General features: G+C 71.8%; 51 protein-coding genes (2 of these 51 cut by a window edge). 23 read left to right on the forward strand and 28 right to left on the reverse strand.

The genetic code is table 11. The features are described from left to right. From AC1P0E_RS26845 to AC1P0E_RS26905, 13 genes are all read right to left on the reverse strand, one after another. A protein-coding gene (locus AC1P0E_RS26845) for an ABC transporter ATP-binding protein (RefSeq protein WP_482744676.1) crosses the window boundary here: on the reverse strand, positions 1 to 64 show its 5' portion. It extends 734 nt beyond the left edge of the window; the window shows 64 of its 798 coding nt (coding positions 1-64); the start codon lies at positions 62 to 64; the stop codon falls past the left edge of the window. 54 nt (positions 65 to 118) lie between these two features. Next, positions 119 to 1,231, reverse strand: a complete 1,113-nt coding sequence (locus AC1P0E_RS26850) for an ABC transporter substrate-binding protein (RefSeq protein ID WP_482744677.1) — start codon at positions 1,229 to 1,231, stop codon at positions 119 to 121. Positions 1,232 to 1,461: 230 nt separating this feature from the next. Further along, a complete protein-coding gene (locus AC1P0E_RS26855; protein ID WP_482744678.1) occupies positions 1,462 to 2,820 on the reverse strand; it encodes a sulfate adenylyltransferase subunit 1 in 1,359 nt (452 codons plus the stop codon). A gap of 1 nt (position 2,821) precedes the next feature. Continuing rightward, entirely contained in the window at positions 2,822 to 3,757 is a 936-nt protein-coding gene (gene cysD, locus AC1P0E_RS26860) for a sulfate adenylyltransferase subunit CysD (RefSeq protein ID WP_482744679.1), read from the reverse strand. Next, complete coding sequence (gene cysC / locus AC1P0E_RS26865) at positions 3,754 to 4,329, reverse strand: adenylyl-sulfate kinase (RefSeq protein WP_482744680.1); 576 nt, start codon at positions 4,327 to 4,329, stop codon at positions 3,754 to 3,756. Before cysC ends, cysD begins: the two co-directional genes overlap by 4 nt. Next, entirely contained in the window at positions 4,329 to 5,024 is a 696-nt protein-coding gene (locus AC1P0E_RS26870) for a phosphoadenylyl-sulfate reductase (protein ID WP_482744681.1), read from the reverse strand. Before AC1P0E_RS26870 ends, cysC begins: the two co-directional genes overlap by 1 nt. Beyond that, positions 5,021 to 5,200 (reverse strand): hypothetical protein, encoded by a 180-nt coding sequence (locus AC1P0E_RS26875; RefSeq protein ID WP_069926331.1) that lies wholly within the window; start codon positions 5,198 to 5,200, stop codon positions 5,021 to 5,023. The genes AC1P0E_RS26870 and AC1P0E_RS26875 overlap by 4 nt, the downstream gene beginning before the upstream one ends. Continuing rightward, a complete protein-coding gene (locus AC1P0E_RS26880) occupies positions 5,197 to 6,894 on the reverse strand; it encodes a nitrite/sulfite reductase (RefSeq protein ID WP_482744682.1) in 1,698 nt (565 codons plus the stop codon). The genes AC1P0E_RS26875 and AC1P0E_RS26880 overlap by 4 nt, the downstream gene beginning before the upstream one ends. A 190-nt stretch (positions 6,895 to 7,084) precedes the next feature. Beyond that, complete coding sequence (locus tag AC1P0E_RS26885) at positions 7,085 to 7,168, reverse strand: putative leader peptide (RefSeq protein ID WP_355250053.1); 84 nt, start codon at positions 7,166 to 7,168, stop codon at positions 7,085 to 7,087. 122 nt (positions 7,169 to 7,290) lie between these two features. After that, complete coding sequence (locus AC1P0E_RS26890; protein WP_482744683.1) at positions 7,291 to 7,860, reverse strand: GNAT family N-acetyltransferase; 570 nt, start codon at positions 7,858 to 7,860, stop codon at positions 7,291 to 7,293. A gap of 174 nt (positions 7,861 to 8,034) precedes the next feature. Continuing rightward, positions 8,035 to 8,157: a hypothetical protein gene (locus tag AC1P0E_RS26895; RefSeq protein WP_482744684.1), complete on the reverse strand. Its 123-nt coding sequence runs from the start codon at positions 8,155 to 8,157 to the stop codon at positions 8,035 to 8,037. Between the two features lie 365 nt (positions 8,158 to 8,522). After that, positions 8,523 to 9,824, reverse strand: coding sequence for a GAF domain-containing protein (locus AC1P0E_RS26900; protein WP_482745911.1), 1,302 nt, complete (start codon positions 9,822 to 9,824; stop codon positions 8,523 to 8,525). 296 nt (positions 9,825 to 10,120) lie between these two features. After that, positions 10,121 to 11,755 carry an acyl-CoA dehydrogenase family protein gene (locus AC1P0E_RS26905; protein WP_482744685.1) on the reverse strand — a complete coding sequence of 545 codons (1,635 nt, stop codon included), beginning with the start codon at positions 11,753 to 11,755 and terminating at the stop codon, positions 10,121 to 10,123. 17 nt (positions 11,756 to 11,772) lie between these two features. Between AC1P0E_RS26905 and AC1P0E_RS26910 the strand changes: the two genes are divergently transcribed. Beyond that, positions 11,773 to 12,951 carry a YihY/virulence factor BrkB family protein gene (locus AC1P0E_RS26910; RefSeq protein WP_482744686.1) on the forward strand — a complete coding sequence of 393 codons (1,179 nt, stop codon included), beginning with the start codon at positions 11,773 to 11,775 and terminating at the stop codon, positions 12,949 to 12,951. A gap of 162 nt (positions 12,952 to 13,113) precedes the next feature. Then, a complete protein-coding gene (locus AC1P0E_RS26915; protein ID WP_482744687.1) occupies positions 13,114 to 13,863 on the forward strand; it encodes a helix-turn-helix domain-containing protein in 750 nt (249 codons plus the stop codon). Here the strand turns inward: AC1P0E_RS26915 and AC1P0E_RS26920 are convergent. Then, on the reverse strand, positions 13,803 to 14,195 hold the full coding sequence (locus AC1P0E_RS26920; protein ID WP_482744688.1) for a VOC family protein: 393 nt from the start codon (positions 14,193 to 14,195) through the stop codon (positions 13,803 to 13,805). The genes AC1P0E_RS26915 and AC1P0E_RS26920 overlap by 61 nt on opposite strands. A gap of 170 nt (positions 14,196 to 14,365) precedes the next feature. On the opposite strand from AC1P0E_RS26920, the gene AC1P0E_RS26925 reads away from it, so the two are divergent. Both AC1P0E_RS26925 and AC1P0E_RS26930 read left to right on the forward strand, forming a co-directional pair. Next, on the forward strand, positions 14,366 to 15,109 hold the full coding sequence (locus AC1P0E_RS26925; protein ID WP_482744689.1) for a response regulator transcription factor: 744 nt from the start codon (positions 14,366 to 14,368) through the stop codon (positions 15,107 to 15,109). Next, positions 15,102 to 16,214 carry a sensor histidine kinase gene (locus tag AC1P0E_RS26930; protein WP_482744690.1) on the forward strand — a complete coding sequence of 371 codons (1,113 nt, stop codon included), beginning with the start codon at positions 15,102 to 15,104 and terminating at the stop codon, positions 16,212 to 16,214. The genes AC1P0E_RS26925 and AC1P0E_RS26930 overlap by 8 nt, the downstream gene beginning before the upstream one ends. Here AC1P0E_RS26930 and AC1P0E_RS26935 read toward each other — a convergent pair. Together AC1P0E_RS26935 and rpmF are read right to left on the reverse strand one after the other, a co-directional pair. Further along, complete coding sequence (locus tag AC1P0E_RS26935; protein WP_482744691.1) at positions 16,189 to 17,418, reverse strand: GTP-binding protein; 1,230 nt, start codon at positions 17,416 to 17,418, stop codon at positions 16,189 to 16,191. The two genes, AC1P0E_RS26930 and AC1P0E_RS26935, sit on opposite strands and share 26 nt — an antisense overlap. A 5-nt stretch (positions 17,419 to 17,423) precedes the next feature. Continuing rightward, the gene (gene rpmF / locus AC1P0E_RS26940) at positions 17,424 to 17,594 is read right to left on the reverse strand and encodes a 50S ribosomal protein L32 (RefSeq protein WP_028814853.1); all 171 of its coding nucleotides are present in this window, start codon (positions 17,592 to 17,594) and stop codon (positions 17,424 to 17,426) included. A 163-nt stretch (positions 17,595 to 17,757) separates the two neighbouring features. Here rpmF and AC1P0E_RS26945 point away from each other — a divergent pair, with 163 nt between their 5' ends. Beyond that, complete coding sequence (locus AC1P0E_RS26945) at positions 17,758 to 18,705, forward strand: slipin family protein (protein ID WP_482745912.1); 948 nt, start codon at positions 17,758 to 17,760, stop codon at positions 18,703 to 18,705. A gap of 78 nt (positions 18,706 to 18,783) precedes the next feature. After that, entirely contained in the window at positions 18,784 to 19,626 is an 843-nt protein-coding gene (locus tag AC1P0E_RS26950; RefSeq protein WP_482744692.1) for an aldo/keto reductase, read from the forward strand. Between the two features lie 7 nt (positions 19,627 to 19,633). Here AC1P0E_RS26950 and AC1P0E_RS26955 read toward each other — a convergent pair whose 3' ends face one another. The 3 genes from AC1P0E_RS26955 to tdh are packed head-to-tail and all read right to left on the reverse strand — an operon-like array spanning position 19,634 to position 22,811. Beyond that, positions 19,634 to 20,551, reverse strand: coding sequence for a LysR family transcriptional regulator (locus tag AC1P0E_RS26955; protein WP_482744693.1), 918 nt, complete (start codon positions 20,549 to 20,551; stop codon positions 19,634 to 19,636). Further along, positions 20,548 to 21,729 (reverse strand): glycine C-acetyltransferase, encoded by a 1,182-nt coding sequence (locus AC1P0E_RS26960; RefSeq protein WP_482744694.1) that lies wholly within the window; start codon positions 21,727 to 21,729, stop codon positions 20,548 to 20,550. Before AC1P0E_RS26960 ends, AC1P0E_RS26955 begins: the two co-directional genes overlap by 4 nt. Before the next feature lie 53 nt (positions 21,730 to 21,782). Further along, complete coding sequence (gene tdh / locus AC1P0E_RS26965; RefSeq protein WP_482744695.1) at positions 21,783 to 22,811, reverse strand: L-threonine 3-dehydrogenase; 1,029 nt, start codon at positions 22,809 to 22,811, stop codon at positions 21,783 to 21,785. Between the two features lie 187 nt (positions 22,812 to 22,998). On the opposite strand from tdh, the gene AC1P0E_RS26970 reads away from it, so the two are divergent. The 5 genes from AC1P0E_RS26970 (at position 22,999) to AC1P0E_RS26990 (ending at position 28,967) form a co-directional block, all read left to right on the forward strand. Continuing rightward, positions 22,999 to 24,045, forward strand: a complete 1,047-nt coding sequence (locus tag AC1P0E_RS26970) for an enoyl-CoA hydratase/isomerase family protein (RefSeq protein ID WP_482744696.1) — start codon at positions 22,999 to 23,001, stop codon at positions 24,043 to 24,045. Between the two features lie 36 nt (positions 24,046 to 24,081). After that, entirely contained in the window at positions 24,082 to 24,711 is a 630-nt protein-coding gene (locus AC1P0E_RS26975) for an alpha-ketoglutarate-dependent dioxygenase AlkB (RefSeq protein ID WP_482744697.1), read from the forward strand. 153 nt (positions 24,712 to 24,864) lie between these two features. Next, positions 24,865 to 26,637, forward strand: coding sequence for a S8 family serine peptidase (locus AC1P0E_RS26980; protein ID WP_482744698.1), 1,773 nt, complete (start codon positions 24,865 to 24,867; stop codon positions 26,635 to 26,637). A 15-nt stretch (positions 26,638 to 26,652) separates the two neighbouring features. Next, entirely contained in the window at positions 26,653 to 27,732 is a 1,080-nt protein-coding gene (locus AC1P0E_RS26985; protein ID WP_482744699.1) for a ComEC/Rec2 family competence protein, read from the forward strand. Next, a complete protein-coding gene (locus AC1P0E_RS26990) occupies positions 27,729 to 28,967 on the forward strand; it encodes a patatin-like phospholipase family protein (RefSeq protein WP_482744700.1) in 1,239 nt (412 codons plus the stop codon). The genes AC1P0E_RS26985 and AC1P0E_RS26990 overlap by 4 nt, the downstream gene beginning before the upstream one ends. Positions 28,968 to 28,977: 10 nt before the next feature. Here the strand turns inward: AC1P0E_RS26990 and AC1P0E_RS26995 are convergent, their stop codons facing one another. Beyond that, positions 28,978 to 29,808, reverse strand: coding sequence for an SDR family NAD(P)-dependent oxidoreductase (locus AC1P0E_RS26995; protein ID WP_482745913.1), 831 nt, complete (start codon positions 29,806 to 29,808; stop codon positions 28,978 to 28,980). Between the two features lie 197 nt (positions 29,809 to 30,005). Between AC1P0E_RS26995 and AC1P0E_RS27000 the strand changes: the two genes are divergently transcribed. From AC1P0E_RS27000 to AC1P0E_RS27020, 5 genes are all read left to right on the forward strand, one after another. After that, a complete protein-coding gene (locus AC1P0E_RS27000; RefSeq protein WP_482744701.1) occupies positions 30,006 to 32,507 on the forward strand; it encodes an ATP-binding SpoIIE family protein phosphatase in 2,502 nt (833 codons plus the stop codon). Between the two features lie 102 nt (positions 32,508 to 32,609). Next, the gene (locus tag AC1P0E_RS27005; protein ID WP_482744702.1) at positions 32,610 to 33,332 is read left to right on the forward strand and encodes a class I SAM-dependent methyltransferase; all 723 of its coding nucleotides are present in this window, start codon (positions 32,610 to 32,612) and stop codon (positions 33,330 to 33,332) included. Between the two features lie 99 nt (positions 33,333 to 33,431). Beyond that, complete coding sequence (locus AC1P0E_RS27010; RefSeq protein WP_482744703.1) at positions 33,432 to 35,927, forward strand: SpoIIE family protein phosphatase; 2,496 nt, start codon at positions 33,432 to 33,434, stop codon at positions 35,925 to 35,927. A gap of 289 nt (positions 35,928 to 36,216) precedes the next feature. Further along, complete coding sequence (gene rsgA / locus AC1P0E_RS27015) at positions 36,217 to 37,341, forward strand: ribosome small subunit-dependent GTPase A (RefSeq protein WP_482744704.1); 1,125 nt, start codon at positions 36,217 to 36,219, stop codon at positions 37,339 to 37,341. Positions 37,342 to 37,630: 289 nt separating this feature from the next. After that, positions 37,631 to 39,052, forward strand: a complete 1,422-nt coding sequence (locus AC1P0E_RS27020) for a DNA-3-methyladenine glycosylase 2 family protein (protein WP_482745914.1) — start codon at positions 37,631 to 37,633, stop codon at positions 39,050 to 39,052. A 41-nt stretch (positions 39,053 to 39,093) separates the two neighbouring features. Here AC1P0E_RS27020 and AC1P0E_RS27025 read toward each other — a convergent pair whose 3' ends face one another. Further along, positions 39,094 to 39,939: an alpha/beta fold hydrolase gene (locus AC1P0E_RS27025; RefSeq protein ID WP_482744705.1), complete on the reverse strand. Its 846-nt coding sequence runs from the start codon at positions 39,937 to 39,939 to the stop codon at positions 39,094 to 39,096. Between the two features lie 113 nt (positions 39,940 to 40,052). Here AC1P0E_RS27025 and AC1P0E_RS27030 point away from each other — a divergent pair, with 113 nt between their 5' ends. Further along, positions 40,053 to 40,985, forward strand: coding sequence for a helix-turn-helix domain-containing protein (locus tag AC1P0E_RS27030; RefSeq protein ID WP_482744706.1), 933 nt, complete (start codon positions 40,053 to 40,055; stop codon positions 40,983 to 40,985). A gap of 5 nt (positions 40,986 to 40,990) precedes the next feature. On the opposite strand, the gene AC1P0E_RS27035 is transcribed toward AC1P0E_RS27030, so the two are convergent. The 3 genes from AC1P0E_RS27035 to AC1P0E_RS27045 form a co-directional block, all read right to left on the reverse strand. After that, a complete protein-coding gene (locus tag AC1P0E_RS27035) occupies positions 40,991 to 41,356 on the reverse strand; it encodes a PPOX class F420-dependent oxidoreductase (protein WP_482744707.1) in 366 nt (121 codons plus the stop codon). Between the two features lie 71 nt (positions 41,357 to 41,427). Further along, the gene (locus AC1P0E_RS27040) at positions 41,428 to 41,910 is read right to left on the reverse strand and encodes a DUF456 domain-containing protein (RefSeq protein WP_482744708.1); all 483 of its coding nucleotides are present in this window, start codon (positions 41,908 to 41,910) and stop codon (positions 41,428 to 41,430) included. Between the two features lie 77 nt (positions 41,911 to 41,987). Then, positions 41,988 to 42,971 (reverse strand): helix-turn-helix domain-containing protein, encoded by a 984-nt coding sequence (locus tag AC1P0E_RS27045; protein WP_482744709.1) that lies wholly within the window; start codon positions 42,969 to 42,971, stop codon positions 41,988 to 41,990. 692 nt (positions 42,972 to 43,663) lie between these two features. Here AC1P0E_RS27045 and AC1P0E_RS27050 point away from each other — a divergent pair. The 4 genes from AC1P0E_RS27050 (at position 43,664) to AC1P0E_RS27065 (ending at position 48,794) form a co-directional block, all read left to right on the forward strand. After that, positions 43,664 to 45,409: a protein phosphatase 2C domain-containing protein gene (locus tag AC1P0E_RS27050; protein ID WP_482744710.1), complete on the forward strand. Its 1,746-nt coding sequence runs from the start codon at positions 43,664 to 43,666 to the stop codon at positions 45,407 to 45,409. Positions 45,410 to 45,499: 90 nt separating this feature from the next. Beyond that, positions 45,500 to 47,248, forward strand: a complete 1,749-nt coding sequence (locus tag AC1P0E_RS27055) for a pyruvate dehydrogenase (protein ID WP_482744711.1) — start codon at positions 45,500 to 45,502, stop codon at positions 47,246 to 47,248. A gap of 123 nt (positions 47,249 to 47,371) precedes the next feature. Further along, positions 47,372 to 48,199: a hypothetical protein gene (locus AC1P0E_RS27060; RefSeq protein WP_482744712.1), complete on the forward strand. Its 828-nt coding sequence runs from the start codon at positions 47,372 to 47,374 to the stop codon at positions 48,197 to 48,199. 91 nt (positions 48,200 to 48,290) lie between these two features. Next, positions 48,291 to 48,794, forward strand: coding sequence for an ATP-binding protein (locus AC1P0E_RS27065; protein WP_482744713.1), 504 nt, complete (start codon positions 48,291 to 48,293; stop codon positions 48,792 to 48,794). Between the two features lie 21 nt (positions 48,795 to 48,815). Here AC1P0E_RS27065 and AC1P0E_RS27070 read toward each other — a convergent pair whose 3' ends face one another. Both AC1P0E_RS27070 and AC1P0E_RS27075 read right to left on the reverse strand, forming a co-directional pair. Further along, entirely contained in the window at positions 48,816 to 49,883 is a 1,068-nt protein-coding gene (locus AC1P0E_RS27070) for a DUF2637 domain-containing protein (protein WP_482744714.1), read from the reverse strand. Between the two features lie 215 nt (positions 49,884 to 50,098). Continuing rightward, positions 50,099 to 50,980: a (2Fe-2S)-binding protein gene (locus tag AC1P0E_RS27075; protein WP_482744715.1), complete on the reverse strand. Its 882-nt coding sequence runs from the start codon at positions 50,978 to 50,980 to the stop codon at positions 50,099 to 50,101. 123 nt (positions 50,981 to 51,103) lie between these two features. Here AC1P0E_RS27075 and AC1P0E_RS27080 point away from each other — a divergent pair, with 123 nt between their 5' ends. Continuing rightward, complete coding sequence (locus AC1P0E_RS27080; RefSeq protein ID WP_482744716.1) at positions 51,104 to 51,862, forward strand: GntR family transcriptional regulator; 759 nt, start codon at positions 51,104 to 51,106, stop codon at positions 51,860 to 51,862. Positions 51,863 to 52,070: 208 nt separating this feature from the next. On the opposite strand, the gene AC1P0E_RS27085 is transcribed toward AC1P0E_RS27080, so the two are convergent. Further along, positions 52,071 to 52,844: a hypothetical protein gene (locus AC1P0E_RS27085; RefSeq protein ID WP_482744717.1), complete on the reverse strand. Its 774-nt coding sequence runs from the start codon at positions 52,842 to 52,844 to the stop codon at positions 52,071 to 52,073. Positions 52,845 to 53,213: 369 nt separating this feature from the next. After that, positions 53,214 to 54,950, reverse strand: a complete 1,737-nt coding sequence (locus AC1P0E_RS27090) for a PucR family transcriptional regulator (RefSeq protein ID WP_482744718.1) — start codon at positions 54,948 to 54,950, stop codon at positions 53,214 to 53,216. A gap of 335 nt (positions 54,951 to 55,285) precedes the next feature. Here AC1P0E_RS27090 and AC1P0E_RS27095 point away from each other — a divergent pair, with 335 nt between their 5' ends. After that, positions 55,286 to 56,020 carry the 5' portion of an FAD binding domain-containing protein gene (locus AC1P0E_RS27095; RefSeq protein ID WP_482744719.1) on the forward strand. The gene runs 156 nt beyond the window's last position, so the window shows 735 of its 891 coding nt (coding positions 1-735); its start codon is at positions 55,286 to 55,288; its stop codon lies beyond the right edge, outside the window.

Here is a 56,020-nt window from a genome sequence, read left to right on the forward strand (position 1 = left end):
GTGCGGCGTACTGCACCGTGACTACGGGCGCGGCGGCCTGCTTGACGTCGAGTGTGGTGGCCATGAGCCTCACCTCCTGAGGGCGTTCCGGTTGCGGGAAGGACTGCGGGAAGGACGGTTACCTGGTGCCGAGTCCGGCGTCCTCGACGGCCGGCCGCTGCTCGGCCTTGAGCACCTTGTTGAGGAGCGACAGGTCATAGATGCCGTCGAGCAGCGGGTCCTTGAGAAGACCGGCCTCGACCGCGTGACCGGCCTGGTTCCGCAGCGTCGTGGCGAGCGGATCGTCGGTCGTCTCGACGTTCTTGAACGCCGGGTCGAGCACCTCGTCCGGCAGCTCCTTGCCGGAGTCCGCCTTCAGCTTCGCGTTGACGGCGGCCTTCGCCTCGTCCGGGTTGGCCTTGATCCACGCGTTGCTCTTCACGGAGCCGCGCAGTACCGCCTCGACGACGTCCGGGTGCTCCTTGAGGAACTTCTGGGAGACGATCACGTTCGTGATGACGAACTTGCCGTCCTTCCACAGCTTCTTCTCGTCGAGCAGCACCTTGCCGCCGTCCGCGACCAGCTTGGACGCCGTGGGCTCGGGCACCCAGGCACCGTCCAGCGCACCGGACTTGAAGGACGACGGGATCTCCTTGTTGTCCTGGCGGACCACGGTGACGTCGCCCTTGCCGGTCTTGGCATCGACCTTCAGGCCCTTCTCCGACAGGTAGTTCAGCAGCGCCACGTCCTGCGTGTTGGCGAGCTGCGGAGTCGCGATGCGCTTGCCCTCGAGGTCGTCCAGGGACTTGATCTTCTTCGGGTCGACGACGAGCGAGACACCGCCGGACGCCGAACCCGAGATGATCTTCAGGTTCTGGCCGTCGGACTGGGTGAAACCGTTGATCACGGGCGAGGGGCCGATCCAGCCGATGTCGATGGCACCGGCGTTGAGGGCCTCGATCGCAGAGGGGCCCGCGTTGAAGGGCTGAGACTTGACCTGCGTGCCGCCGAGCTCCTTCTGGAACAGGCCCTGCTGGAGGCCGACCAGGGCGGTGGCGTGCGTGACGTTGGGGAAGTAACCGATCCGCACCTTGTCGACGCCGTCGATGGGATCGCCCTTGGCGACCGGAGCGACGTTGTCGTCCTTCTTGGCCTGCGAGCCGTAACCGCAGGCGCCGAGCGCACCGATCAGCAGCGGAAGGGCGGCTGCGGCGGCGAGGCTGCGGCGAAGGGTGGTACGTGGGGCTGGCACGGCGGGTGTTCCTCTCGGTGGCCCGGCGTCACCCCTCTTGCGTGGAGTGGGGTACGCCCGGGAAGTCGGCAGATCTTCGTCGGTACGGCGGCAGGGCGCGCAAGCGGTGCGCGTACGTCATCGGGCACATCGAGCCACCCCACCCGTGCCCGCGCCGACAGTGCCGCTGCCGATGCGGCCGCCCTCTTTCGCGAACGTCGCATAGATGTCGATGGTCTCGACGGTCATGGTCAGAAGTCCCAGCCCTCGTCGTCCGCCACGGCCTGCACGGCCTGCGCGGTCTCGGCGGCGAACGAGTCGCCCGCCATGCCGGCCGCCAGCGTCGTACCGTCGGCCGGGTCGATCAACAGGAACGATCCGGTGCGGCGCGAGTCGCGGTAGGCGTCGAGCGCGAGCGGCTCTGCGGTACGGACCTTCACGCGGCCGATGTCGTTGGCGACCAGCTGACCCGGGTCCGGATGCTGAGACAGGTCGTCCAGCGTCAGCCGCGACGGGATGTCCTTCACGATCGCCTTGACCGTACGGGTGGTGTGCTTGAGCAGCACCCGCTGGCCCACCGTCAGCGGCTGGTCGGCCACGTGGCAGACCGTCGCCTCGACGTCCTGGGTGGTGCCCGGCGCGGTACCGCTCGGCGCGATCAGGTCACCGCGCGAGATGTCCAGGTCGTCGGCGAGCGTGACCGTCACCGACTGCGGCGCCCACGCGATGTCGACCGCCTCGCCGAGCGCGTCGATGCCCGTGATCGTCGACGTACGACCGGACGGAAGCACCGTCACGGCCTCGCCCACGCGCAGCGCTCCGGACGCGATCTGGCCGGCGTAACCCCGGTAGTCGGGGTGCTCGGCGGTCTGCGGGCGGATCACGTACTGGACCGGGAAGCGGGCCTTGCAGCTCGCCAGGTCGTGGCTGACCGGGACCGTCTCCAGGTGCTCGAGCACCGTCGCGCCGCCGTACCAGTCCATGTTCGCGGACGGCTCCACGACGTTGTCACCGGCCAGCGCCGAGATCGGGATCGCGGTGATCTCCGGGACGCCCAGCGAGGCGGCGTACGCCGTGAACTCCTCGGCGATGGCGGCGAAGACGGGCTCGGCGTACTCGACGAGGTCCATCTTGTTGACCGCGAGCACCACGTGCGGGACGCGCAGCAGCGCCGCGACCGCAGCGTGGCGGCGGGTCTGCTCGACCACACCGTTGCGGGCGTCGACCAGCACGACGGCCAGCTCGGCGGTCGAGGCGCCCGTCACCATGTTCCGGGTGTACTGCACATGCCCGGGGGTGTCGGCCAGGATGAACCGGCGGCGCGTGGTGGCGAAGTAGCGGTACGCCACGTCGATCGTGATGCCCTGCTCGCGCTCGGCACGCAGGCCGTCCGTCAGCAGCGCCAGGTCGGGCGCCTCCTGACCGCGCTTGAGGGACGCCGCCTCGACGGCCTCCAGCTGGTCGGTGAGGATCGACTTGGAGTCGTGCAGCAGCCGCCCGACGAGGGTGGACTTGCCGTCGTCGACGGAGCCGGCCGTCGCGAACCGCAGCAGGGTGGTGGCCGACAACTGCTCGGTCAGCCCAGCCAGAGGAGTGTGCTGTGTGGTCATTTTAGAAATACCCCTCACGCTTGCGGTCTTCCATCGCGGCCTCGGACATCTTGTCGTCGGCGCGGGTCGCGCCCCGCTCCGTGAGCCGGGAAGCGGCGATCTCGGCGATCACGGCGTCGAGCGTCGTGGCGTCGGAATCGACGGCGCCGGTGCAGGACATGTCGCCGACCGTGCGGTAGCGGATCAGCCGCGTCTCGACCGTCTCCGACTCCTTCGGGCCGCCCCACTCGCCCGCCGTCAGCCACATGCCGGAGCGCTGGAACACCTCACGCTCGTGGGCGTAGTAAATGCCCGGCAGCTCGATCTTCTCGCGGGCGATGTACTGCCACACGTCCAGCTCGGTCCAGTTGGACAGCGGGAACACGCGCACGTGCTCGCCGGGCGCGTGGCGGCCGTTGTAGAGCTGCCACAGCTCGGGGCGCTGGCGGCGCGGGTCCCACGCGGAGAACTCGTCACGCAGCGAGAAGACCCGCTCCTTGGCGCGCGCCTTCTCCTCGTCGCGCCGCCCGCCGCCGAACACCGCGTCGAAGCGGTGCTGCTGGATGGCCTCGGTCAGCGGCACGGTCTGGAGCGGGTTGCGCGTGCCGTCGGGCCGCTCGCGCAGCTTTCCGGCGTCGATGTACTCCTGTACGGACGCGACATGCAGCCGCAGCCCGTGCTCGGCGACCGTGCGGTCGCGGTACTCCAGCACCTCCGGGAAGTTGTGCCCGGTGTCGACGTGCAGCAGCGTGAAGGGGACCGGCGCGGGCGCGAACGCCTTGAGTGCCAGGTGCAGCATGACGATCGAGTCCTTGCCGCCGGAGAAGAGGATCACCGGCCGCTCGAACTCACCCGCCACCTCGCGGAAGATGTGGACGGCCTCGGACTCCAGGGCGTCCAGGTGGCTGAGCGCGTACGGGCTGTCGGTGCCGTCGACGGTTGCGGCGGTCGTCGTCATGCCAGACCCCTCTCGGTGAGCAGCGCGTGCAACGCGGCTGCGGACTCCTGCACGGTCTGCTGGTGCGACTCGATCCGCAGGTCGGGCGACTCGGGGGCCTCGTAGGGGTCGTCGACCCCGGTGAGCCCCGAAATCTCGCCGGCCGCCTGCTTGGCGTACAGACCCTTCACATCGCGTACGGAGCACACGTCCACCGGCGTGGCGACGTGCACCTCCAGGTACGCGGTGCCCTCGCTCTGGTGGCGCTTGCGGACGGCCTCACGGCTGTCGGCGTACGGCGCGATGACGGGTGCCAGGGCCAGCACGCCGTTACGGGCGAGCAGTTCGGCGACGTAACCGATCCGCTGGACGTTGGTGTGCCGGTCCTCGCGGCTGAAGCCGAGGCCCGCCGAGAGGAACTCGCGGATCTCGTCGCCGTCCAGCACCTGGACACGGCGGCCTTCGGCCTTCAGGCGTCCGGCCAGCTCGTAGGCGATGGTGGTCTTGCCGGCGCTCGGCAGACCCGTGAGCCAGATGGTGGCGCCGGTGGGAGCCCCAGTCACGTCTTTCTCCTGCTCCTGATCGATTGTCATCAGCCGTGCAGCCCGCATTCCGTCTTGTTGCGCCCGGCCCAGCGGCCGGCGCGCGCGTCCTCGCCCGCCTCGACCCTGCGGGTGCAGGGCGCGCAGCCCACGGACGCGTAACCGTCCATCAGGAGCGGGTTCGTGAGGACGCCGTGCTCGGCGACGTACGCCTCCACGTCCTCCTGCGTCCAGCGGGCGATCGGCGAGATCTTGACCTTCTGGCGCTTGTCGTCCCAGCCGACGACCGGGGTGTTCGCCCGGGTCGGGGACTCGTCGCGGCGCAGGCCGGTCGCCCAGGCGCTGTAGCCCTTCAGCCCGTCTTCGAGCGGCTTGACCTTGCGCAGGGCGCAGCACAGGTCGGGGTCGCGGTCGTGCAGCTTCGGGCCGTACTCCGCGTCCTGCTCCTCGACGGACTGCCAGGGCAGCAGAGTGATGACGTTGACGTCCATAACGGCCTCGACGGCGTCCCGCGTCCCGATGGTCTCCGGGAAGTGGTAGCCGGTGTCGAGGAAGACGACGTCCACGCCGGGCTTGGCGCGGGAGGCGAGGTGGGCGACGACGGCGTCCTCCATGGAGGAGGTCACGCAGAAGCGGTCACCGAAGGTGTCGGCGGCCCACTTGAGGATGTCCAGGGCGGAGGCCTCTTCGAGGTCCCGCCCGGCTTGTTCCGCCAGTGACTTGAGATCTTCCTGAACCATGGTCATATCTCGTCCCCTCCACCGTCGTTGCGCCGAACCCCACGGGCGAGCAGCCCGAGGAACTTCAACTGGAAGGCGCGGTTGCATGCCGCGCATTCCCACGCACCGTGACCGGTTTCGTTGGGCCGCAGGTCCTCGTCGCCGCAGTACGGGCAGTGGAACGGTGCCGCACGCTCGCTCATGACAGGTCTCCGTCGCTCGCCCGCGCCGCCCAGGTGGCGAAGCGCTCGCCGGTCTCACGCTGCTCCTGGAACCGGAGCAGGACGCGCTCGACGTAGTCGGGCAGCTCGGCCGAGGTGACCTTCAGGCCGCGCACCTTGCGGCCGAAGCCGGCCTCAAGACCGAGCGCGCCGCCCAGGTGCACCTGGAAACCCTCGACCTGGTCGCCGTTGTCGTCCAGGACCAGCTGGCCCTTGAGACCGATGTCCGCGACCTGGATACGGGCGCAGGCGTTCGGGCAGCCGTTGATGTTGATGGTGATGGGCTCGTCGAACTCCGGGATGCGCCGCTCCAGCTCGTCGATGAGCGAGGCACCGCGCGCCTTCGTCTCGACGATCGCGAGCTTGCAGAACTCGATGCCGGTGCAGGCCATCGTGCCGCGCCGGAAGGGCGACGGCGTGACGCGCAGGTCCAGCGACTCCAGCCCGGCGACGAGCGACTCGACCTGCGCCTCTTCGACGTCGAGGACGATCATCTTCTGCTCGGCGGTGGTACGCAGCCGGCCCGAGCCGTGCACGTCGGCCAGGTCGGCGATCTTCGTCAGCGTGGCGCCGTCCACGCGGCCGACGCGCGGGGCGAAGCCGACGTAGAAGCGGCCGTCCTTCTGCTTGTGCACGCCGAGGTGGTCGCGCCAGGTGCCGGTGGGCTGAGACGGCGCGGGGCCGTCGACGAGCTTGTACTTCAGGTACTCGTCCTCCAGGATCTGGCGGAACTTCTCCGGACCCCAGTCGGCGACGAGGAACTTCAGACGGGCGCGGGTACGCAGCCGCCGGTAACCGTAGTCGCGGAAGATGCCGATGACGCCGCCGTACACGTCCGGCACCTCGTCGAGCGGCACCCAGGCGCCGAGCCGGACACCCAGCTTGGGGTTGGTGGAGAGCCCGCCGCCGACCCACAGGTCGAAGCCGGGCCCGTGCTCGGGGTGGTCGACGCCCACGAAAGCGATGTCGTTGATCTCATGAGCCACATCGAGCTGCGGAGACCCGGAAACCGCGGACTTGAACTTGCGAGGCAGGTTCGAGAAGTCCGGGTTGCCGATGAAGCGGCGCTGTATCTCGTCGATGGCGGGGGAGCCGTCGATGATCTCGTTCTCGGCGATGCCCGCGACCGGGGAGCCGAGGATCACGCGGGGCGTGTCACCGCAGGCCTCGGTCGTGGACAGCCCGACCTCTTCGAGCCGCCGCCAGATCTCCGGTACGTCCTCGATCCGGATCCAGTGGTACTGGACGTTCTGCCGGTCGGTGAGGTCGGCCGTCCCGCGCGCGAACTCCTGCGAGATCTCACCGATGACGCGCAGCTGCTCGGTGGTCAGCCGACCGCCGTCGATGCGCACGCGCAGCATGAAGTACTCGTCGTCCAGCTCCTCCGGCTCCAGGATCGCGGTCTTGCCGCCGTCGATCCCGGGCTTGCGCTGGGTGTAGAGCCCCCACCAGCGCATGCGGCCGCGGAGGTCGTTGGGGTCGATGGAGTCGAATCCCCGCTTGGAGTAGATCGTCTCGATGCGTGTCCGCACATTGAGACCGTCGTCGTCCTTCTTGAACTGCTCATTGCCATTGAGGGGGGTGAAGTGACCTACGGCCCACTGACCCTCGCCACGGTGGCGTCCGGCCTTGCGGCGGGGCGTGACGGCAGCGGGCTTTTCTGGCGTGGCGGCCATGGTTGTTCGTCCTTCTCTGGCGGCTCAAGGAGTGGCGGATCGCGCCGGCCGCCCCTCTGACCTGCGCTAAGACGGTCGGACACGACAAACCGGAGGTCTCCGCCGGGTGGGCGGAGATCACGTGCGTATCGGGGTGGCCGGCTCGTCCGCTACGGCGGGGACGGCTAGTAACTGCGGTGGTGCTGTGCTGTCAGCCCACCGGACAGATGGCGCTGGACATGCGGCCGAGGTCGACGTGCCGCCGACTCACCAAGGCAACTCCAGCTGAAGACATGACGGAAGCGTGTCACGCGGATCTCCGGCCAGTCCACCACCGCCCACAATGTGGACAACTCTGTCTCGCATCGCAAGACGGTGTGGCGCCGGTCACTTTCCTGACGTCTCGCAGACGCCCGCTCAGGCGCGTGCTCCGGGCCACGGCCCGGCCGTCTCCACGTCCTCCTCCTCGGCGGTCTTCGTCTCGAAGAGCCGGAACCCGCGGCGCAGGTAGTTGTCCATGGCGTGCGGCCCGTCCTTGCTGCAGGTGTGCAGCCACACCCGCTTGGTGTCCGGCCGGTCCGGCCACCGCTCGGCCAGATCCCACGCGCGCGCGGTCCCGTACGACAGCAGGTGCCCGCCGATCCGCCGTCCCCTGAAGGCCGGGATCAGACCGAAGTACATGATCTCCACGACGCCCTCGTCCTGCGGGTCCAGCTCGACGTACCCGGCCGGAGTGCCGTTCTCGTACGCCACCCAGGTCTCGACGCCGGGCCGGTCCAGGGCCGCCTGCCACTGCTCGTACGACAGCCCGAGCCGGTCGGTCCACTGGATGTCACCGCCCACCGCGGTGTAGAGGAAGCGGCTGAAGTCCGGGGAGGGGGTCTCCGCCCGGACGATCCGGATGCCGCCCGGGGGCTCCGCGGCCGGCCGCAGATCATCGGGAGAGGTCTGTTCCAGGGACCAGGTGGTCACGGTGACGGTGCTCATGCGGCAAGCGAACCATGTGCCCGGCCCCTGGCCAAAGCCGGACGCGTGACCGACGCGAAGGACTCCGCGGTCGCTGTCCCCTCTTCCGCGTACGCCAAGGCCGCGCTGCGCAACCTTGACGCGAGCGGCGGGCTGTCCGGCAGGTGGGCAGACGTGAGATCGGACGCCGGTGCGTCAGCGAAGATCGCGGAAGCCGGTGCGTACAACCGCCACGACGGCCAGTTCGAGCAGGGGAGGCTCCACTGGGAAGGGCGGCGTCGACGACGCGGAGGACGCGGAGGACGCGGAGGTGGTCATGCACGAGTACGGCCACGCCGTGCGTCGCGGACTGGGGCGCGGTCTCCTGCACGTCCGCCGCTCCGCACTGCCTGCGGCGCGTGGACGGCGACAAGGTGTACGACGACCGGGTCGGCCAGGAGCACGCGGACGGTCAGATCTGGTCCCGAGCGCTCTTCGACATACGGTCGGATCTCGGTGCGCGCCGACCGGACGGGCGCGCGAGACACCGGGGGTCCAGTGCGGGTGCGGGCGCCGGTGCCGGCGGCGCTTTTTCCCAGCCGCCCCTTCCCGCTGTGACATTTTCCGGCTCCGTCGCGTGCGGGGCGCCGCCCCGAGTGTCTGGGGCATGCCCCCACGCGGCGGAGCCGCGAGTGCGCGACGCCCTACCCCGGGTCCCGCACCCGCCGTGCCGCCGCGATCGCCGGGGCCGTGGAGTGGGTCAGCAGGTCCGACGGGTGGAGCGGATGGATCACCTCCACCTCCGCCTCGTCCACGAAGCGGTACGGACGATGGGCCAGGACCTCGGCCAAGTGGCGCCGAAGACGTGACATTTCCGCCCGGACCGTCACCGTCCGCGTCCGGTCGCCGAACAGGTCCTCCGCCAACTCGGCCGCGCTGCGCCCCTCCCGGTGCACACTCAGCACGTACAGCAGCTCCGCGTGCCGCGGAGTCAGCTCGTGCGTCCAGCGCCCGGCCGCCCCCGAAACGGTCACCGAGGAACGCCGCCGGCCGCTCAGGTCCAGTACGACCCGGCTCACCGCACCCTCACCCGGCCCCGGCGCCTCCTCGTCCACCCGCACCAGCCACCCGCCCGGCAGCGGCTCCACCGCGCACATCCCCAGCGACGGCAGCCACCTGCGGCCCGCCCGGAACGACTTCGGCAGCGGCAGCCGGTCGACCGGCGGCATCCCGGTCACCGCCGCGAGCCAGCCGTGCGAGTCGACCGCCAGCGCCCGGCCGCCCACCCGGCACAGAACCGGCGCCGCCACCGACCGCAGGCGCTCGACGGACCTGAGGTGCCGGTCGCGCAGTTCGGCCTCGGCGAGCCGGGCCACGGATTCCACGAGGGCGAGCGTGGCCGGGTGGAACGTCGAGTCGGCCCCGCTCACGTCTATGACACCGAGGAGCCGGCCGTCCCGCGGATCGTGCACGGGCGCTGCCGCGCACGTCCAGTTGTGGAGCGTACGGACGAAGTGCTCGGCGGAGTGCACCTGGACGGGTCTGCGCAGCTCCAGTGCCGTGCCGATGCCGTTCGTCCCCGTCGTGTCCTCGCTCCAGGCGGCCCCTGCCTCCAGACAGATGCCGTCGGCCTTGCGCATCACCCCGCGGTCGCCGTCGCGCCACAGGACGCGGCCCTCCTCGTCGGTGACCACCATGATCTGTTGCGACGCCCGCACGGCCGCGATCAGCCCCTGGCTGAGCGAGGGCAGCAGCTCACCGAGCGCGGTGGTCCGGCGCCGGTGCTCCAGCTCGCCGATCGGCAGGAGCTCGCTGCTGGTGCCGCGGTCCGGGTCGATGCCGATACGCATCACGCGTTGCCAGGACGCGTCGATGACGGGACGCGGCGCGACGCGTGGAGTCTCGCCGGCGAGTACGGCTGCCCGCACCCGGGCCAGCAGCCGGGTCGAATCGGCGCTGTGCAGGGCGCCCAGGCGGGACAGGGCGAGCTGGTCGAGAGGCTGGATCTTCACTGGGCGTACCCCGTAACTCACGTGAGGGTCACTTGCTGTGAGGTGTCGTTCTCATCGTGCCCCGCCGCCGGGGCGCGCGCCCACGAGTCGGGGCAAACATTGCAACGGTCTGCAACTCTCGTGCGCCGGGTCGTGTTTGTACGAAGGTGGAGATGTTCAGCCGGGGTGGTGCCGTGTCGGCGCAGCATCACTCCGGCGGCTCCCTTCTCCCGGCGGGTCGTTCCCCCGGCGGCCCGCCGGGTCAGGCAGTGAAGAGGGCGGGGCAGCGGCCCCGGTGCCGCCCCCACTCCTCAGACCTCCACCCGCGCCCGTTCCACCACCGACGCCAGATCGAGACTGTGCGGCAGCGTGCCGAACGCCGCGCCCCAGTCCCCGCCGAGCCGCGACGCGCAGAACGCGTCCGCGACCTGCGGCGGCGCCCACCGCACCAGCAGCGAGCCCTGCAGTACGAGTGCCATCCGCTCGACGACACGGCGGGCCCGCCCCTCCATGCCGCCCAGGTCGGCGAGTTCGGTCAGCAGACCCTTGATCGCTCCGTCCAGCCGGTGGTCGGCGCCGCGCGCCTTGCCGATCTCGGTGAGGAAGGCGTTGAGCGCCTGCGGCTCGCGCTGGAGCGCCCGCAGGACATCCAGCGCCTGTACGTTCCCCGAGCCCTCCCAGATCGAGTTGAGCGGCGCCTCGCGCAGCAGCCGCGGCATGGCGGACTCCTCGACGTACCCATTGCCGCCCAGGCACTCCAGCGCCTCCGCCGCGACCGGTGTGCACCGCTTCGTCACCCAGTACTTCGCGGCGGGCACCGCGAGCCGCAGGAAGGCGCGGTCCTGCTCGGTGTCACTGTCGTACGCCGCCGCCAGCCGCATCGCGAGCGTCGTCGCCGCCTCCGACTCCAGCGCCAGATCGGCCAGGACGTTGCGCATCAGCGGCTTGTCGATCAGCTTGGAGCCGAACGCGCTGCGGTACGCCGCGTGGTGCGTGGCCTGGGCCACGGACTGGCGCATCAGCCCAGCCGAGCCGATCACGCAGTCCAGCCGGGTCGCGGCCACCATCTCGATGATGGTGCGCACCCCGCGCCCTTCCTCGCCGACCAGCCGCGCCCACGTCCCGTCGAACTCGACCTCGCTCGACGCGTTGGACCTGTTGCCGAGCTTGTCCTTGAGGCGCTGGATCCGGAACACGTTGCGCGAGCCGTCCGCCAGGACCCGTGGCACCAGGAAGCAGCTCAGCCCGCCCGGCGCCTGCGCCAGCACCAGGAAGCCGTCACTCATCGGTGCCGAGCAGAACCACTTGTGCCCGGTGAGCAGGTACTCGCCGTCCGCGGCCAGCGGCTCGGCGTTCGTCGTGTTGGCCCGTACGTCGCTGCCGCCTTGCTTCTCCGTCATGCCCATCCCGAAGAGGGCCCCGGCCTTCAGCGACGGCGTCGTCAGCCCTTCCTCGTACACGTGCGAGGTGAGCCGCGGCTCCCACTCGGCGGCCAGCGCCGGATCGGCCCGCAGCGCGGGGACCGCGGCGTGCGTCATGGACACCGGGCAGCCGTGCCCCGCCTCGGCCTGTGTCCACACCAGGAATCCGGCCGCCCGTCGCACGTGCCCGCCGGGCCGCCCCCAGGCGTCGGTGAGCCCCGCCGTGACGGCCTTGCCCAGCAGCCGGTGCCAGGCCGGATGGAACTCGACCTCGTCGATCCGATGGCCGTAGCGGTCGTGCGTCCGCAGTTTTGGCGGGTTCTCGTTGGCCTGCACCCCCCATTCCTGGGCCTGGAAGGATCCGGCCGTGCGGCCGAGGCCCGCCAGTTCCTCCCGTACCTCCTCGGCGAGTTCGGGGGCGATGTGCCGCTCCACACCCTCGGACAGCGCCCGGTCGGAGGTGAATACGTCGTATTCGACCAGGGGTGGAGCCTGGTTGGTCACTGTGTGTGTGGTGGCTGCCATGCCGCTACGGTAAGGAGGTGCAGGCAGCAAAAGAAACACCCGAACGGCCCCACGGCCGGCTTCACCGGGCCAGAGTCCTCTACCGCAACGTCTCCAAGCGCAAGTTGGTCTGGTTGCTGCTGAAGGACACCGTCAATTCGTGCATCGAGTACCGCATCCTCGGGCTCGCGGCCGAGGCGGCGTTCTTCACCCTGCTGTCCCTGCCACCCCTCCTGCTCGGCATGATCGGTCTGCTCGGTTACGTCGACGCCTGGACCGACACCGACACCGTCGCGTCCATCGAGCGCAACATCCTCACCGCCGCGCAAACGATCCTGTCCGACCGCGGCGTCAACGACTTCGCCAAACCGCTCATCGCCGACGTCACGCAGGGTGCCCGCCCCGACATCATCTCCATCGGCTTCGCCATCGCGCTCTGGTCGGGTTCGCGCGCGGTCAACGTCTTCATCGACACGATCACGGTGATGTACGGACTGGACGGCCACCGCGGCATCGTGAAGACCCGGCTGCTCGCCTTCCTGCTGTACGTCGTCGCACTGATCATCGGAGCGGTGGTGCTGCCGTTGATGGTGGTCGGTCCCGACCGGGTGGTGGACCTGGTGCCGTTCGGGACCGAGGTCGTCAGCGTCCTGTACTGGCCCCTGGTGCTCGTGCTGTCCGTCGTCTTCCTCACGACGCTCTACCACGTGTCCGTGCCCGTCCGATCGCCGTGGGTCGAGGACATTCCGGGCGCGCTGATGGCCCTCGCGATGTGTGTGCTCGGGAGTTTCCTGCTCCGGATCTACCTCACCAGCACCGTCGAGGGGCCGACCATCTACGGCTCCCTCGCGGCCCCCATCGCCGTCCTGCTGTGGATCTGCATCTGCGCCTTCGCGGTCCTGGTCGGCGCGGCGGTCAACGCCGCGATCGACCGGGTCTGGCCGTCGGTGGCCACCGCCGCGGCCCGCGAGGCGAACGACCGCGTACGGACGGCCCAGGCGGCGGCGGTCATCGCCCGGGCGGAAGCGGCGCGGGCGGAGGGGTACGGGGACGAGGACGAATCCGACCCGGACATGCCGTCGGAGTTCCCGGAGCGGTGGTCGCGGTTCCTGCCGCCGGACGATGTGAAGTCCCGCCTGCACACGGGGCGCGAGCGCGAGAAGGAACCGAAGGACCCGTCCCGGGAGACCCGCGAGACCCGGGAGGCCCGCCCATAGGCGGTGCGGTCTCGTGCGGTGCGGGGCTTTCCCCTACCCGCCCCTTCCTGAAACTAGGGGCAAGCCCCCAGACCCCCGGACGCCCTACGGGCGTGTCCTCAAACGCCGGACGGGCTGGATTTGCCCGCTGAGCGGGAAAGAACACTCCCTAACCTGGACACCATGTACGCGGAACGCGCATCGCGGCTCGACGGCGCCGCCGTCTGGACCCGCGCCGCCTCGCCGGACGCCCGTCGCCCCGCCCACCCCGTCCTCCCCGACGGCTGCATGGACCTCCTGTGGAGCAACGGCAAGCTCTACGTCGCCGGCCCCGACACCCGCGCCCACGACCCCGGCGACACCCCCGCCGGCGCGAACGCCCGCTACGACGGAGTGCGCTTCGCCCCGGGTGCCGGCCCCGCCCTCCTCGGCGTACCCGCGTACGAGCTGCGCGACCAGCGCGTGGATCTCGCCGACCTGTGGCCCGCGGCCAGGGTCCGCGCCCTGACCGGCCTGGTCAGCGGCGCGGCGGACCCGGCGAGCGCCCTGGAGGACCTGGCCCTGCGGCGCGCGGCGGACACCGGGCCCCCCGACCCGGTGCTGCGCGCCGTGGCCCGCCAACTGGACGCGGGCCGCACCGTCGCGGCGACCGCCGACGCCGCCGGACTCGGCGCCAGGCAACTGCACCGCCGCTCCCTGGCCGCCTTCGGCTACGGCCCCAAGACGCTGGCCAGGATCCTCCGGCTCCAGCGCGCGCTGACGCTCGTACGCGGCGGCATGCCGTACGCCGATGCCGCCCTCGCCGCCGGCTGCGCCGACCAGGCGCACCTCTCCCGCGAGATGCGCGACCTGGCCGGTACGACGCTGGGCGCCTACGCGGCGTCGGCGAACAGGGAGACGCCGCAGCCGTCCGGGTCCAGTACCACCGCGTAACGCTGTCCCCAGAACGCGTCCCAGGGCTTCAGGTGGCCACGGTGTCCGGCCGCGACCAGAGCGTCGTACACCGCGTCGACCTCGGCCGGGCTGTCACAGACGAAGGCGAGGCCGACCCGGTCGCCGCCCTCGGGCCTGGTCCAGTCCGGGTCGAAGGAGCGGACGGTCTCCTCGGTGTCCCACAGGACGCGCAGGCCACTGGGCAGCGTCGCCTCGGCGTGCGGGGCGGCGTCGGCCTCGGTGGGGATGTCCAGGCCGAGGAGCCGGTAGAAGGCGAGCGAGGCGGCCATGTCGGCGGCCACGATTCCGATGGCGTCAAGTCGTGGAGTCATGGGCCCAACGTAGGCGGGACACCGCGCCCCGCTCTTGAAGGAATCGGACACCGGCGACCACGGGACCGCCGACCACGACCCCGGCGACCACGGGCAAGCACCGCCGGACGTCATCGCTTCGTAAGGGTCCGGGCGGCCGTCGTCGCCCGTACGTCGGCGAGACTGGACCCATGCAGAACATCCTGGTCGTCGACGACGATCCGACCGTCGCCGAGGTCGTCACCGGCTACCTGGAACGCGCGGGTTTCACCGTGACCCAGGCCGCCGACGGGCCCGCCGCGCTGCGGCAGGCGAAGGACCGCCGGCCCGATCTCGTGGTCCTGGACCTCATGCTGCCCGGCATGGACGGCCTGGAGGTGTGCCGCGAGCTGCGCGCGGACGGTCCCGTGCCGGTCATCATGCTGACGGCGCGCGGCGACGAGGACGACCGGATCCTGGGCCTGGAGGTCGGCGCCGACGACTACGTCACCAAACCGTTCAGCCCGCGTGAACTGGTGCTGCGCGTCGAGTCCGTACTCCGCAGGGCCGTTGCGCAGGACCGGGGCCCCCAGGTGCGGGCCGCCGGGATCGTCCTGGATCCCGCGGGCCGCCGTGCCACCAAGGGAGGACGCGAACTCGCCCTGACCTTGCGGGAGTTCGACCTTCTCGCGCATCTCATCAGCCACCGGGGCGAGGCCATCGGCCGGGAGCAGCTGATGCACGACGTCTGGGGCTGGGAGTTCGGCGACCTGTCGACCGTCACCGTCCATGTGCGGCGGCTGCGCGGCAAGATCGAGGACGACCCGGCCCGGCCCCGCCTCATCCAGACGGTCTGGGGTGTCGGCTACCGATTCGACGACCGCCCCGGCGTCGACGACCGCCCGGGCGCGGACGAGCGTACCGGCGAAGGGCAGGGTGCCACCCAACATGCGTGACCTGCCGCTCATCGCCCTCATCGCCTTCCTCGGGGCGGCCGCCGCCGGCCTGCTCGGCGCGGTGGTCCTGCGGCTCCTGCGGAGCCGCTCGGTCGCCGTCTCGCTGACGGTCGTCGCCGCCGTGACGGTCACCGCGATGCTCGCGGGCACGCTCGCCGTGGCGCAGGCGATGTTCCTGTCGCCGCACGACCTCACCGTCGTGACCATGGTCGTCGCGATGGCCGCCGTGGTCTCGCTGGCGACCGCGCTGATCCTGGGCCGCTGGGTCGTCGCCCGCAGCAACGCGCTGACGCTGGCGGCCCGTACCTTCGGCGACGGCGGCTCCTTCGCCGCCCCCACCGGATCGTCCACCGCCGAACTCGGCGCGCTGGGCCGCGAACTGGCGGCCACCAGCGCCAAACTGGCCGCCTCCCGTGAGCGCGAGCGCGCCCTGGAGACCTCTCGTCGTGAGCTGGTCGCCTGGATCTCCCACGACCTGCGCACACCGCTCGCCGGGCTGCGCGCCATGTCGGAGGCGCTGGAGGACGGTGTCGTCGCCGACCCGGCGCGCTACCACCGGCAGATGCGCACCGAGGTCGACCGGCTCAACTCCATGGTCGGCGACCTCTTCGAGCTGTCCCGCATCCACGCGGGCGCGCTCGCCCTGACCCCGGTACGCATCTCCGCCCACGACCTGATCGGTGAGGCGCTCGCGGGCGCCGACCCGCTCGCCCGTGAACAGGGCGTACGTCTGGTCGGTGAGACGGCGGAAGCGCTGCCGCTGGAAGTGGACGCCCGCGAAATGACCCGCGTCCTCGCCAACCTGCTGGTGAACGCGATCCGCCGGACCCCTGCCGACGGCACGGTGGCCGTCGGCGCCGAACTGCGCGAGGACCGCGTGGTCCTCTCCGTCACGGACGGCTGCGGCGGCATTCCCGCCGAGGACCTCCCGCGCGTCTTCGACACCGGCTGGCGCGGCACCGAGGCCCGTACGCCCCCGGGGGGCGCGGGCCTCGGGCTCGCCATCGTCCGCGGTATCGTCGAGGCCCACGCGGGGCGCGCCGACGTACGCAACGTGAAGGGCGGCTGCCGCTTCGAGGTCACGCTTCCGGCAGCGCCGGTGTGAGGGGAAGCGGCGCCTCGTGCTCGCACGCGTCGTCGATGCCGTACGTGTCCCAGGCGGGGAACGGGTCCTCGGCCCGGGCGTCTTCGCCGGCCGAGCCCAGGCACGCCGTGAGCGCGGCGTGCAGGGCGTCGGCCCGCAGACCGGTGCCGATGAAGACCAGCTCCTGCCCCTGCTCGGTGTCCGCGTCGCGCGCCCCGGAGGGCTCGAAGCGTGCCACGGCGCCCGCCTGTGACCACAGGCCCGTGACGCGGGGCCGGGTGGCCAGCCAGAAGAAGCCCTTGGAGCGCAGGATCTGGCCGTACGAACCGCTGTCGAGCCCACGGGTGACGAAGTCCCACAGGCGCCCCGGATGGAAGGGGCGGTCCGCGCGGAACACCGTGCTGGAGATGCCGTACTCCTCGGTCTCCGGCACATGGTCGCCGTTCAGCTCCCGCACCCATCCCGGCGCCTCCTGGGCGCGCTCCAGGTCGAAGAGCCCGGTGCCCAGTACGTCGGCGGGGGAGACGCGGCCGTGGGTGGCGGCCACGATCCTGGCGGCCGGGTTGAGGCGGGAGAGAGCCGCCCGCAGCCGGTGGGCCGTCTCCGGGGCGACGAGGTCGAGCTTGTTGAGCACGATGACGTCGGCGAACTCGATCTGGTCCATCAGCAGGTCGCTGACGGTGCGGTCGTCGTCCTCGTACTGGTCGAGCCCGCGCTCGGCGAGCCCGTCGCCGCCGGTCAGCTCGGGCAGGAAGCCGGCGGCGTCGACGACGGTGACCATCGTGTCGAGGCGGGCCAGGTCGCCGAGCGTCGCGCCGTCGTCGCGGGGGAAGGCGAAGGTGGCCGCGACCGGCATGGGTTCGGAGATGCCGCTCGACTCGATGAGGAGATAGTCGAAGCGGCCCTCCCTGGCCAGCCGGTCGACCTCTTCGAGCAGGTCGTCCCGCAGGGTGCAGCAGATGCACCCGTTGGTCATCTCGACCAGGCGCTCCTCGGTGCGCGAGAGCGCCGCCGTGCCGCCGCGCACGAGCGCGGCGTCGATGTTGACCTCGCTCATGTCGTTGACGATCACGGCGACCCGCAGGCCGTCCCGGTTGCCCAGGACGTGATTGAGCAGGGTCGTCTTGCCGGCCCCGAGGAACCCGGACAGTACGGTCACGGGCAGCCGGTCGAGGTGCGGGAGGTCCCGGATGCCACGGAGGCCGGGGAGGGTCGCGCCGGTCATGCCGCTCAGCCCTCGGGGCGCAGGAGGCCGCGCTCGTACGCCTTGGCCAGCCGCTGCGGCACGCGGTACACCGAGCCGTCGACCGTGACGGGGACGAGCTGCGGCGTCGTGGCCTTCCACTGGGCGCGCCGGTGACGGGTGTTGCTGCGGGACATCTTCCGCTTGGGTACGGCCATGGGGGTCCTCCTGGGGAAGTGGGCGAGGATGCGCGGTCACCGAACGCTACATGCAAATGGATTCCATGTTCAATTGAGGGTTGGCCGGGTTGCGTCTCGACCCCGGCGGCCGGCCGGGCGTATCGTGAAAAAATAGATGCGGCTCGGACCCATGGGGGTCGTGATGCTCGACGAGCTTCTGGCAGCTGGGGCGACCACGGGAGCGGCCGCCGTGGTGTACGTGGCGGCTGCGGCGAGAGTGGTGCGGCAGTACGAGCGAGGTGTGGTGTTCCGCCTCGGGCGACTCCGCGAGGACGTGCGGGGGCCGGGCTTCACCATGATCGTTCCCGTGGTGGACAGGCTGCGCAAAGTGAACATGCAGATCGTGACGATGCCGGTGCCCGCGCAGGACGGCATCACCCGCGACAACGTCACGGTCCGGGTGGACGCGGTGATCTATTTCAAGGTGATGGACGCGGCCGAAGCCGTGGTGAGGGTGGAGGACTACCGGTTCGCGGTCTCGCAGATGGCACAGACGTCGTTGCGTTCGATCATCGGCAAGAGCGATCTGGACGATCTGCTGTCGAACCGGGAGAAGCTCAACCAAGGGCTCGAGCTGATGCTCGACAGTCCCGCCGTGGGGTGGGGCGTATCGATCGACCGGGTCGAGATCAAGGACGTGTCGCTGCCGGAGACGATGAAGCGGTCCATGGCCCGGCAGGCCGAGGCGGACCGTGAGCGGCGGGCGCGGGTCATCAACGCGGACGCGGAGCTTCAGGCGTCGAAGAAGCTGGCGGAGGCGGCGGGGGTCATGTCCGAACAGCCCGCGGCGCTTCAACTGCGGCTGCTGCAGACGGTGGTGGCGGTGGCGGCGGAGAAGAACTCGACGCTGGTACTGCCGTTCCCCGTGGAGCTGCTGCGGTTCCTGGAGCGGGCGGCGCAACAGCAGGGGCCGCCGCCGGGGGAGGCGCAGCAGCACAAAGCCCCGCAGCCCGAGGCGCAGCCCCAGGCCCCCGCGCAGCCCTCGGTGCAACCCCCGCCGGCCCAGGCCGAGCCAGGGCTGCCACCCGCGGACGAGGCCCCGGCTCTGACGGCCGAGCAGCCGCCGGCCGTCACCGGTCAGGCTTCCTGACGGCTCGCGAGCAGCCCCCGGCCCTGGCCCAACTGCGCTGTTACCGTTGTCCTTTCACCGAGGGGGCGGAGACAGCGGATGACATCGACCGAGTTTCGCATCGGCGGGGATCTGGGCGTACGGCGGCTCGGGTTCGGAGCAATGCGGCTGCCGACCGGGCAAGGCCCCGCGCGTGAGGCATCCCTGGCCGTCGCCCGGCGGGCCGTCGAACTGGGCGTCACGCTGATCGACACTGCCCACATGTACGGCTGGGGCGCCAACGAGGAGCTCCTGGCCGAGGCCCTGCACCCGTACGCGGACGGGCTGCTCATCACCACCAAGGTCGGCGTCGCGCGATCGGGCCCCGCGGCCGAGTGGAAGCTCGACGGGAGGCCGGAGGTACTGCGCGATCAGGTCGAACACGCCCTGCGCCGACTGCGCGTCGAGCGGCTCGAGCTCCTCCAGCTGCACCGCATCGATCCGGAAGTGCCCCTCGCCGATCAGCTCGGCGCCCTGCGGGAGCTGCGGGCCGAGGGCAAGCTCGGACGGATCGGGCTGTCCGAGGTCAGCGCCGGCGAACTCGAGCAGGCACGGGAGATCATCGACATCGCGAGTGTGCAGAACCGGTACAGCCTGCTGGACCGCGAACACGAGCCTGTGCTGGCGGCCTGCGAGGCGGCGGGGATCGCGTTCCTGCCGTGGCGGCCTGTCGCCGGAGCGGCGTCAGGAGCGACGGCTGAGATCGCCGCCGTGGCGGCCGAACTCGACGCCACCCCCTCGCAGGTCGCGCTCGCGTGGCTCCTCGACCGTTCTCCGGTCATCCTCCCGATCCCGGGCACCGCCAAGATCGACCACCTGGAGGAGAACCTCGCCGCGGCACATCTCCGCCTGACCCCGGCCCACCGCGACCGCCTCGACCGGCCGGCAGTGCCCAGCGGGTGAGCCCTCGTCAGCCGGTGGTGGAGAGGCCGGCCGCCGAGGTGGCGAGGGCGTCCAGTACGGGTCTGATCAGGGGGTGGCGCTCCGCCCCCCGGCGCACCGCCGCGAACACGCGGCGGGTCGCCGCGGGGCCCGACACCGGGCGTACGACCGTGTCCTTCAGCTCCATCCCGCGCAGCGCCGAGCGCGGCACCAGCGCCACCCCCGCCCCCGCGCCCGCCAGCGCCACCACCGCGCGGAAGTCGTCCGACGAGTGCACGAGCCGTGGCTGGAAGCCGGCGAGTTCGCAGGCCAGGAGCATCACGTCGTGGCAGGGATTGCCGGGGTACGGGCCGATCCAGTCGCTGTCGGACAGGTCGGCCAGCGCGACCTGCGGGCCCTGCCCGAGCGGGTGCGACGCGTGCAGTACGGCGTCGAACGGCTCGGCGTACAGCGGTACGCGCGCCAGGCGCCGGTCGTCCTCGTGCGGCGCGCCCCGGTACTCCACCGCCAGGGCGACATCCGCCTCCCCGTCCAGCACCAGCGGCAGGCTCTCGTCGCCCTCGGCGTCCCGGACCCGGACCCGGATGTCCGGGTGGCCGGCCGCGAGGCGGCTGATGGCCGGGGCCAGCACCTCCGCGATGCCCGTCGCGAAGGCCACCACCCGCACCTCACCGGCCGCCCCGCCCGCGTACTCCGCCAGCTCGGCCTCGGCCCGCTCAAGCTGGGCCAGTACGGCGTTGGCGTGGGCCAGCAGGATGTCGCCGGCCGCTGTCAGCCGTACGCCCCGGCCGCTGCGGGTCAGCAGGGTGTGGCCTGTCTCCTGCTCCAGCGCGGCGAGCTGCTGGGACACGGCGGACGGCGTCAGATACAGCGCGGCCGCCGCGGCGGTCACCGTCCGGTGGTCCGCCACGGCCCGCAGGATGCGCAGTCGTCTGGGGTCGATCACCCAGCCATTGTCGCCCGAGCGTCGATGAACGCCGTCACCGCTCGCTCGACGTCGGCGGTCGAGTGCGCGGCGGAGAGCTGGACGCGGATGCGGGCCGCGCCCATCGGGACGACGGGGTACGAGAAGCCGATCACGTACACGCCGCGCTCCAGGAGCAGCTCCGCCATCCGGCCCGCCTCCGCCGCGTCGCCGATCATGACGGGTGCGATGGCGTGGTCGCCGGGAAGGATCTCGAAGCCGGCCTCGGTCATCTTCGTACGGAAGAGCTTGGTGTTGGCGGTGAGGCGCTCGCGCAGCTCGCCCGCCGATTCGAGGAGGTCGAGGACCTTGATCGACGCGGCGGCGATCACCGGGGCGAGGGAGTTCGAGAAGAGGTACGGGCGTGAACGCTGGCGCAGCAGCTCGACGATCTCGGCGCGGGCGGCGACGTAACCGCCGGACGCGCCGCCGAGGGCCTTGCCGAGGGTGCCGGTGATGATGTCGACGCGGTCCATCACGCCGTGCAGTTCCGGGGTGCCGCGACCGCTCGGGCCGACGAAGCCGACGGCGTGCGAGTCGTCGACCATGACCATGGCGTCGTAGCGGTCGGCGAGGTCGCAGATCTCCGCGAGCGGGGCGACGTAACCGTCCATCGAGAAGACGCCGTCGGTGACGATGAGGCGGCGGCGGGCGTCCTGCGTGTCCTTGAGCTGCTGCTCGAGGTCGGCGAGGTCACGGTTGGCGTAGCGGTGGCGGCGGGCCTTGGAGAGGCGGATGCCGTCGATGATCGACGCGTGGTTGAGGGCGTCGGAGATGACCGCGTCCTCGGGGCCGAGGAGGGTCTCGAAGACGCCGCCGTTGGCGTCGAAGCAGGAGGAGTAGAGGATCGTGTCCTCCTGGCCCAGGAAGGTGGAGAGGCGCTGCTCCAGCTCCTTGTGGATCTCCTGGGTGCCGCAGATGAAGCGGACGGAGGCCATGCCGTAGCCCCAGCGGTCGAGGGCGTCCTTGGCGGCGGCGACGACCTCGGGGTGATCGGCCAGGCCGAGGTAGTTGTTGGCGCAGAAGTTGAGGACCTCGCCGGAGGGGACGGAGACGGAGGCGCTCTGGGGGGTGGCGATGACGCGCTCGGGCTTGTAGAGGCCGGCGGTGCGGATCTCTTCGAGGGTGGCGCGGAGATCGTCGCGGACGGATGCGTACATGAGGTCGGCGCTCCTTGGGGTGGTGGTCGTGGTGGTGGCGTGCGGAGCGGGGGTTACGTCGTCCAGTCGAGGATGATCTTGCCGCTGCGGGCGGTCGCCGCCTCGTCGAATGCCGCGTCGAAGTCCTGGTGGGCGTAGCTGCCCGTGATGACCGGGCTGAGGTCCAGGCCGCCCTCCAGCAGCACCGTCATGGCGTACCACGTCTCGTACATCTCACGGCCGTAGATGCCCTTGACCGTGATCATCGACGTGACGATCTTCGACCAGTCGACGGCGAAATCCTCGGCCGGCAGACCGAGCATCGCGATCCGCCCGCCGTGCGTCATGTTCGCGACCATGTCACGCATCGCCTCCGGCCGCCCCGACATCTCCAGGCCGATGTCGAAGCCCTCCTTGAGGCCCAACTGCCGCTGCGCTTCAGCGATGTCCGACTGGGCGACGTTCAGAGCGAGAGTCGCGCCGGCCTTGCGGGCGATCTCCAGACGGGACTCGCTGACATCCGTGATCACGACATTGCGCGCACCGGCGTGCCGGGCGACGGCAGCCGCCATGATGCCGATCGGGCCCGCGCCGGTGATCAGTACGTCCTCGCCGACCAGCGGGAAGGAGAGCGCCGTGTGCACCGCGTTGCCGAACGGGTCGAAGATCGCGGCGATGTCCAGGTCCACCTTCGCGCGGTGCACCCACACATTCGAGGCGGGCAGGGCGACGTACTCCGCGAAGGCGCCGTCGCGGCCGACACCGAGCCCGATCGTGGAGCGGCACAGGTGCCGGCGCCCCGCGAGGCAGTTGCGGCACTTGCCGCAGACCAGGTGGCCCTCGCCGCTCACCAGGTCCCCGACCGCGATGTCCGCGACGTCGGCACCGACCGCCGCGACCTCGCCCACGAACTCGTGGCCGAGGACGAGCGGCGTGGTGACGGCCTGCTGGGCCCAGCCGTCCCAGGACCTGATGTGCAGGTCCGTGCCGCAGATGCCGGTACGCAGCACCTTGATCAGCACATCACCCGGACCCGTCTCCGGCTCCGGCACGTCCATCAGCCACAGCCCGGGCTCGGCGTACTGCTTGACAAGTGCCTTCATGGATGCGGCTCCAGGCGGGATGCGAGGGGAGAGCGTGAACGCGTACCAATCTGTCGGTCCGGCGCCCGGCGGTCCATCGAGGATTTCTTAACCGGGCCAACAGCGGAGCTTCACGCGCCCCCCGCACCACGCCCCTGGCCCCGAGCCCCCGGCGGTCGTTCGCGCGACGCGTCAATACTCTGGGCCGATGACCGACGACGATTCCGTACTCCTGCGCACCGAAGGCCACGCCGCCCGCATCACCCTCAACCGCCCCCGCGCCATCAACGCCCTCAACCACGCCATGGTGAACCGGATCGCGGACGCCCTCGCCGCCTGGGAGCAGGACCCGGCCGTCGCGACCGTGGTGATCACCGGCGCGGGGGAGCGCGGCCTGTGCGCGGGCGGGGACATCCGGTCCATCCACGCGGACGCCAGGGCCGGCGGCGCCGCCTCGGCGGCGTTCTGGCGCGACGAGTACCGGCTCAACGCGCACATCGCCCGCTTCTCCAAGCCGTACGTCGCCGTCATGGACGGCATCGTGATGGGCGGCGGTGTCGGGGTCTCCGCCCACGGCAGTGTCCGCGTCGTCACCGAACGCTCCCGGGTGGCCATGCCCGAGACCGGCATCGGCTTCGTGCCCGACGTCGGCGGCACCTGGCTGCTGTCGCGGGCCCCCGGCGAGCTCGGCACGCACCTCGCGCTCACCGGGGCGGCGGCCGGCGCGGGTGACGCGCTCCTGTGCGGGCTCGCCGACCACTTCGTACCGGCGGACCGGCTGCCCGCTCTCCTCGCGGATCTCGCGACGGGCGAGGCACGGGACGTGGTGTCGCGGTACGCCCGCTCCGACGCGCCGGAGGGCGAACTCGCCGCCCACCGCGACTGGATCGACCACTGCTACGCGGCCGGCACGGTCGAGGAGATCGTCGACCGACTCTTCGACAGCGGCGAACCGGCGGCGAAGGAGGCGGCCGAGACGATCCTCGCCAAGTCACCCGTCGCGCTCAAGGTGACCCTCGCCGCGATGCGCGGGGCGGCGGGGCTCGGCACGCTGGAACAGGTCCTGGAACAGGAGTACCGCGCCTCGTGTGCGGCGCTGTCCTCGCCCGACCTGGTCGAGGGCATCCGGGCGCAGGTGATCGACAAGGACCGCGCCCCGCGCTGGTCCCCTCCCACGCTCCAGGAAGTCACGCCCGAGCAGGTGGCGCGCTTCTTCGCACCGCTCGCGGAGGGCGTCGAGCCGGGCGGGAAGTAATTCGCACACGTGTTTGAGTAGCGGTACGCTGGGTCCATGGCCGTACACCTCCAGGGATCGCTCTTCGACCAGGGGGACGAGATCGCACTGGGCCCCCTGGGCGGACTGCGCCGTACGACGCTCGGGCACGGCGCCTGGATCGACGTGCTCCCGCAGTGGGTCGCGGGGGCCGACGCGCTCTTCGACGTCCTGGCGAACGACGTCGAATGGCGCGCCGAGCAGCGCGTCATGTACGAGCGTGTGGTGGAGGTGCCGCGGCTGCTGTCGTTCTTCGGCGCGGACGACCCCCTGCCGCACCCCAGCCTCGAAGAGGCCCGTACCGCACTCGGCGCGCACTACGCCGCCGAACTCGGCGAGCCGTTCGTCACGGCCGGGCTGTGTCTCTACCGCGACGGACGCGACAGCGTCGCCTGGCACGGGGACACCATCGGGCGGGGCAGCACCGAGGACACCATGGTCGCGATCATGTCTCTGGGCGCGCCCCGGCAGCTGGCGCTGAGGCCGCGCAGCCGCGACTCGGCCACCGTGCACAAGCCGCTCGGGCACGGCGACCTCATCGTCATGGGGGGAAGTTGTCAGCGCACCTGGGAACACGCGATTCCCAAGACGTCGCGTGCCGCGGGGCCGCGCATCAGCGTGCAGTTCCGCCCCCGGGGCGTGCGCTGAGAACCTCTGTTGCGGCGCCTTCGCCCCGGACGGAGAATTGAGAGCACGACCCGCTACCGCCCGTCGCACCGCCCCTGGCACCACCCGTTCCGCCCGATGTCCCTCCCTTCCGCAACGGCCGCTTTACGCGCTGACCAGGACCCGGGAGCACCCATGGACCGCGACGACCTCGAGGCGGCGTTCTACGGGGAAGGGCCGTTTCCCGTTCCGTGGGCGACCGACTGCCCCGTGCGCTTCGACGCCTGGCTGGCGCTCGCCCAGCCGTCGCCGCCCGGTCCCGAGCACCGCGAGGACCTGATCCTCGCGATCAACGAGGAGCACGGCGTCATGCGGGTGCTGCAGCACTTCCGGGAGTTGCGCATGACCGACTGCCAGCCGGTCGCGGCCGGCAGTTTCGTGGCGGCCCGGCTGACGCTCGGCGAAGTGGTACGGGCCGTGCTTCCGATGACCAACCTCCTCAGCCTCGTCCGCCTCGCGAAGGAACTCGCCGAACAAGTAGGGCCCCCGGGCATCGAGGCCGCTCTCGTGGGCCGCTACAAGAGCCCGCCGACCAGCGACGTCCACGACAACATCGAACGGCGTCAGGAACGCAGCCGGCACCTCATGTGGTTCCTGAACCTGCTGCGTACGGTCATCGCCGCCTCCCAGCCGGACCTGCGCGGCACACCGGCCGACGACCCGGCGGTGACCGAGGCAATGACCCGCATGCTGGCGGCCGTTGCTCCGGAGTCACCCCTGGCACGACCGCCCGACGCACCGTCCAGGGGTGTCATCGACCGCAGGCAGCGGCACCCCGTCACGTTTGTTACGACGAACCGCCAGGCCGCGCCGGCGGTCGTCCGGTCCAGGTCCACGATCAAGGCCGACGCCGCGGAGCAGGTCTTCTCCGTGGACTGCGGCTCGATCGGCTGGGCCGTCGTCGACAGCGGCATCGACGCCCGGCACCCCGCGTTCTACGACTGGGACACCTCCGTCACCCCCGCACGACAGCTGGCGTCACGCGTCACGCGCGCCTTCAACTTCGTCGGCGTACGCGGAACCCTCTCCGCCGACGCGCTCGAAAACGGCCTCATCGACTGGCCGCGCGCCCTGCCGTACGTCGAAATGGAGCTCCCCGGACAGCAGAACCGCCCGATGCGGACCGACATGCCGTACACGACCCCGGGCGACCAGCACGGCACCCACATCGCCGGCATCCTCGGCGCCTGGTGGCCCGACCGCGAATTCCGGGGGATCTGCCCCAGGATCCGGCTGTACGACTTCCGGGTCCTCGGCGACACGGGGGAAGGGGACGAGTTCTCCATCGTCACGGCACTCCAGGCCATCCGGCACATCAACGAGCAGGCCGGCCGGTTCGTCATCGCCGGGGTCAACATCAGTCTTTCCGTACCGCATGACGTCGCGACCCACTCCACCGGCTGGACGCCCGTGTGCATCGAATGCGACCACCTGGCGCGCTCGGGCGTCGTGGTCGTCGCCGCGGCCGGGAACGCCGGGTTCAGTGGAGCGGTGCGAACGCTGGGGGCCGACTACCGCAGCATCAGCATCTCCGATCCCGGCAACGCGGAGTCCGTCATCACCGTCGGCTCGACGCACCGCAGCAACCCGCACCGCCACGGCGTCAGTTACTTCTCCAGCCGGGGCCCCACCGGCGACGGCAGACCCAAGCCCGACCTCCTCGCGCCGGGGGAGGACATCGACGGCCCCATCCCGGGCGCGGGCATCTCCGCCATGCACGGGACGAGCCAGGCGGCGGCGCACGTCAGCGGGGCCGCCGCGATGCTGCTGGCCCGCAACCGGGAACTGCTGGGGCGTCCCGAGCGAGTGAAGCAGATCCTGTGCTCGACGGCGACGGACCTCGCCCGCGAGCGGGACTTCCAGGGGCACGGCCTGGTCGATGTCCTCCGGGCGATGCAATCCGTCTAAGACAGGCAGTCCATCATGCTCACCTTCGATTTCCTCGACGCCCGTCACGGAGACAGCTTCCTCGTACGATGGGGAACGCCCGACCAGCGCGTCATGCTCGTCGACGGCGGACCCGGCGGCGTCTACGAGGCGTCGCTGCGCGACCGGTTGACGCACCTCGCACCCAACAGCGACGGCGTACCGAAGATCGACGTCGTCTGCCTGTCGCACGTCGACGACGATCACGCCGCCGGACTGCTCAGGCTGCTCGCCGAAATACGCCGGGCGCGGCGGGAAGAGCTTCCCGAGCCCTTCGACGTGAGGCGGCTGTGGTTCAACTCGGTGGAGGAACTCGTCGACCGGCGGGCCCCCGGCCTGAGCGCGTCCGTCCAGCCGCTCGTCGACCGAGCGCTGACCGACAGCGGTGCGGTAAAGGCGAGTTACGGACAAGGGCGGGCCATCCGCGACGAAGCGACGGCGCTGGGCCTGGCCGGAAACCCCCTCTTCGACGGGCCGCTGACCGAGGGCGCCGAAACGACGCTCGACGATCTCCACGTCACCGTCGTCGCCCCCGACGACGTGGCACTCGAACAGCTGGAGAAGCGGTGGCGCGAGGCGAAGAAGCGGGGCGACCCCGATGTGATCTCGGCGGCGTACGCGGACAAGTCGGTACCGAACCTGTCGAGCATCGTCCTGCTGCTGAGGCACGACGGCCGGACCGCGCTGCTCACCGGTGACGCCCGTGGGGACCGCATACTCGACGGGCTGCGGTCCGGCGGCCTGCTCACCGACTCGGACCCGCTCCACGTCGACCTGCTGAAGCTGCCGCACCACGGCAGTGAACGCAATGTGGAACGCGACTTCTTCGAGAGCGTGCACGCCGACCACTACGTGGTGTCCGCCGACGGGATCAGGCACCACCACCCGCACGAGGACACCCTGCGATGGCTCGTCGAGTCCCGGGACGAGGACGACGAGTACGTCATCCACCTGACGAACGACATCGCCTTCGCTACGGACGCGCTCACAGATCTGCGCGCGGAGCGCGGCTTCGAGGTCGACGTCCGTCCGCCCACGGAGCCCGCGCTCCGCATAGAGGTCGGTGATCAGCGATGAGCTCAGCTAGGCAGGCCGCCGCGGACACCTGGGTCGTGGACTCCCCCGCCGTCGGTACGGGCCTGCAGGCGCGGCCGTGCGGCGACACGCTCCGCCCGGCCGAACCGCCCGCCACCCCGCGGCCGGTCGCGGTCACCCTCTCCGGCGGCGGCTTCCGGGCCACGCTCTCGGCGCTGGGTTTCGTACGCATGCTGGCCGACGCTGGGCTGCTGTCCAGCCTGCGGTACGCGTCGTCCGTGTCCGGCGGATCGGTCGCCAACGGATTCCTCGCCACCGCCTGGCCCGCCTTGAGGGAACGGGGCTGCACCCCCGGGGCCGTCGACGAACTCGTCGTGGAACCGGTCCTCCAACGCGTCTCCTCCCGGTCGTTCAAGAGGTCGCTCGTCCGTGGGCTGTGGCGGACGCTGGGCCCGACGACCCGTACCGAACTCCTGGCGAAGCGCCTGGACGAGTGGTTCTTCGACGGCATCGAACTGGAGGACCTCGACCCGGAGGTCCGCTGGATCTTCAACGCGGCGAACCTCACCACCGGCGCCCGGTTCACCTTCGAACGCGATGTGTTCGGCGACTACACGACAGGACTGGCCCCGACGCCCGGTAAGGGGCTGAGACTGAGCCTCGCCGTGGCCGCCTCCGCCGCTGTTCCCGGCGCATTCCCGCCGTTGGTCCTGGACGGCGCCCACTTCCCGTGCGCCACGCACGCGCCGGCCCTGCTGGACGGCGGGACGTACGACAACACCGGCCTGGAGGCCATCGACAGCGAACGCCACCGTCACGCCTTCGTGTTCGTCCTCAACGCCGGAGGGCTCCTCCGGCCCGGGCTGTACGGCCGTGTCCCGGTGATCCGCGACCTCGCCCGCGCCAACTCCCTGCTGTACCGGCAGAGCACAGCCCTGCGGACCCGGGCGATCGTCGAGCGCTTCCAGCGAGGCCAAGACGCCGACATGGACGGGGAGTTGCCGCCCGGTGCCCGTCGGGGAGTCCTGGTCGGGCTCTCCACCGACTTCCCGGCGGACGGTTCGGCGCCGCTGCGCCGGTGGCGCGACGCGTTCGCGGAGCACCGCGATTTCGACGGCCGGGACCTTGCGCTCGTGCCGACCGTCTTCGACCGCCTCGACGCGGGCCTGTGCCGGGCCCTGGTCCACCGGGGCTGGTGGCTCGCGGGCGCCGGGCTCGCCGCCTTCCATCCCCGTTACCTGCCGGACACGGCATCGCTCGTACCGCCGCCACTGTGACGGCCGGTCTTCAGTCGCGCTCGCGCGGTGTGATGCGGAAGTCGAACGCGGCCGTCCCGGGGTCGAGTGCCGTCACCCCGCCGTCGACGGTGAGCACCGCGCCGTTGACGTAGGACGCGGCGGGCGAGAGCAACCAGCTGATCGCCTCGGCGACTTCCCGCGGTTCGCCGGGACGCCGCCCCGGCAGCAGCCGGGTCGCCTCCTCGTAGGCGGCTTCCACGCCGCCGTCCCCCGGGCCACCGTCCCCCAGCCCCGCCTCCTCGGCGAACCGGGCCATCCGCCGGTCGGCCATCTCGGTACGGACCCAGCTGGGGCACACGGTGTTGGCGCGCAGCCCGTGCTGCCCGTAGTCGACGGCGAGCGAGCGGCACAGCTGGAGCAGCGCCGCCTTGGACGTGGCGTACGCGGCGTTGCCCACACCGCTGCGCAGCGCGGACACGGAGGCGACCGCGACGACCGCGCCCCGCGTCCGGAGCAGGTGCGGGAGCGCGGCGCGCAGCAGCAGGAAAGGGCCGGTGAGATTGGTCCGCATGACGGCCTCCCAGTCCTCGTCCGACAGATCGCCCACGGCTCCCGAGCGCCCGGTCCCCGCGTTGAGTACGAGCCCGTCCACCCGCCCGTAGGCAGTCACGGTCGCGTCCACCAGGTCACGTACGTCGTCCGGATCGGCGGTGTCGGACGGGTGCGCCAGGGCCCCGGTCTCCTCCGCGAGACGCCGCAGCGGCCCGGGCCGGCGTCCGGAGACGACCACGTGGTGCCCGGCTTCGCGCAACAGCCGGGCCGTGGCGGCGCCGATTCCCGTCCCGCCGCCCGTGACGACGACAACTCGCTTCTCCACCATGGCTGTTCGGCCCTCCGTTGTTCCGTGGTCGACGCTCATCCGTGCCATGATCATAGGGAGACGTGCGGCCCTCGGCGGGCCGGGCTGCTCCGGTACCCGATGGAGGCATTTCCCGCCGTACGCGCCGCAGCGGCCGCCACCCGCCCGTACCGTGATGACTTGTCGGAGATCTTGCCGCTGGGAGGGAACGCAACCCCATGGAAGCTGTGGTTCCACGGCAGCGTGCCGTGTCCGGCCGGATTCCGCTCGCCGTCGTCGTGGTGGGCGGCGACGGCCTCGTCTCGCACTGGAGCTCCGGCGCGCAGCGGCTCTTCGGCCACCGCAGAGAGGACGCCGTGGGTGCCCCCGCGGCCGACCTGCTGCCCATCTCCGGTGCTCTCAGCACGCCTTACGCGTACGAGGCCCTCGCTCAGGACCCGGGCAGGCCGCCCGGCGGCGGTTTCGCCGGCCATCTCACGGCGGGGCGCGCCAAGTGCGGCCGTCCGGGCGACGGCTCGCAAGCGTCCGCCGATTCCGACCCCGATTCCGACCCCGATTCCGCTTCTGATCCCGAGTCCGGTTCGCTGGACGTGCTGTGGTGGGCGTACCCGCTGGCCGTACCCGGGCCGGAGCGGCTGCTGGTGCTGGCCGCCGACGCCGCCCGGGTGGGCGAGGACGGGGACCCGTACGAGCGGCTCGCCCCCGGTTTCGCGCTGCACACCGAATTCCCCGGGGCGCGCAAGCTCGCCGACCGGCTGCCCGACATCCTTCCCCACATGGGCCCGGCCACGGCGAGCCGGATCGTGGCGCAGATGCTCGAACTGGGCTATCCCGTACTGGAGATGAGCACCTACGAGCGGGTCCCGGTCACGCCGGACTGGGGCGTACCGAAGCACCGTGAGCGCCGGACACGGCCGGCCACGATGCCCGACGGCGGCCCGGCGGGCGATCCGGCAGCCCCCGGAGGGCTGCCGGCGGACCTGGACTCCGACCAGGACCTTGAGCATGCCGCCGTCCGTGAGCGGCTGGAGTTCCTCCACGAGGTGAGCGGCGGCATCGGCAGCTCGCTCGACCTGGCCCGGACGATCCGCGAGGTCACCAGCGCCGCCGTACCCCGCTTCGCGGACTTCGCGGGCACCCATCTGCGGGTGCAGATCCTGACCGGTGAGGGGTTCCCGGACGGTCCGCCGGACGTGACCACCGCCTGGCGCCGGGTGTGGGTGGAGCACAACGACGAGCCGGGGCGCTGGGACGACACCGTCCCCGTCGGGGAGGAGCTGACCTTCCCCGAGAAGACCCCGTTCTTCCAGTGCATGGTGACGGGGGAACCGGTGCTCCTCCCTCACATCGGCACCGACCTGAGCGAGCGCATCGCGGGCCAGTTCGAGAAGCGGGACCTGCGCCCCCTCATCGGCGGCCGGTCTCTGCTGGTCGTACCGCTCACGGCGCGCAGGGTGGTACTGGGCTTCATGGTGCTGATGCGCCGCCCGGGACGCGAGCCGTTCACCGACATGGACCGCAGAACCGGCGCCGAGCTCGCCGCCCGGGCCGGACTCGTCCTCGACAACGCCCGGATGTACACCCACCAGCAGCAGGTGGCCGAGACGCTGCAGGAGAGCATGCTCCCGCAGGTCGAGCCCCGGATGGCCGGCTGCGACATCGCCACCCGCTATCTGCCGGGCACCGCGCTGGGCCGGGTCGGCGGCGACTGGTTCGACACCATCCGGCTTCCCGGCTCCCGTACGGCGCTGGTCGTGGGGGACGTCATGGGGCACGGGCTGAACGCGGCGGCCATGATGGGCCAGCTGCGCACAGCCGTACACACCATGGCCGCACTGGACATCGCGCCGGCGCGGCTGCTGCGCAACCTCGACGATCTGGCGCACCAGCTCGGCGACCACTATCTCGCCACCTGCCTGTACGCGGTCTACGACCCGGTCGCGGGCGAGCTGGTGATGTCCAGCGCGGGGCACGTGCCTCCCGTGCTCGTACGGGCCGAGAGCGGGCGCGGAGAGGTGATCGACGTGCCCGGGGGCGCGCTGATCGGCCTCGGTGGAGTGCCGTTCGCCACCACCCGGGTGCGTGTGTCACCGGGCGACCGGCTGGTGCTGTGCACGGACGGGCTGGTCGAGGTACGCGGCGAGGACATCGGAATCGGCTTGGCGGCGCTGTGCGAATCGGCGGCGCACCCGGCCGCCTCCATGGACGAGGCCTGCGACACGATCATCCGGGCACTGGCCGTGTCGACGGCCGCCGAGTCCGGCGGACGCAAGGACGACATCGCGCTGCTGATGGCACGGCTGAACGGCATGCCGGCCGAGGACACGACGACATGGCAGCTGGAGCCCACGGCCGCCGACGTGCGCCGTGCCCGGCGCCTGGTGGACGGTCAACTGGCCGACTGGGGGCTGCCGGAGCTGGCCGACACCACCCGGCTGCTGGTGAGCGAGGTCGTCACCAACGCGGTACGGCACGCGGGCGGCCGCCCGGTGGAACTGCGCATGGTGCGCGCGGACACGCTGCTGTGCGAGGTGTCGGACGAGGACCACACGCTGCCCGTACTGCGGGACGCGGGGCCGGACGAGGAGTGCGGTCGCGGGCTTCGGCTGGTGAGCCGGCTCGCACACCGGTGGGGAGCGAGCCACTTCGGTCCGGGGAAGGTGGTCTGGTTCGAGCAGGAACTGCCGCCGGGAGCGCGCCCCGGCACGGGGAACGGATGACCGCTGTCCGGGGTGTCCGGGAGGGTGGTGCCGGGGTAGGTACCGGTCGCGAGGCGCAGCAGCGCCGGGCAACACGACTTCCGTACGCACCTGGGGCATCCGATGACTCTGACCGGCCGATACGTGCACGCATGGGAGAGCTACTGGGGGGACACCCCGGACGCACCCGGTGAAGCGATCTGGGACAGCGATCCGTCGCTGACAGCCGCGCCCCACCTGGACCTGTTCGCACCGCATACCGACGCGGCATTACCCGTGGTCGACGTCGGGTGCGGGAACGGCACGCAGACCCGCTATCTCGCACCCCACTTCGCCCGGGCGGTGGGTGTCGACGTCTCCCACGCGGCGATAGCCCACGCGCGACGGGCGGACACCGCGAGCGAGGTCGAGTTCAGGCAGCTCAACGCGACCGACACGGCGGCCGTGCGGGAGCTGCGCGAACGACTCGGTGACAGCAACGTCTACATGCGGGCCGTCATCCACCAGAGCGATCCGCCGGACCGGCCCCTGATCGCGGCGGCGGTCGCGGAGCTGGTGGGAGAGCGGGGGCGTGCCTTCGTGGCGGAGCTGACCGCAGAAGCGAAGACCGTACTGCAGGAGATCATGCGCGAGCCGGGCGGACCGCCGCCGAAGCTGGCACGGGTCTTCTCGCACGGGCTGAAACCGGCGGAGTCCGAGGACCGCGAAGTACCGGATCTCCTGCGCGCGTCGGGGCTCACCGTCCTGTCGCACGGCCGTACCACTCTTGCCCAGACGGAGTTCCGGGCGGACGGTACGCGCATAGAGCTGCCCGCGCAGTGGCTGGTCGTGGGCCGTACCGGTTGAGAGAGTCCGTCAGTTTGGGCGCTGTCCGGGCGCACCGCGGTTGTGCCCGCCCCCGGCACGGCGGATTCTGTAGGAGATGAACCGGGCTGGTGTGGCGCAATGAGTGCGTGGAACGCGGCGCAGAGTGCCGACTTCCGTGGTCCCCTCGACGTCACCAGGGCGGCCACGGCGGTCGTCGACGCCCAGGACACGGTCGTCGGATGGAGCCCCGCGGCCGAGAAGCTCCTCGGCTACCGGCCGCACGAGATCGTCGGACAGCCACTGACGACCTTCCTGCCGCCCCGGCCGGTCTCCGCTCCCGCTCCCGCTGCGGCTCCGGCTGCGGCTCCGGTGGAAGAGGAGGCCGGTCCGGCCCTGGCCGGCCCGTTCCGGGGGAACGAGATCCGCGTCGCCCGGCACCGGGACGGACATGAGCTGCTTGTCGCGACCGCGGTGTGTTCCCTGCCGGGCCCCGGTACGGCCGAGCGCGTCCTGGTGGCGACGGAGCTGAAGGATCTGCGGGCGTGGGAATCCCGGCTGGCCCTGCTGCACGGGCTGGCCACACAGTCGCCCGTCGGCCTGGCCATCTACGACACCGACCTGCGCCTGACCTGGTGCAACACGGCATACGAACGGGAGATCGGAAGGCCGTTCGCCGAGTTCAGCGGCCTGCGCGCCGACGAGCTGTACGCCGAGGGCAGGTTCGTCACCCAGGCGTACCCGCGCACTCTCGACGCGGTCATGCGTCACGTACTCGGCACCGGCGAACCCATTCTCGACCTGCACTTCCAGGGCCGGCCCCCCAGCGACCCGGAGACGGACCACCTCTGGTCCTGCTCCTACTACCGGCTCCAGGACGCCGACGGACACGTGCTCGGAGTGTGCGAGGACGCGTTCGACATCTCCGACCGCTACAAGGCCCAGCAGCGGCTGGCCCTGCTCGTCGAGGCGGGCCGCGGTATCGGTACCGCGCTCGACGTGCTGGTCACCGCCGAGAAGATCACCGAGGTGGCGGTACCGGAGTTCGCGGGCTCCGTCACGGTCGATCTCGCGAGGGCCGTACTGGAGGGCGAGGTCCCGGCGCCCGGCGGCTCGGCGGTGATGGCTCTCGTGCGGGTCGCCTGCCGATCGGCCCGTGGGGCGGAGGAGGCGGCGGAGCCCGGGAGGGGCGAGGAAGAAGACGACCCGCGAAAGCTACGGGCGCCGGGGGAGCCGAGGGACCAGTGCGAGCGGCCTCTTCCCCCGGTGGACTACCCGCCGGGCTCACCGCAGGACCGCAGCCTCGCCTCGGGCGGGCTCGTACTCGACGACACCACCCTGGTCGTGCCGTTGCGGGCGGGGAACAGCATCCTGGGGCTCGTCACCTTCGTCCACGGCGCGGACGCGGGCACCTTCGACAACGGTGAGATCGCGCTGGCCGACGAGCTGGTCGCCCGTACGGCGGTATCCATCGACAACGCCCGCCGCTTCACCCGTGAGCGAACCTCGGCCCTCGCCCTCCAGCGCCAGCTGCTGCCGCAGCACGTGCCCCAGCAGTCGGCGGTCGAGCTGGCCTACCGGTACCTGCCCACGGACGACTCGTCAGGCGTCGGCGGCGACTGGTTCGACGTCATCCCGCTGTCCGGCACCCGGGTCGGGCTCGTGGTCGGGGACGTGGTCGGCCACGGCCTGCAGGCAGCCGCCACCATGGGACGGCTGCGCACGACCGTACGCGCGTTCGCCCAACTGGACATGGCTCCCGACGAGCTGCTGACACGGCTCGACGACCTGGTGGGTCAGTCGGCGGAGGAGCAGTGGGGCGAACTCGGCACGCTCGACGGCACCTTCGACGACGTGACCACCGGGGCGACCTGCCTCTACGCGGTCTACGACCCGGTCTCGCGCCGGTGCGTGATGGCCCGGGCCGGACACCTGCCGCCGGCGGTCGTGCACCCGGACGGCCGTCTGTCGTTCCCCGACCTGCCGGCCGGCCCGCCGCTGGGCCTCGGGGGCCTGCCGTTCGAGTCCATGGAGATCGAGCTGCCGGTGGGCAGCCTGCTGGCCCTGTTCACCGACGGCCTGGTCGAAGCCCGCGACCGCGACATCGATCACGGCCTCGACACGCTGGGACGCGTACTCAGCGACCGGCACGCGTCGCTGGAGGAGCTGTGCGACCGCGCCGTGGCGCAACTCCTGCCGGAGGGCACGACAGCCGACGACACGGCCCTGCTGCTCGTCCGCACCCGCGAACTCGACACCTCGCAGGTCGCCCAATGGGAGCTGCCGGCGGAGCCGGTCGCGGCGAGCCGTGCCCGTGATCTGGCCACCGGACAGCTGCGGGACTGGGGCCTGGAGGAACTGTCGTTCACGACCGAACTCGTGGTCAGCGAACTCGTCACCAACGCGGTCAGGTACGCCGACGGGCCCCTGCACCTGCGCCTCATCCGCGATCGCACGCTCCTGTGCGAAGTCGCGGACACCGGCCACACCTCACCGCACCTGCGCCACAGCGGGGACGACGACGAAGGCGGCCGGGGACTGTTCATCGTCGCGCAACTCGTACAGCGGTGGGGCACGCGCTACACCCGTTCCGGAAAGACGATCTGGACCGAACAGGCCTTCCCTTCCACGGGATGACGTCAGGACCGGCGCTCCGCACGTCATAAAAACGCTGGCGCCGTGTTCCGGGGCGGGGTTATCGTTCTGCTCGTTCCCGGACGCGGCCGTGCGCCGCCTCACGAGGGGAACGTGAACGTGTCGGTTCGTTGAGAAGCAGGAGGTGAGGACATTGATGACTGTCACGGTGACGGGCGCTGCCCGCATTCAGGAGTTCATCATCGTTTCCACCCCTGTGGTCTCCGGCTGACACTCACTCGACTTCCGCGCGCACAGCGCGCCGCCGGGGCCGCCCTTCGAAGGGTTTCCCTTGTCCAAGGCTTCGCTCCACACGTCGTCCCGCAATGCTCCCGACGCTCAGCACTCCCTCGCCCCCTACGGCTGGGACGAGGCGTGGGACGCGCAGTTCGCTCCGTACGCCGCGCAGGGCCTGCTGCCCGGCCGTGTCGTACGGGTCGACCGCGGCCAGTGCGACGTCCTCACCGCCGACGGCGTCGTCCGCGGCGACACCACCTACGTGACTCCGCACGATCCGCTGCGGGTCATCTGCACCGGTGACTGGGCCGCCGTCGATCCGGGCGGCGACCCGCAGTTCGTACGGGCGTACCTGCCGCGCCGCACCGCGTTCGTACGCTCCACCTCCTCCATCCGGTCCGAGGGGCAGATCCTGGCGGCCAACGTCGACCACGCGATCATCGCGGTCTCGCTCGCCGTCGAGCTGGACCTCGGGCGGATCGAACGGTTCCTGGCCCTGGCCTGGGAGTCGGGCGCGCAGCCGCTGGTCGTCCTCACCAAGTCCGACCTCGTGCCGGACGCGACCGGGCTCTCGTACCTCGTCGAGGACGTGGAGACCGTCGCGCCCGGCGTGCAGGTGCTGGCCGTCAGTTCCGCCACGGGCGACGGCATCGACGTACTCACCGCTGTCGTGTCGGGTGGTACGAGCGTGCTGCTGGGGGTGTCCGGTGCGGGAAAGTCGACGCTGGCCAACGCGCTGCTCGGCGAGGACGTCATGGATGTGCGGGCCATCCGTGACATCGACGGCAAGGGCCGGCACACGACGACCACCCGCAACCTCCTCGCGCTGCCAGACGGGGGAGTGCTCATCGATACGCCCGGGCTGCGGGGCGTGGGGCTGTGGGACGCCGAGGCCGGTGTCGGGCAGGTCTTCTCCGAGATCGAGGAGTTGGCGGCGCGGTGCAGGTTCCACGACTGCGCCCATGACTCGGAGCCGGGCTGCGCCGTGCGGGCGGCGCTGGAGGAGGGCGCGCTGCCGGAACGCCGGCTGGAGAGCTACCGCAAACTGCTGCGGGAGAACCGGCGCATCGTCGCCAAGACCGATGCGCGGCTCCGGGCGGAGATCGGGCGCGAGTGGCGGCTGAAGTCGGCGCAGGGCCGCGCCAACTTCGACGCCAAGCGCGGCGGGGGCCGGCGCTAGGCGGAACGGAGCCGGGAAGGGGCGGGGTGGGGAAAAGCCCTGCGACACTTGCGGCTCCGCCGCGTGGGGCTCCGCCCCAGGCCCCGCTCCTCAAACGCCGGAGGGGCTGGATGTGGCTGGGGCAAGGTCGCGCGCGGCAATATCCAGCCCGTCCGGCGGAGCCGCACAGGTCACAGCCGGAGAGGGGCGGACAGGGGAAAGCCCCGCAGGGCACTTCGTCCGGCCCCCGGACGTCGTGTCCGAATCCCGCCAGCCCGCCACCCGGCGCTGCCGCACACTGGACGGTGTGATGGACGAAGAGGGCAAGTACGAGGCGGTGACCAGCCGCGACGCGCGTTTCGACGGGGAGTTCTTCTTCGCCGTCACGACCACAGGCATCTACTGCCGCCCGAGCTGCCCCGCCGTAACCCCCAAGCGCAAGAACGTGCGCTTCTACCCGACCGCTGCCGCCGCCCAGGGCAACGGCTTCCGGGCCTGCCGCCGCTGCCGCCCCGACGCCGTACCCGGATCCGCCGACTGGAACGCCCGCGCCGACGTCGTCGGGCGCGCGATGCGGATGATCGGCGACGGAATCGTCGACCGCGAAGGCGTGCCGGGCCTCGCGGGCCGGCTCGGCTACAGCACCCGGCAGGTGCAGCGGCAGCTGAACGGCGAGCTGGGCGCCGGTCCCGTCGCACTCGCCCGCGCCCAACGCGCGCACACCGCCCGCGTGCTGCTCCAGACCACCGGACTGCCCGTCACGGAGATCGCGTTCGCCTCCGGCTTCGCGAGCGTGCGGCAGTTCAACGACACCATCCGCCAGATCTACGCCCGCACCCCCAGCCTCCTGCGGACGGAATCCGGAACCAAGACCGCCGGCACCGGCGCACGCACCGCCACTCGCGCGACCGCCGGGCCCGCCGTCGCCGCCGGGATCCCGTTGCGGCTCGCCCATCGCGGGGCGTACGCGGCCAGGGAGATCTTCGACCTGCTCGCGAGCGAGGCCGTGCCGCGCGTCGAGGAGATGCTCGGCGAGTCCGGCGCCCGTACGTACCGGCGCACCCTGCGACTGCCGTACGGAACGGGCATCGCCGCCGTGGACGAGGCGCCGCACAGCGGCTGGCTCGAGGCCCGCGTCCACCTCACCGACCTGCGCGACCTGACCACCGCCGTCCAGCGGCTGCGCAGGCTCTTCGACCTGGACGCCGACCCGTACGCCGTCGACGAGCGGCTCGCGGCGGACCCGGCCCTGGCGCCGCTGGTCGCCGCCCGCCCGGGGCTGCGCTCGCCGGGTGCCGCGGACCCCGACGAGTTCGCCGTACGGGCGCTGGTGGGCCGGGAAGCCGCGGTCGGGCTCGTCGAGTCGTACGGGAAGGTCCTCGACCAGCCGTGCGGAGCGCTGACGCACGTCTTCCCCGAACCCGGCTCCCTCACCGGGGCCGAAGACCCGGCGCTGCGGGCGCTGGCGGCCGCGCTCGCCGACGGCGTCGTACACCTCGGTCCCGGCGCGGACCGCGACGAGGCGGAGCGTGCGCTGCGCGCGCTGCCGGGGATCACCGCGAGGACCGCCGGCCTGATCCGGATGCGGGCGCTCGGGGATCCGGACGTGGCGCCGGACGGAGAGGCGGATGCCGATTGCTGGCGGCCCTGGCGGTCGTACGCCGTGCGACACCACTGGACGGCCCGGGCGCTCGGCCGCACAGGGCGCCAGGTGCGGGCCGCCGCAACCTGACAGCCCCTTGCACTGCCCCGGCCCGTCCCGCCCCGAACCGCCTATGCCATCGAGCCCGTCCCGCCCGTCCCGCCCGGCACCCCGGGCTCACGGCCGGTGGCCAGCCGGTGTCCCTCCCCCTTGGCCGCCCGGAGCAGTACATCGGCCAGTTCGCCGGGGGTGGACAGCATCGGCCAGTGCCCGGTGGCGAGTTCGAAGAAGCCCACCCGGGGGTCGGCCAGCCATTGGAAGAGCGGTTCCCCCGACGCCACCAGGGCCTCGACCGCGGCGATGTCCGCCGTCCCGCCGACGGTGCAGAAGATGCCGCTCGTCGGCAGCTCGCGGGCCGCCCCCGACAGCCGGAGCGGCTGGGTGATCGTGCCCAGCAGCTGCGGTGAGGCAAGGCGCACCAGCCGTGCGAGCGCGTCCGAGGAAACGCCCGCGAGGTTCCCCCACGCCTGCCACTCCTCAAGTGACGGCGAGGGGATCCGCCAGCCGTCCTCGGCCTGTTCGGCCTGCCTCAGCACCCGCTCGCGGGTCGCCGCGTCGGGCATCTGCTCGCGCACCTGGTCGAGCATCGAGTAACCGTCCTGCGGCATGGGCGAGTCCAGACAGACGATGCGGGCGATACGCTCCAGGCGCCGCTCGGCGGCTCCGAGCGCCGGGTAGATGCCGTAGCAATAACCGACGAGCACCACCTCCGGTGCGTCCACATGGTCGATCAGCTGCACCACGTCCTCGATGTGTGTCTCCAAGTCCGTTCCGGGGCCCGCCAGATGGCGGCGGTCACCCGTCCCGGTGAGCGTCGCCGGGTACGCCTCGGCTCCCGACTCCCGCAGCCGCTCAGCCACTTCCCGCCATATCCAGCCACCGGTGTGACCACCCGACACCAGCACGAACGCCGTCATGAACGCCTCCTCGACCGTCTCGCATCCCACGGCCCGCCCCGTAGGGCGTCCGTGGCTCAGCGGTACGGTAGAAGCTCCCCCTGAGGGAGGTTCAAGTCTTGTTCCCTGATGGCATGCTGAGTATCGGAGAGCTGGCCCGACAGGCGGGCGTCACCGTCAAGACCGTCCGCTTCTATTCGGACCGTGGTCTCCTGCCCGAAACCGTCCGCAGCGCCGGCGGCCACCGCCGGTACGGCCCCGAGGCGCTCGACCGGCTGCGTTTGATCCGCTCGCTGCGCGCCCTCGGCCTGCCTGTCCCCGAAGTGGACCGGATCCTCGACCAGGAGGATGCGCTGGAAGACGTCGTCGCCGGACAACTGCGGGAGCTCGGCAACCAGTTGGCCGCCCTGCGCTGGCGGGAGGCCGCACTCCAGCTGCTCCGGGACTGCACCGCCGAGGAACGCGCCGACAGGCTGCGCCTGATCGGCGCCGTGACCACCCCGCCCAGCACAGTCGCGCTGGCGCGCTTCTGGCGTCGGGTGCTGCCCGCGCGCCTCCCGGCCCGACTGGTCTCCACGATCCTCGAACGGACGGTTCCGCAGCCCCCGGCCGACCCGGCCCCGGCCCAGGTACTGGTCTTCGCCCGGCTGCACGCCCTCGCCTCCGGCACCCGCCACGTCCCCAATGTCTGCCGGCCCGTGTCCCGGAAACCCGACGGGGGCTGCCGCCCTGACGTGCTCTACGACGGTCTCACCGAGGCGTGTGCGCTGGCCTCGGCGAAACTGCGCGCCCAGCGGACCCCGCACGAGGGCGAGGCGCTCGACTGCTTCGTCTCCGCGTACGCCCGCTCACACGGCACGCAGGACACTCCCGCCTTCCGCCGCCGCCTCAGCGGCCTGCTCGCGCAGATCGAGCATCCCCTGATCGGCCGCTACTGGCAGCTCACCGCCGAACTGTCCCGTACGCGGTCCAGTCCGGAGTCCGGCCCGCCGGAACCGACCCTCGGCGCCGCCCACGACTGGCTCCGCGCCGCCCTGGACGCCCAGACAGCCGGGCCGGCCCACTGACCCGGCTAATCCAGACCCCAGCTGTGGATCTTCTGCGGGTGGATCCGGATCAGCTCCTCGCTGAAGTGCGGCCCCAGCTCGTGCGGCCCCGCCAGCAGTTCGGCCTCGCCCCGGATGTCCACCCCGCGCACCGCCCACGGCTTCAGGCTCACGATGTCGTCGATCACGAGCGCGACCTTCGGGTTCGCCAGGAGATTGCGCCATTTCTTGGTCGTACCGAGTGCGTAGCCGCCGACCAGGATCGTCCCGTCGTCCTGCGGGTAGAAGCCGACCGGGTTCGCCTGCGGCCTGCCCTTCGGGTCCACGGTCGCCATCCGTCCCAGTCGCTGCGTCTTGAGGTACGCGCGCTCGGCATCGCTGAATGCGGTCATGACGTCAGCCTCACACGCGCGACCCGCCCCGCACATCGGTACGACGGCCCAGGACTTCCGCCCGACCGAGTTCAGCCCCAGACCAGCGCACCCGCCCACGCGCCGACCACCAGCAGGCAGGCGAACAGCTCCACCAGCACCGGGTATCCGATGGCGCGCATGACCGTACGAGTCGAGGCCCAGCCGCCGCCGTGGCTGCCGAGCCGCGCGCGCTCCACCCCGTAGATCCCCCCGACGAACCCCACGATCCCGCCCACCACCGGCAGCAGGAAGAAGCCGGCGATCCCGGCGATCCCGCCCACCACGAGCGTGCGCGGCGGGGCACCCGACTCCTGGCGGCGCCGGGCCGGCAGCAGGGGTTTGAGCGCCTGGTTGAGCAGCATCAGGGCCGTCGCGCCGATCAGTACCCCCCAGGCGAGCACCGACTTGTCCTCCAGCGCCCACCACAGGACGGCCGCCCAGACGATCGCCTGCCCCGGCAGACCCGGCACGAGTACGCCGAGCAGGCCGAGCACCATGACGGTGCCGACCAGGAGGAGCTGCCACACGCCCATCTTCCCAGCGTGCGGGACGCGGGCTGTCGCCGCAGGTCGGAGGGACCGCCCGGGGGCGAACGCCGTGCCGGCGCCGGTCAGCGTCTGGCCACCCAGCCCCGTTCGTACGCGTGCCAGCCGAGCTGCAGCCGCGTCGTCACGCCCGCCACTTCCATCAGCCCCTTCACCCGCCGCTGCACCGTCCGCAGGCCCAGCTCCAGCTGCTTCGCGACGCTCGCGTCCGTCATCCCCGCCAACAGCAGTGACAGCACCTGAAGATCCGTGGCGTCGGGGCCCGGAAGTCCCTCCTCCGACACCGCGCCGTCCGCCCCGAGCCGCAGCGGCAGCGCCTCCCGCCACACCGCCTCGAACAGGCCGGTCAGGGACTCCAGCAGCCCGCTCGCGTGCACGACGAGCGCCGCCGGCTCCGCGCCGCGCCCCGTCAGCGGCACCATCGCGGTGGTCCGGTCCGCGACCACGAGCTTGGTCGGCACCTTCTCCACCACCCGCACCTGCTCCTCGCACCCCAGCGCCGCCGACAGCTCGGCGATCCCGGTGGGCAGCAGGAGTACCTCGCGTTCCAGCACCACCCGGTACGTCACGCCACGCGTCGCCGCCCGCTCCTCCGCCTCGTTGTCCATGCCGCTGATCGCGATCGGATTCCCCGTGAACAGCGCGCACACCTCCTCGGTGGCGCCGAGCTGAAGCTGCACGAAGCGGTGCGCCACCGCGCTCGCCCCGGTCACCACCTCGACCAGATCGTGCACGGCGGGCTCGGCCGCCTCCGCCCGGTACTCCTCCGCCAGCAGCGCCGCCGTCAGCTCGGCCTGCTCCAGCTCGTGCCGCTGCTGGGTCAGCAGCGCACCCAGCGCGACGCCCGGCGGCGCGGCCACCCAGCGCCCCGTACGGGCCGACGACTGGGCCGCGAGCCCGCGCCGCTCCAGGCGGCGCAGCGCACGTTCCGTATCGGCCTCGGGCAGCGTCAGCCGGTGCGCGAGGTCGGGGACCTCCGCCGCACCGAGCGCGACGAGCGCGCGGTACGTCGACTCCTGGGCCTCGTCGAGACCAATGGCTCCCAGCACCCCTCCACACCCCTCCCCGGACGCTTCGGTTCCGCACCCGCCCCCCGATCTTGCCCACCGGCTCGTGGCGGGAAGCGGCCACGGCGTAAACCCGCCGTACGCATCATCCCTGCACCACCGGTCACTCTGCCAATGTGGCGCCACCGCAGCACCAACAGCCTCCGGCGGCAGCGCTTTTGTGCTGAGTGCCGGATTTCATCAAGGGAGAGCGATGCGCCCGATATCGCGCACGGCACTGGGGGCGGCGACCGCCGCCGTCCTCGCCGTCACCGCGGTCGCGCCGTCCGTGGCCCGGCCACAGGACGACACGACGGGGACAAGACTGACGCCCAGAAGATTGGCCTGAGCGTCTCCGGGCACGCGGGATACAAGCCGGGTGCCCTCGCCGAGGCGAAGCTGTCGTACTCGTACGACGGTGGTGAGACCTGGTCGGTCGCCAAGGTCGCACAGCAGGCCGGGACTTGGGCCGCGACGGTGGACCACGCGGGGGCTGCGGGCAAGCCGGTCACGCTGAAGGCCGAGCTGACGGACACGAGGGCAACTCCGTCACCCAGCTGGTGACGCGCGTACGACGTGCGCCAGCCGAAAGACCGTTCGCCGGGCGTCCCTCCCGTGGGGGGTGGGGCCGCCCGGCGGACTTATTTTTCCTGATGCCCCGTTTTCGTACGGCCCTTGCGGTGGACAATAGGGGCATGAGCCAGCAGGGGGAGAGGCACACCGCCAACGAGGACGAATGGTGGCGCCGGCTGTACGACGACGAGCCCGCCCGGGACACGGGCGCCGCGCAGGGGGACGACGACACCCTGGACGCCCGTTTCGACTCGGCAACCGACACGTTGTCACCACCGGCGCGCGTGGCGGAGCAGCGGCACGCGCGCCCCGCAACGGACGGACACCCTCCACCGACCCAGCCGCAGCCACCGCAATCCACACCGGACCCGCCGTCGGCGCCGCCTGCGCCGTCCGTGCCGCCTGCGCCGCCCGCGTCGTCCGTGCCGTCGCCGCCCGCGCCTGAACCGCCGGCGCCGGCATCGTCCGCAGCCTCGTCGCCGCCCGTCATCGCCCGTCAGCGTGCTCCTTGGGAGCCGCCCGACGTGCCCCAGGTTTCGCCCGCCCGCCGGGCGCCGGTCCAGCCGCCCTCCGCGCCCACCGAACCCCCCGAGCGCCGGTGGCCGGGCGGGGCCGCCCCCGCGTCCCACGGAACGCCAGAGGCCCGCACCGCCCGCACCCCCTGGGGCGCCGCAGCGCCTCCCGAGGCCCGGCGGCCCGCGCCCACCGCGCCCGTACCTCCGCAGCCGGTACACCCCGCGCCCCCGCACGCCGACCCACAGCCCGTGCCCCCAGGGAGCAGGACGCCGCCCTTGACCCCGCCCGCCGGGGCCCCCGCAGACAGCGTCGGGGGCGGCAGGGACGGGGTCCCCGGAGGTCAGGGTCGCCGCCCCCGCGCCGGCTATGTCGGCGACCGGCCGCCGACCTATGACGCCGAGCCCACCGCGCTGCCCGCCGCCGACCCGCGCGAGCTCGGCGCTCTGGTCGCCGACACCGTGCTCGACGGAGCCCGGTACGGCACGTACACGCTGCGCGCCGCCTCCGTCCGCGGCGATTCCGCCCGCTACCGCGGCGAGCCCCGCCGCGACGCCTTGCTCACCGCCCGCTTCGGCCGTGGCGAGGACGCGCTCGTCCTGGTCGTGGTGGCCGGTGGGGCCCGCGCCGCCGACAGCGCCCACCTGGCCGCCGCCGACGCCTGCCGTTGGATCGGCGAAGCCGTCGGCCGCAGCCACGCGCGCCTCGCCGACGACATAAGGGCGGGCCGCCGGGGCGATCTCAAGTCAGGCCTGCACCGCCTCACCGACCGCGGTTACGGCAAGCTGCGCGCCCGCGCGTCCGAACTCGGCCTGCGACCCGAGCAGTACACAGTGAGCCTGCGCTGCCTCCTCCTGCCTGCCGACCCCGCGTGCCGGACCAGGGTCTTCTTCGGCATCGGCGGCGGCGGGCTGTTCCGGCTGCGCGGCGGTGCCTGGCAGGACATCGAGCCCGCCGTCCCCGAGCCCGCCGCCGTCACCGGCGCGCCCGTCGTCGGCTTCGGCTCGCCCCCGTCCGGCGGCTTCGGCTCCGTCCCGTCCGAAACCCCCGATGGCGACCGCCTCACGATGGATCTCGGCATTCCGACGCCCCCCTCCCCGTACGTCGAGAACGTCCCGCCGCCCACCGAGCCCTTCCGTTTCCGGGCCTCGGTGGCCCGCCCGGGTGACACCCTCCTCCTGTGCAGCGGCGGCCTCGCCGACCCCCTGCGCGGCGAGACCGCCCTCGCCAAGGAACTCGCCGAACGCTGGGCCCCCGTCGAACCGCCCGGCCTCTCCGAGTACCTCGCGGACACCTGTCTGCGGGTGAAGGGGTACGCCGACGACCGCACGGCGGTGGCTGTCTGGGAGGCGTAACGGCGTACCGCATGGGTTGATGGACTCGGCACGGCAGGGCACGGCACCGTGCACAACCGACCGACCGTCTCCCGAAAGGCGCGCGCATCCATGGCCAAGCAGAAGGTGGCGGAGCAGTTCGTCGACATCCTCGTGAAAGCCGGCGTGCAACGCCTCTACGGTGTCGTCGGCGACAGCCTCAACCCCGTCGTCGACGCCATCCGCCGGACCCCCGGCATCGACTGGATCCAGGTCAGGCACGAGGAGGTCGCGGCCTTCGCCGCCGGCGCGGAGGCCCAGATCACCGGCACGCTCGCCGCCTGCGCCGGCTCCTGCGGCCCCGGCAATCTGCACCTGATCAACGGTCTGTACGACGCGCACCGCTCCATGGCCCCGGTCCTCGCCCTCGCCTCGCAGATCCCGTCCGGCGAGATCGGCCTCGGGTACTTCCAGGAGACCCACCCGGACCAGCTGTTCCGCGAGTGCAGCCACTACAGCGAGCTGATCTCCAGCCCCAAGCAGATGCCGCGCGTCCTGCAGACCGCGATCCAGAACGCCGTCGGCCGCAGCGGCGTCAGCGTCGTGTCGCTGCCCGGTGACGTGGCGTCCGAGCAGGTCCCGGAGCGGGCGGCCGACCACGCGCTGGTCACCTCGCGTCCGGCCGTACGCCCCGGAGAGGCGGAACTCGACAAGCTCGTCCGCATGATCGACGAGGCCAAGCGGGTCACGCTCTTCTGCGGCAGCGGCACAGCCGGCGCCCACGCGCAGGTCATGCAGTTCGCGGAGCGGGTCAAGTCCCCGGTCGGGCACGCGCTGCGCGGCAAGCAGTGGATCCAGTACGACAATCCGTACGACGTCGGCATGAGCGGGCTGCTCGGTTACGGTGCGGCGTACGAGGCCACGCACGAATGCGATCTGCTGATCCTCCTCGGCACCGACTTCCCGTACTACGACTTCCTCCCCCACGACGACGACGTGAAGATCGTCCAGGTCGATGTACGGCCCGAACGCCTCGGCCGGCGCTCCAAGCTGGACCTGGCGATCTGGGGCGACGTACGCGAGACGCTGACCTGTCTGACACCGCGCGTGAAGGTGAAGTCCGACCGCAAGTTCCTCGACCGGATGCTGAAGAAGCACGCCGACGCGCTCGAGGGGGTGGTGAAGGCGTACACCCGCAAGGTGGACAAGCGGGTGCCGATCCACCCCGAGTACGTCGCCTCCGTACTCGACGAACTGGCCGACGACGACGCCGTGTTCACCGTTGACACCGGGATGAACAATGTATGGGCGGCCCGCTACATCACGCCCAACGGGCGGCGCAGCATCATCGGGTCCTTCACGCACGGCTCGATGGCCAACGCCATGCCGCAGGCGATCGGCGCCCAGTTCACGGACCGGAGCCGCCAGGTCATCGCGATGTCCGGCGACGGCGGCTTCAGCATGCTGATGGGCGACTTCCTCACCCTCGTCCAGTACGGCCTGCCGGTGAAGGTCGTCGTCTTCAACAACTCCTCCCTCGGCATGGTGGAGCTGGAGATGCTGGTCGACGGCCTGCCGTCGTTCGGTACGGCGAACAAGAACCCGGACTTCGCGGCGGTCGCGCGGGCCTGCGGGGCGTACGGCGTGCGTGTGGAGAAGCCGAAGCAGCTTGCCGGGGCCCTCAAGGACGCGTTCAAGCACAAGGGCCCGGCGCTGGTGGACGTGGTCACCGACCCGAACGCCCTGTCGATCCCGCCGAAGATCCGGGCCGAGATGGTGAGCGGCTTCGCGCTGTCGGCGAGCAAGATCGTGCTGGACGGCGGGGTGGGGCGGATGCTCCAGATGGCCCGCTCGAACCTGCGCAATGTGCCGAGGCCGTAGGTCCGTACGGGTGGAATGACGCGCGGGGGCGGGGCGGACGCGGCGTGTCGCGGAAGGTTTCACTGCGACCGACTGCTAGCCACCCCGAGCCAAACCCAGCCATCGAAAGGGCCTGTGACGCGCATGTATCTCCCTCGCCGCTTCGGCCGCGGCCGTATCTCCGCCGTGGCCGCGGCCGCCGTCGTCATCGCCACGCCCGCCGCGATCGCCGTGGTCCCGGACGCGGTCACCTCGGTCCTGGGCGCTGCGGCCGGGCCACCCGCCGTCAAGGCGCCCGGGGCCGAGGCCGGCGCCCCGGCGCCCGGCACCCCGATGAGGGCCGGGTTGCTGAGGCTGGACCTGGGCCCGGCCCTCGGCCCGGCCGGGAACGGCATCGCGGTGGCCCCCGTCGACGGTGCGGTCCAGCTGGGCGCCGGCGGGGTCGGACTCAAGGCGCGTGAGGGGGCCAGGATCGCGCACGGGGGCGGAAAGCTGCTGGGCGGCAAGGTCGTGTTCGACGGCGGCGTCCGGCTGTCGAAGGGCGACAGGGCGGTCGTCATCGTCAAGGACTTCGCGGTCGACCTCAAGTCGCACGTCGTTACGGCCAAGGTGGGGGAGGGCAGGTCCGACGCCCGGCTCGGCGTGCTGAACGGCTTCACTGCGAGGCTCGTCCCGCGTACGGCGCCGGGGGACGCGAACATCGCGATGGGCGGACGGCTGGTGCTGGAGCCGGGGGCGGGGGAGCGGATCGACGGGGGGCTGGGGGCGGAGGTGTTCGGCGGGGCGAGTACGACCGGTGCGGGTGCCGGGGCGGGTGCGGCCGGGAGGGGCATCGGTGCGACGGTCGAGGCCGGTGCGGACCTGGACGTGGACCTCGCGTTCGCGCTGGGCCTGAACGCGGAGCTGGGCCTCGAACCCCCGGCGGCGGGCCCCCGCCCAGATCCGGATATTCCCCCAACACCACTTAATTGACTATTGGACATGAGTGCCATTGCCCGTACGGGGCATGCATCCCGTGAACCAGTTCGAGAGAGAGGGCCGATTCGGCGTGCGGGTGGGGGCTATGACAGGGCAACAGGCGGGCGGACGTGGTGCCGCCGCGCGAGGGCCGTCGGGCATACCGGCGGAGCGGGACGGGGAGGGGGAGCTCATTCATCTGCGGCGCAGACTGGGGCACGCGGAGCTCACAGCGGTTCCGGAGGTACGACGCGCCCTGCGCGAATTCCTGCGGCACCGGGGAGAGCGGAGCTGCCGGGACGTCGCCGAGCTCCTGACCACCGAGCTGGTGACCAACGCGCTGGTTCACACGGAGCACGACGCCGAGATCACGGCCACCGTCGCCGCCTCCCGGCTCCGGGTCGAGGTACGGGACCTTGTCGCCCGCCACCCGCAGCCGCACGTACCGGTCACCGACGAAGGCACGCACGGCAGGGGCCTCGTCCTGGTGCAGGCGCTCGCGGACGCGTGGGGCGTCAGGGCGCAGGGCGTAGGAAAAGTGGTCTGGTTCGAACTGGACATGGGCGGTGGCGGGGGCGTAACAGCCCGCCCGCCACCGCGACCACCCTGACTCCCGCGACCGCCCCGCCGCTCAGCCGAATTGCTGCTCGAGATCCTTGAGCTTGCGTTCGAGCGAGTCGAGCCGTGGCAGAGCCTGCGTGTCGTCCTCGGCGGTGAGGTCGACGGTGGTCACCTTTTCAGCGCCTTGCACGGCCTGAAGGGAGGGCCTTTGTCGAAGCGGCAGCTGTCCGGGTTCCGCTATGGCGGGCTCCGCGACCGCTTGCTGCGGTGCGGAGCCCGAAGCGGGAGCGATGGCGGCAACCTCGACGACGCCGACCTGCCGGCCGCCGCCGCCACGGCCGCGCCCCCAGGCGCGGTGCTGCCGGTTGATGGCCTTCAACTGGGCGCGCTCCAGCTTCTGGTGGTCGCGTCGACGGATACGGTTCTGCTCCTTCTCGCGTACGTCCTCCCGCACCTCCTCGACCGCCTCGTCCAGCGTGCGCACGCCCTCCAGGAGCATCAGCGACCAGGCGCCGAAGGTCTCCCTGGGCGCCCTCAGCCACCGTACGATCCGGATCTGCGGCAGCGGCCGGGGCACCAGCCCCTGCTCGCGCAGCGCGGCCCTGCGGGTCTGCTTCAGCGCCCGGTCGAACAGCACCGCGGCCGAGAGCGACATCCCGGCGAAGAACTGCGGGGCGCCTGCGTGGTCCATCCCCCGTGGCGCGTGCACCCAGTTGAACCAGGCGGCCGCACCGGCGAACGTCCACACCAGCAGGCGCGAACCGAGCGCCGCGTCACCGTGGCTGGCCTCGCGCACCGCCAGCACCGAGCAGAACATCGCGGCGCCGTCGAGGCCGAACGGCACGAGGTACTCCCAGCCGCCGGAGAGGCTGAGGTTTTGCCGGCCGAAGCCGACCAGGCCGTGGAAGGAGAGTGCGGCGGCGACCGCGGCGCAACAGAAGAGCAGCATGTACGAAGCGGTCCCGTAGATCGCTTCCTTTCGCCTGCGCCGCTCCTCCGTACGTTCCCAGGAGTCGTCGGCCGCGGCCTTGTTACCGGCGCGCTTGCCGCGCGCGAGCACCGCGACCGCCGCCAGGACCCCCGCGAGCATCACGCCACCCGGAAGCAGCCAGTCCAGCGATATGTCGGTCAGTCTCATGCGGTGTCCCTTGCATCGCGGTAGGGCGTATCGGGCGCCATATTGGCGGAATCCAAGTGGCCCGAAGAGGCTTTCGGTGCAAGAGAACGCCAAGGGAGTGCCAGGGCACGCGAATAGGTGCGATCTGGTCGAACCGCCGTGCGGGGTCGGCTGGTTGAGTTCGATTTATGCCACCTGATCGGGTGGCGTGCCAGTGGCGTGGAGGTGGCCTGCCGTCAGACTGCTGCGACCGCGGACGCCGCGGTGGCCGCGGCTTCCTCACTCAGCTTCCGTACACGCTCGGCGTCGCACGTACGCGGACACGTCACGCAGGTGTCCTCGGGGCGCAGCGTGTAGAAGAGGCAGCAGCTCGCGCGGTCGCGGGTCGGCAGCGATTCGCCGTTCGGCCCGGTCAGCTCGCGGAAGCCGGCCGTCCCGGCGTACGGCTTGGTCGTACCCGGCAGCAGCTCCTCCAGCTCCCGCATGGCGCGCCGCTCCTCCCCGAGCAGGTGCGCGATGTACCAGAGCCCTTCCACGATCTCGTCCGTCGCCATGCCCCACAGCGCGCGCTTCCCGCGCCGCATGCGCGGCCCGAAGCCTTCGAGCACGGGCCCGAGGTGTTCGGCCACGGCGTCCCGCACCTCGGCGCGAAGAGCCTCCTCGTCCGGTACGACGCGGGCGCCGGGCAGCGCGGCGGCCGGGTCGCCCGGCAGACAGGCGAATTCCCGCACCCGTACGGCCATGCGCCCCAGGGTTCGCTGGAAAACGACGTCCTCGACGGGTACGCGCGGCACTCGGCGGTGCAGGAACCACGGCACGGTGACCAGGAGGCAGGCGGGCCAGGCGTAGCGGTGGAGGCCGAAGCTGGCTACGACGTCGGGGCGGGCCTGCTGGCCGTAGTCGCGCAGAACCTGCGCGTTGTCCCAGGCCAGGAAGGCGTCGAGCGCGGCGCCGCCGGCCGCGAGCTCCGCGGCGCCGACCCAGCCGCCGCCCCGGGGTGCCTGTTCGCCGTCGGCCGGCTCGTCTACGCGCAGGCCGGGGAAGACCTCCGTGAGGCGGGAGTAGGAGGCCGCGACGGGGGAGGCGGCGACGCCGGGGGAAAGGGCGGGGACGGTCATGCAGGGGACCACCGAATCGCGATCGTTTGCAGGTAAGCCTTACCTTACCCGATCATTCGGATGTTTGAACTGTGACCCCGTCCGCCTATCGTGCATATGGGACACGGCACCGGAGGGACCCCCATGGAACAGCAGGGCAGGCCGCGCGAGGCGGCGTACGGACATGTGCCTGCCGCCGTGCAGGCGCCGCCTTCCGTGCGCGTTCCGGAACAGGCGCGCGGCGAGCACACCCACAGCGAGCCCCCGGCCCCCCGCCTCGTCCAGCGCCACTCGGTGCGCGGCCAGATCCTCGACGCCCTGCGCGCCGCCCTCGTCACCGGCGAGCTGGCTCCCGGCGAGGTCTACTCGGGGCCCGCCCTGGGTGCCCGCTTCGGGGTCTCCGCGACCCCCGTCCGCGAGGCGATGCAGCAGTTGGCGCTGGAGGGCGCGGTGGAGGTCGTACCGAACCGCGGCTTCCGTGTCTCGGTCCGCAGCGCGACGGAACTCGCCGAGCTGGCGGAAGTGCGGTCCCTGATCGAAGTCCCGGTCATGCTCCGCCTGGCCCGTACGGTCCCGGCCGCCCGCTGGTGCGAGCTGCGCCCGCTGGCGGAGGCCACCACTGCGGCGGCGGCCACGGGCGACCGGGCGGCGTACGCCGAATCGGACCGTGCGTTCCATCGTGCGATTCTGTCCCTCGCCGGCAATCACCAGCTGGTCGCCGTCGCCGACGACCTCCACCGTCGCTCCCAGTGGCCCCTGCTCGCCGGCGACCCGCTGGGGCGCCGGGCGGACCTCCTGGCGGACGCCGCCGAGCACCTGGCTCTGCTGGACGCGCTGGCGGCGCAGGACTTGACGGTGGTTCAGTCGCTCGTCCGCGAACACTTCGCCGGCGCGGACCGCTGAGCAGGGCCCCCGACTGCTGTGGCGGGGCGGCGGAGCTGACCCCGCGCGTGGGGTCGGTGCCGCGTCGGGGCGTCTCCTCGGGTGCCGAACGTTCGGGTACTGGGTTTTCCTTCGGGCTGGTTGCGTTCGACACCCTGCGGGGAGCGCCCCGACACGTCCCCTCCCGCCACCGTGGATCGCGAGGCGGGAGGGCGCTCGGCGGCCTGCCCTACACCGCCGCGGACGGTGTCAGCTGCGCCGCCAGCCACGTCGGTACGCCGTCCAGCAGGCGGAACAGGCGGCCCGCCTCCGCGCGCAGGCGGGTTGCCTCCGGTTCCGGTTCCGCGTCGGCCAGGGCTGCCAGGGCCGGGGCCGTGCCCACCAGGTAGCCCAGTTCCTCCCGTATCCGCAGTGACTCCGCGAAGCCGTGCCTGGCGTCCGCCAACTCGCCCTCGCGCAGGGAGAGTCCGGCCAGATGGCGCCAGGTGAACGAGAGCAGGAGCGTCTCGCCATGGGCCGTCGCGCCCGCGTGGGCGCGACGGTACGCGGCGCGGGCCGACTGCGGGGAGTCGGAGATGTGCTCGGCGATCAGGCCGCGCCGGAAGTCGAGGAGTGGGCGGCCGGGAGCCGCCGGCGCGAGCAGCGCCGCCGCTCTGCCCAGCGCGGAGCGTGCCTCGTCGGCGCGGTCGCGGGCGCCGAGGACCGTCGACGCGTACGCCAGCTGGCCGCGCTCGCACGCCGCCGCGCCCCGCTCGTCGTCGCTCTGGGCGACCGCCTCCGCCGTACGCAGGGCGTCCTCCGCCTCGGCCCAGCCCCGCTCCGTGAACAGGCAGCGCTCTACGAGCAGTGACGCCCGCTGGAGTGCGGCCGCAGGGGTCGCGGCGGCACCCCCATGTGGTTCGAGCAGGGCCGCGGCGTCGGTCCAGCAGCCGCGCGAGCGCAGCCGCCATACCGCGGTCTGGAGTGGGCTTCCGTCCCCTGCGGTCGTTCCAGAACCAGACATGGCGGTATGCGCCACATTGCCCTCCCCGAGCAGCACGTCATTGAGCTGTGAGTATCGGTCGTGCGTAGTGGGCGAATCTCAGCACGGAATGGCACTCCGGGCCAAGAGCTCAGGTGAACGAATTCACAATCGGCCGGTCGCCGGCCAGTTGGGTCCTTCCCCGCCCCGCCCCTTCCCGAAACTGGGGGCAGCCCTCGAGGCTCCCGGGTATGGCCTCCGGGGGCGTCCTCAAACGGTCGGACGGTCGGTCGGGCTGGGTTTTGCTGGGCGCGGCGCGGCTCAATGGCCGCGCTCAGCAACCCGTCCCCGCCGGGCAACCCCTTGGGGAAAGCCCCGCGCAGCGGCCCCAAGCCCAGACCGGTCCCAGGCCTAGCTCATCCTCAGCGCGAGGAAGAAGTCCAGCTTGTCCTCGAGACGCGACAGGTCACGGCCTGTCAGTTGCTCGATCCGGCCGACTCTGTAGCGCAGGGTGTTCACGTGCAGATGCAGCCGGGCCGCGCAGCGTGTCCAGGAACCGTCGCAGTCGAGGAACGCTTCGAGCGTGGGGATCAGCTCGGCGCGGTGCCGCCGGTCGTAGTCCCGCAACGGGTCGAGCAGCCGCGCGGTGAACGCCCGGCGCACATCGTCCGGCACGAACGGCAGCAGCAGCACGTGCGACGCCAGCTCGTGGTGGCCCGCCGCGCAGACCCGTCCGGGGCGTGCCGCCGCCACCCGGCGCGCGTGCCGGGCCTCCTCCAGTGCCCCGCGCAGCCCCTCCGCCGAGTGCACGGCCGCGCTGACACCGAGTGTCAGGCGCCCGTCGTCGGCGAGGCCGCCCGAGAGCGGCTCGCGCACCGCCTCCAGGAGTACGTCGGCGTGCAGGCCGATCCTGGAGACCGACGCGCCCTCCGGTTCGTCCCCGTCGCCGGTTCCCTCCACGGCTACCGCCGGCAGCGGTACGAGCGCGATCGCCTCGTCGCCCGCGTGCGCCACCGCGATCCGGTCCGAGGAGTCGGAACCGGCCACCGCCGGGTCGACCAGTATTTCCTCCAGCAGCGTCTGTGCGACCGGTCCGGCCTGGATCGCCGCGGTCGGGCCGCCGGTACCGCCCGAGCCGCCCGGGCTCCCCTCCAGCCAGTCGACGCGCGCCACGACCACCTGCCAGTGCGGTGCCGAGCCGAGGCCCGGCAGCAGTACCGGTGCGGCGACCCGCAGGCGGGCCGCGATCTCGGCGGGAGCCGCGCCCGTCTGCACCAGCTCCAGGACCTCCTGGGCGAGTCGGCGGCGTACCGTACGGGCCGCGTCACGCCGGTCGCGTTCGACGGCGATCAGCTGCGTCACGCCCTGGAGCAGGTCCAGACGGGCGGCGGGCCAGTCGCCCGCGTCCGCCTCCACGGCCAGCAGCCAGTCCGAGAGCACGCTCTCGCGTACGTCGCGCGAAGCCGCGGCGGCGCCACGTCCCGCGCTCCTGATCGGGAACAGCGAGTACGTCGTGCCCCGCACGGCGGCCCGGTGCGGCGCTCTGCGCCCCGTGCGGCTCGCGGCCAGGTGCTCGCCCGCGAGAACGGGTCCCACGGCCGGTGGCAGCGGGTCGCCGGCGCCCGCGATCTGGCGGCCGGTGGGCGACAGCACCCAGGCGCGCAGGTCCAGGTCGGACGTGAGCAGGTCGAGCACCACCTCGGGGCCGCCGCCCGCCGGGCCCGACGTCATCAGCCTGCGGTGCCGGTCCACGACCGCGGCCAGGTCACCGGCCCGTTCGCCGGACACCTGGCGTACCACGTGCTCGGTGATGCTGGCGAAGGCGACGGCCTCGCCGACCGCGAAGAGCGGCAGCCGGTGGCGTACGCACGCCTCGACCAGGTCGTTCGGGATCGCGCCCAGCTCCGCCTCGCCCGCCGCGAGCCCGGCGACACCCGCGCTCGCCAGGATGCGTACGAACGGCTCGGAGTCCTCGGCGGTACGACGCCACGCGAGGCCGGTGAGTACCAGCTCGCCGCCGGCCAGATAGCGGCTGGGATCCCGCAGGTCCGTGGTCATCACACCACGCACAGTGCGGTCGAGCTCGTCCTCGCCGCCGAGCAGCCGCAGGCCCAGCGCGTCGGTCTCAAGCAGTGCGCGCAGCCGCATGGGTGTTCGCCGCCGATCTGTCTCTTGGTGTGGATGGAGTGTGTTTGTGGTCCCAGCGGGCTGTGATTGTGGTTTCCAAAGGAAAGCCGTGGGGTTGCTGAGCACCGCCTTTCGTTCGAATCTACAAGACGTGAGCAGTCACCAGCCAACTCCTTCATGGTTTCGGTGACTGCACCAGGCGGAGCCCCGGCGGTGTACTTGGGCCAAGCCACGTGAACAGAAGATGAACGCCCGAACGGCCCAAACGGCTTAGAACGATCAGGCCGACAGCAGGCGGTTGGCCGTCTCCAGCCCCCGCGATACGCGAACCACCCGATTGAGAAGAAGAGAGCCTCATGGACTTCCTTCGCCCCGCCAGCTGGGAGGAGGCGCTCGCCGCCAAGGCCGAGCACCCCACGGCTGTGCCCATCGCGGGCGGCACAGATGTCATGGTCGAGATCAACTTCGACCACCGCCGCCCCGAGTACCTCCTGGACCTGAACCGCATCGGCGAACTGCGCGAGTGGGAGGTGGGCGAGGAGACCGTACAGCTCGGCGCTTCCGTCCCGTACACCCAGATCATGGACCACCTGCGGGCCGAACTGCCGGGCCTCGCGCTCGCCGCACACACCGTCGGATCGCCCCAGATCCGCAACCGCGGCTCGGTCGGCGGAAACCTCGGTGCCGCTTCCCCGGCCGGTGACTCGCACCCGGCCCTGCTGTCCGCGGGCGCCGAGGTCGAGGCCGAGTCGGTGCGCGGTACGCGCCTCATTCCGGTCGAGGAGTTCTACACCGGGGTGAAGCGCAACGCGCTGGAGCCGGACGAGCTGATCAAGCGCGTCCACATCAAGAAGGCCGACGGGCCGCAGCAGTTCTCCAAGGTGGGTACCCGTAACGCCATGGTCATCGCGGTCTGCGCGTTCGGTATCGCGCTGCACCCGGAGACCCGCACGGTGAAGACGGGCATCGGCTCGGCCGCCCCGACCCCGCTGCGGGCCCGCGCCGCCGAGGACTTCCTGAACGCCGCGCTCGAAGAGGGCGGGTTCTGGGAGAGCGGCAAGATCATCACCCCGTCGGTCGCCAAGCAGTTC

The sequence above is a fragment of the Streptomyces sp. TRD_SC_5 genome (assembly GCF_056836825.1).

Bases quoted from the DNA above. Each gene is read 5' to 3' on its own strand.
- AC1P0E_RS26855 (WP_482744678.1), bottom strand. From the start codon at position 2,820: ATGACCACACAGCACACTCCTCTGGCTGGGCTGACCGAGCAGTTGTCG.
- cysD (WP_482744679.1), bottom strand. From the start codon at position 3,757: ATGACGACGACCGCCGCAACCGTCGACGGCACCGACAGCCCGTACGCG.
- cysC (WP_482744680.1), bottom strand. From the start codon at position 4,329: ATGACAATCGATCAGGAGCAGGAGAAAGACGTGACTGGGGCTCCCACC.
- AC1P0E_RS26870 (WP_482744681.1), bottom strand. From the start codon at position 5,024: ATGACCATGGTTCAGGAAGATCTCAAGTCACTGGCGGAACAAGCCGGG.
- AC1P0E_RS26875 (WP_069926331.1), bottom strand. From the start codon at position 5,200: ATGAGCGAGCGTGCGGCACCGTTCCACTGCCCGTACTGCGGCGACGAG.
- AC1P0E_RS26880 (WP_482744682.1), bottom strand. From the start codon at position 6,894: ATGGCCGCCACGCCAGAAAAGCCCGCTGCCGTCACGCCCCGCCGCAAG.
- AC1P0E_RS26885 (WP_355250053.1), bottom strand. From the start codon at position 7,168: ATGTCTTCAGCTGGAGTTGCCTTGGTGAGTCGGCGGCACGTCGACCTC.
- AC1P0E_RS26890 (WP_482744683.1), bottom strand. From the start codon at position 7,860: ATGAGCACCGTCACCGTGACCACCTGGTCCCTGGAACAGACCTCTCCC.
- AC1P0E_RS26895 (WP_482744684.1), bottom strand. From the start codon at position 8,157: ATGACCACCTCCGCGTCCTCCGCGTCCTCCGCGTCGTCGACGCCGCCC.
- AC1P0E_RS26905 (WP_482744685.1), bottom strand. From the start codon at position 11,755: ATGGCAGCCACCACACACACAGTGACCAACCAGGCTCCACCCCTGGTC.
- AC1P0E_RS26915 (WP_482744687.1), top strand. From the start codon at position 13,114: ATGTACGCGGAACGCGCATCGCGGCTCGACGGCGCCGCCGTCTGGACC.
- AC1P0E_RS26920 (WP_482744688.1), bottom strand. From the start codon at position 14,195: ATGACTCCACGACTTGACGCCATCGGAATCGTGGCCGCCGACATGGCC.
- AC1P0E_RS26925 (WP_482744689.1), top strand. From the start codon at position 14,366: ATGCAGAACATCCTGGTCGTCGACGACGATCCGACCGTCGCCGAGGTC.
- AC1P0E_RS26930 (WP_482744690.1), top strand. From the start codon at position 15,102: ATGCGTGACCTGCCGCTCATCGCCCTCATCGCCTTCCTCGGGGCGGCC.
- AC1P0E_RS26935 (WP_482744691.1), bottom strand. From the start codon at position 17,418: ATGACCGGCGCGACCCTCCCCGGCCTCCGTGGCATCCGGGACCTCCCG.
- rpmF (WP_028814853.1), bottom strand. From the start codon at position 17,594: ATGGCCGTACCCAAGCGGAAGATGTCCCGCAGCAACACCCGTCACCGG.
- AC1P0E_RS26945 (WP_482745912.1), top strand. From the start codon at position 17,758: ATGCTCGACGAGCTTCTGGCAGCTGGGGCGACCACGGGAGCGGCCGCC.
- AC1P0E_RS26950 (WP_482744692.1), top strand. From the start codon at position 18,784: ATGACATCGACCGAGTTTCGCATCGGCGGGGATCTGGGCGTACGGCGG.
- AC1P0E_RS26960 (WP_482744694.1), bottom strand. From the start codon at position 21,729: ATGTACGCATCCGTCCGCGACGATCTCCGCGCCACCCTCGAAGAGATC.
- tdh (WP_482744695.1), bottom strand. From the start codon at position 22,811: ATGAAGGCACTTGTCAAGCAGTACGCCGAGCCCGGGCTGTGGCTGATG.
- AC1P0E_RS26970 (WP_482744696.1), top strand. From the start codon at position 22,999: ATGACCGACGACGATTCCGTACTCCTGCGCACCGAAGGCCACGCCGCC.
- AC1P0E_RS26975 (WP_482744697.1), top strand. From the start codon at position 24,082: ATGGCCGTACACCTCCAGGGATCGCTCTTCGACCAGGGGGACGAGATC.
- AC1P0E_RS26980 (WP_482744698.1), top strand. From the start codon at position 24,865: ATGGACCGCGACGACCTCGAGGCGGCGTTCTACGGGGAAGGGCCGTTT.
- AC1P0E_RS26985 (WP_482744699.1), top strand. From the start codon at position 26,653: ATGCTCACCTTCGATTTCCTCGACGCCCGTCACGGAGACAGCTTCCTC.
- AC1P0E_RS26990 (WP_482744700.1), top strand. From the start codon at position 27,729: ATGAGCTCAGCTAGGCAGGCCGCCGCGGACACCTGGGTCGTGGACTCC.
- AC1P0E_RS26995 (WP_482745913.1), bottom strand. From the start codon at position 29,808: ATGGTGGAGAAGCGAGTTGTCGTCGTCACGGGCGGCGGGACGGGAATC.
- AC1P0E_RS27000 (WP_482744701.1), top strand. From the start codon at position 30,006: ATGGAAGCTGTGGTTCCACGGCAGCGTGCCGTGTCCGGCCGGATTCCG.
- AC1P0E_RS27005 (WP_482744702.1), top strand. From the start codon at position 32,610: ATGACTCTGACCGGCCGATACGTGCACGCATGGGAGAGCTACTGGGGG.
- AC1P0E_RS27010 (WP_482744703.1), top strand. From the start codon at position 33,432: ATGAGTGCGTGGAACGCGGCGCAGAGTGCCGACTTCCGTGGTCCCCTC.
- AC1P0E_RS27020 (WP_482745914.1), top strand. From the start codon at position 37,631: ATGGACGAAGAGGGCAAGTACGAGGCGGTGACCAGCCGCGACGCGCGT.
- AC1P0E_RS27025 (WP_482744705.1), bottom strand. From the start codon at position 39,939: ATGACGGCGTTCGTGCTGGTGTCGGGTGGTCACACCGGTGGCTGGATA.
- AC1P0E_RS27030 (WP_482744706.1), top strand. From the start codon at position 40,053: ATGCTGAGTATCGGAGAGCTGGCCCGACAGGCGGGCGTCACCGTCAAG.
- AC1P0E_RS27035 (WP_482744707.1), bottom strand. From the start codon at position 41,356: ATGACCGCATTCAGCGATGCCGAGCGCGCGTACCTCAAGACGCAGCGA.
- AC1P0E_RS27040 (WP_482744708.1), bottom strand. From the start codon at position 41,910: ATGGGCGTGTGGCAGCTCCTCCTGGTCGGCACCGTCATGGTGCTCGGC.
- AC1P0E_RS27050 (WP_482744710.1), top strand. From the start codon at position 43,664: ATGAGCCAGCAGGGGGAGAGGCACACCGCCAACGAGGACGAATGGTGG.
- AC1P0E_RS27055 (WP_482744711.1), top strand. From the start codon at position 45,500: ATGGCCAAGCAGAAGGTGGCGGAGCAGTTCGTCGACATCCTCGTGAAA.
- AC1P0E_RS27060 (WP_482744712.1), top strand. From the start codon at position 47,372: ATGTATCTCCCTCGCCGCTTCGGCCGCGGCCGTATCTCCGCCGTGGCC.
- AC1P0E_RS27065 (WP_482744713.1), top strand. From the start codon at position 48,291: ATGACAGGGCAACAGGCGGGCGGACGTGGTGCCGCCGCGCGAGGGCCG.
- AC1P0E_RS27070 (WP_482744714.1), bottom strand. From the start codon at position 49,883: ATGAGACTGACCGACATATCGCTGGACTGGCTGCTTCCGGGTGGCGTG.
- AC1P0E_RS27075 (WP_482744715.1), bottom strand. From the start codon at position 50,980: ATGACCGTCCCCGCCCTTTCCCCCGGCGTCGCCGCCTCCCCCGTCGCG.
- AC1P0E_RS27080 (WP_482744716.1), top strand. From the start codon at position 51,104: ATGGAACAGCAGGGCAGGCCGCGCGAGGCGGCGTACGGACATGTGCCT.
- AC1P0E_RS27085 (WP_482744717.1), bottom strand. From the start codon at position 52,844: ATGTCTGGTTCTGGAACGACCGCAGGGGACGGAAGCCCACTCCAGACC.
- AC1P0E_RS27090 (WP_482744718.1), bottom strand. From the start codon at position 54,950: ATGCGGCTGCGCGCACTGCTTGAGACCGACGCGCTGGGCCTGCGGCTG.